A 56,905-nucleotide genomic window follows, 5' to 3' on the forward strand; every position below is an offset into this window, starting at 1 on the left:
AGTCCTGTTGAATACAGAACTCAGGCCGCTCAGGCATAGACATGTAAACGTCCAGCTTTTTGGGGTCAGATCATTCCGCGTGGGAATGCCGCCATGGACGCTCTGCGTCCACTGTGACGCGGAGCGTGGGGACAATCATCGGAGAAAGCCATATCGTTATTCGTTAACGGTATTTAAATACTCGCTCTTATATCTATAAAGTCAAACCCCTGCGTACCCACCGACCAATCGGCGTGCCGCACGAAATGAACCCACACGGGACCTCCGTGAGTTTCTGATCGACGCGCACGCCATTGAGCGTGCTCTGCGTGGGAGTGATGTATGCCTGTACTGTCCGCTTCGCCCAGCGCCGCGACCCTCGCGCCGCAAACGTTCGAGATCCGCCCGTTCAGCGGCGCCGTCGGTGCCGAAATCATTGGCCTGAACCTCGCCTTGCCGGTCAACGAGCAAGACTTCGCACGCATCCACCGCGCGCACCTGGAGCACCATGTCGTGGTGTTCCGAAACCAGCGCATCAGCCCCGAACAACAGATCGCCTTCAGCCGCCGTTTTGGCGTGCTGCAGATCCATGTGCTCAAGCAATTTCTGCTGACCCGTCACCCGGAAATCCTCATCGTTTCCAACATCATCGAAAACGGCCAGGCCATCGGCCTCGGTGACGCCGGCAAGTTCTGGCACTCCGACCTGTCCTATAAAGAACTGCCGAGCCTGGGCTCGATGCTCCACGCTCAGGAGCTGCCATCCGAAGGTGGCGACACACTGTTCGCCGACCAGCACAAAGCCTGGGACACCCTACCCGAAGCGTTGCGCAAAGCGGTCGAAGGACGCTCTGCTGCGCACTCCTATACCGCGCGTTACAGCGAGAGCAAATTCGAAGGCAACTGGCGCCCGACCCTGACCCCGGAGCAACTCGCTCAGGTTAACGAAGTGGTGCATCCGGTGGTTCGCACTCACCCGGAAAACGGTCGCAAGGCACTGTTCGTCAGCGAGGGTTTCACCACCCGCATCGTCGGTTTACCGGAAGACGAAAGCCGGCAACTGCTGGCCGAGCTCTACGCCCACAGCGTGTTGCCGGAAAACATCTACCGCCATCAGTGGCAGCCTCACGACCTGGTGTTCTGGGATAACCGTTCGCTGATTCACCTGGCCGCCGGTTGCCCGAGCCATCTGCGCCGCAAGCTCTACCGCACCACCATCCAGGGCGACGCGCCTTTCTGATCGGCCGCATTTCGGAGATACCTGCCATGTCCAAACGTATTCCATTCGCGCCGCTGGCCGCCGCCATCGGTCTGGGTTTCAGCCTGCTCGCCGGCAGTCTGGTCGCACCGACTGTGGCGCACGCCGAAGGCGAAATTCGCATCGCCGAGCAGTTCGGCATCGTTTACCTGCTGCTCAATGTGGTCCGCGACCAGCACCTGATCGAGAAGCACGGCAAGGAAGAGGGCATCGACATCAAGGTCGACTGGACCCAGCTCTCCGGCGGTGCGGCCGTCAACGATGCATTGCTCTCAGGGTCCATCGACATTGCCGGTGCTGGCGTTGGCCCGTTGCTGACCATCTGGGACCGCACTCACGGCAAGCAGAACGTCAAAGCGGTCGCCTCGCTGGGCAACTTCCCGTATTACCTGGTGAGCAACAATCCGAAGGTCAAAACCATCGCCGATTTCACCGAGCAGGACCGTATCGCGGTGCCGGCGGTCGGGGTTTCCGTACAGTCGCGATTCCTCCAGTATGCGGCGGCCAAGCAGTGGGGTGACAAGGAATTCAATCGCCTCGACAAGTACACCATCGCTGTCCCTCACCCGGACGCCACGGCTGCGTTGATCGCTGGCGGCACTGAACTGACCGGGCACTTCTCCAATCCGCCGTTCCAGGATCAGGCGCTGGAAAACCCTAACGTCCATGTCGTGCTTAACACCTATGACCTACTGGGCCCGAATTCGCCGACCGTGTTGTTCGCCACCGAGAAATTTCGCAACGAGAACCCGAAAACCTACAAAGCCTTCATCGAAGCCCTGACCGAAGCTGCTGAATTTGCCCAGAACGACAAGGGCGCAGCGGCGGACACTTACCTGCGGGTGACCAAAGCTAAAATCGACCGCGCCGCGCTGCTGAAAATCATCGACAACCCGCAGTTCGAATTCAGCGTTACGCCGAAAAATACCTATCCGTTGGCCGAATTCCTCTACCGCGTTGGCGCGATCAAGAACAAACCAGACTCGTGGAAGGACTACTTCTTCCAGGACGCCAAACCGCTGCAAGGGAGCTGACTGCCATGAACGCTCGCTTGCAAGGCCACGCGGCCAGCAGCTCGACCGCCAGCACACAGGCGTTGCTCGCGGTCGATCACGTCAGCCTCGAATACCGCACGCCGCAACGGGTGGTGCGGGCAACACATCAGGTCAGCTTCGAGGTCGATCCTGCCGATCGTTTTGTGTTGCTCGGCCCCTCCGGCTGCGGCAAGTCGACCTTGCTCAAGGCCGTTGCAGGGTTCATTGCACCCTGTGAAGGGCAGATCCGCCTGCAAGGGCGGGCGGTCAGTGGTCCGGGGCCTGACCGGATTGTGGTGTTTCAGGAGTTTGATCAACTGCCGCCGTGGAAAACCGTCAAACAGAACGTGATGTTTCCGCTGCTGGCCTCGCAAACCCTCAAGCGCCGCGAGGCTGAAGAGCGGGCGTTGCACTACCTCGACAAGGTGGGACTGGCGGCGTTTGCCGATGCCTATCCACACATCTTGTCCGGTGGCATGAAGGCACGGGTGGCGATTGCTCGGGCCTTGGCCATGCAGCCAAAAATCTTGCTGATGGATGAGCCATTCGCCGCGCTCGACGCGCTGACCCGACGCAAGATGCAGGAGGAATTATTGCTGCTGTGGGAGGAGGTGCGTTTCACCCTGTTGTTCGTCACCCATTCCATCGAAGAGGCGCTGGTGGTGGGTAACCGGATCCTGTTGCTGTCGCCTCATCCCGGTCGGGTGCGGGCGGAAATCCACAGCCATCAATACGATTTGCACAGCCTTGGCGGCGTGGCGTTTCAACAGTCGGCACGACGCATTCATCGGTTGTTATTCGATGAAGGCCAGTCTGCCGAGAGCGAACTCGAACTGGATTTCAACGATATCCGCATCGCTTATTGAGCGGCTGGAGGAGTGCCCGATGAGCCATTCATCACCTGCGCGACAAGAATATGAAGTTGAGTTGCAACCCCTGTTGAGCGTTGCGCTGGAGCGCGAATTGCCCCTTGGCCAGCGCCTCTGGCAGCAGGGCTGGTTGCGTAAAAGCCTGATCCTGATTCTGCTGGCGGTGCTCTGGGAAGCCGTCGCCCGCTATCAAGACAATGACCTGTTGCTGCCGAGCTTCCTGCAAACCGGCCATGCGCTGTACGACGGGTTGCTCAGCGGAGAGTTGCTGGGCAAGGTCGGGATTTCGCTGGTGGTGCTGCTCAAGGGGTATCTGGTCGGTATCGTCCTGGCGTTTGCCCTGACCACGCTGGCCGTGTCGACCCAATTCGGCCGCGACCTGCTGAGCACCCTGACCTCGATGTTCAACCCATTGCCGGCGATTGCCTTGTTGCCGTTGGCACTGCTGTGGTTCGGGTTGGGGCAGAACAGCCTGATTTTCGTGCTGGTGCATTCGGTGCTCTGGGCCTTGGCCCTGAACACTTATGCGGGGTTTCTCGGGGTCTCGGAAACCTTGCGCATGGCCGGCCGCAACTACGGCCTGAAGGGCATCCGGTTGGTGCTGTTCATCCTGATTCCCGCCGCGTTGCCGTCGATCCTCGCCGGACTGAAAATCGGCTGGGCCTTCGCCTGGCGCACGCTGATCGCCGCCGAGCTGGTGTTTGGCGCTACCAGCGGCAAGGGCGGCCTGGGCTGGTACATCTTCCAGAACCGCAACGAGTTGTACACCGACAAGGTTTTCGCCGGGTTGGCGGTGGTGATCCTCATCGGTTTGCTGGTGGAGAACCTGGTATTCGACACTCTGGAGCGAGTCACGGTGAAGCGCTGGGGAATGCAGCGCTAGGCTTCTGGTTCTGTGGTGATAGGGATGTTTGCTAGGATTGCGCCTGAATCAATTCTGATCAGCGATGAGTGCTCAGCATGCAACTCCCGGACATGAACCTGTTGGTCGCCCTCGACGCCTTGCTCGACGAGGGCAGTGTGGTAGGCGCGGCGCGGCGGATGAACCTCAGCCCGGCGGCGATGAGCAGGACCCTGGCCCGCGTTCGCGAAGCGCTCGGTGATCCGATTCTGGTACGTGCCGGTCGCGGGTTGGTGCCGACGCCCAAGGCGCTGGAGTTGCGCAGCCAGGTACGCGATGTAGTGGAACAGGCGGCGATGCTGTTTCGTTCGGCGGACAAGGTGGATTTGCGCAGCCTACGCCGACGTTTCAACGTGCGCGCCAATGACTTTTTCGTCGGGGTCTACGGCGGCCGGTTGATCGACACGCTGAACCGTCAGGCACCGCATTGCGAGTTGCGCTTTGTGCCGGAGGGCGATGGTGACGATGAGGCGCTGCGCGAAGGGCGGATAGATCTGATGGTCAGCAACACACGCCCGCGAACTCCGGAAGTTAAGGTCCAGAACCTGTTTGCCACGCATTTTGTCGGTCTGGTACGTGAAGGTCACCCACTGCTTGAAGGCGAAATCACTGCAGAGCGTTTCGCCGGGTTTTCGCACATTTCCATGTCTCGTCGCGGAATTGCCCGAGGGCCGATCGATACGGCGCTCAACGGTTTGGGGCTGGAGCGTCGCGTGGCCTTGATCGCTCCCAGCTTTCACGCGGCGATGTTCGTGCTGCCAGACTCCGATCTGATTCTGCCGGTTCCCAAAGAGGCGTTGCTCAGCGTGACCCGACTTGGGCTGCGGCTGAGCTCCTTTACTTTGCCGATCCCGCTGCCAACCTTGATGCTGACGCAGGCCTGGCACCCGCGTTACGACAAGGACCCGGCCCACCGCTGGCTGCGCGAAACTTTGAAAGCCAGTTGTGATGAGACATGGCTGGCGGCGCAGCCGTCCTGACAGCAGCAGACTACTTTTGTGGCGAGGGAGCTTGCTCCCGCTGGGCGGCGAAGCAGCCAAAAACTAGCCCATGAGGTGTGTCAGCTAATACACGGCAGTACATTTACGAGTGCCGCGCCCTGGTGCGCCAGCCCGGTCGGGCGGGAGCAAGCTCCCTCGCCACAAGAGCCTCGCTACTCATGTGTCTGGCACACTTATAACCTGTCGATAAGTCAGTTTTCGTCAGCTGTCTGCGTTCATAAACTGCCCCGGTATTTCTGTAATCCGGAGCTGTACTGAACATGACCTCCCTCGCTGTCCCCGCAACACTCGAAGCGGCCAGCAAATCTTCCGTCGGTATCCCACCGATCTTCGGTCCACGCATCATCATCGGTCTGGTCGGTGTGTTGTTGGCGGTGCTGGTGTCGGGCCTGAACGAGATGGTAACCAAGCTCGCCCTGGCTGACATTCGCGGTGCCTTGGCCATTGGTTACGACGAAGGCACCTGGCTCGTCGCCAGCTACACCGCAACCTCCGTGGCGGCGATGGCGTTTGCGCCCTGGTGTTCGGTGACCTTTTCACTGCGGCGTTTCACCCTGTGCACTATCAGCCTGTTCACCGTACTCGGTGTGTTGAGTCCCTTCGCGCCGAACTATGAAAGCCTGCTGCTGATGCGCACCTTGCAAGGTCTGGCGGGTGGGGCGTTGCCGCCGATGTTGATGACCGTCGCTCTGCGGTTTTTGCCGGCCAACCTAAAACTCTATGGGCTGGCCGGCTATGCCCTGACGGCGACGTTTGGCCCCGGACTGGGCACGCCGCTGGCGGGTTTGTGGACGGAGTACCTGAGTTGGCGCTGGACCTTCTGGCAAATCATTGCGCCGAGCCTGCTGGCGATGGTCGCAGTGGCGTACGGATTGCCACAGGATCCGCTGCGTCTGGAACGCCTGAAACAGTTCAACTGGCGTGGCCTGCTGCTAGGTTTTCCGGCCATCTGCATGCTGGTGATCGGGATCTTGCAGGGCAATCGCCTGGACTGGTTCGAGTCGAGCCTGATCGGTTGGCTGCTCGGTGGCGGGCTGTTGTTGCTGGTGCTGTTTCTGGTCAACGAATGGTCGCAACCGGTGCCGTTCTTCAAATTGCAGATGCTCGGCATCCGCAACCTGTCATTCGCCCTGTTGACGTTGGCCGGGGTGCTGGTGGTGTTGCTGGCGGTGATCATCATCCCGTCGAGTTACCTGGCGCAGGTTCAAGGCTATCGGCCGATTCAGACCGCCCCGGTAATGCTGCTGATGGCCGTCCCGCAACTGATTGCACTGCCGCTGGTGGCGGCGTTGTGCAACTTGCGCTGGGTCGATTGCCGTTGGGTACTGGGCATCGGCTTGAGCCTGTTGGCGCTGTCCTGCATCGGCGGTTCGCAGCTGACGTCGGCGTGGATTCGCGATGACTTCTACGGGCTGCAATTGCTGCAGATTTTCGGCCAGCCGATGGCGGTGCTGCCGTTGTTGATGCTCTCGACCGGCAGCATCAGCCCGCAGGAGGGGCCGTTTGCGTCGGCTTGGTTCAACACCGTTAAAGGCCTCGCGGCGGTGATCGCCACTGGTGTGCTGGATGCGCTGACCACGGCGCGCCTGCATTTCCACTCAACGATGCTGGTCGACAACCTCGGCAACTCACCGCTGGCCGACAGCGACAGCGCGGGTCTCGCTCATCGATTGCACCAGCAAGCGGTGGTGCTGACCTCGTCGGACTTGTACCTGTGCATGGCCGGGGTCGCGCTGGCGCTGATCCTGCTGATTTTCTGGCTGCCGACGCGGATCTATCCGCCGCGCGCGCCGACTTGAACGTTTATTGAAACAGAAGGTTTTTATGACGATCCCTACGAAATCCAAATTCACCGGTGCAGCTGTCGCGGTGTTGGCGGCTGGCGTGCTGGTTTACCTGTTGGCGCCGGGCGTGTTCGGCAAGAAACCTCAACAGACCACCAACGACGCGTTTATCGCCGCCGACTTCACGCTGGTCGCGCCGCGCGTGGCCGGGTTTATCAAGCAAGTGCTGGTCGAAGACAACCAGCAGGTCAAGGCCGGGCAGTTGCTGGCGCTGATCGATGACCGGGATCTGCGCGCCGCAGCGCAAGCCGCGGATGCCGAAACCCTGGTGGCCAAGGCACAGCTGCAAAACGCTCGGGCAACCCTCGAACGCCAGGCGTCGGTGATCGCTCAGGCGCAGGCCACGGTGGTGGCCGCGAAAGCAGAAATGGCTTTCGCCGAACATGAACTGAACCGCTACAACCACCTTGCCGGAGTCGGCGCCGGCACGGTGCAAAACGCCCAGCAAGCGCGTACCCGCATCGACCAGGCTGGCGCACGACTGGCCAATGCCAGCGCAGTGCTGGCGGCGGAACGCAAGCAGGTGGAGATCCTCACAGCCCAGCGTGACGCGGCCGAAGGAGGGTTGAAGCGCGCCCATGCAGCGCTGGAAATGGCCAGTTTCGAGCTGTCCTATACACGCATCGTGGCGCCGGTGGATGGCATGGTCGGCGAGCGTGCGGTACGGGTCGGTGCCTATGTCACGCCGGGCAGCAAGATTCTCGCCGTGGTGCCGCTGGCGCGAGCGTATGTGGTCGGTAACTTCCAGGAAACCCAACTCTCTGACGTACAGTCTGGGCAAAACGTGGAAGTGCGTGTCGATAGTCTCGGTGGTGAAACCTTGACCGGTCGGGTCGAGAGTGTCGCACCGGCTACCGGCGTGACCTTCGCTGCCGTGAAACCTGACAACGCCACCGGTAACTTCACCAAAGTCGTGCAGCGAATTCCGGTGAAGATCGTCCTCGATCCCGGCCAACCGCTGGCAGAGCGTTTGCGGGTGGGGATGTCGGTGGAGGCGAGTATCGACACCGTCAACCCGGCGACCAGTGCGCGTGAGGTGACGCAGCGATGAGCACTGGCAAACACCCATTTCTGTGGCGAGGAGGCTTGCTCCCGTTGGGTCGCGAAGCGTCCCCAAAACCTGCCGCCGCGTTTCCCTTGGTACACCGCGACATCTTTTTTGCGAGCGCTACGCGCTCGAGCGGGAGCAAGCTCCCTCGCCACAAAGGCCTTGGCCAGTCAGTGCTTGTTGCGCTGGGTTTGTTTTCGCTGGCAGCCTGCACCGTCGGCCCGGACTTTGTGCGACCGCAAGCACCGCAGATCGAAGAATGGTCAAAACCACAAAAAGCCGCTGCCAGCCAAGCGGTGACGGCCGAAATGAACGAACGCTGGTGGGAGGTCTTTCATGACCCGCAGCTGTCGGCGCTCAGCCGCCGTGCATTGACCGGTAATCTCGACCTGCAACTCGCCGGCAGCCGCTTGCAGCAAAGCCGCGCGGCTCGTCAGGTGATCACCGCCGAGCAGTATCCCACCACCGCCGCGACCGGCAGCTACGGACACAAACGCAACAGCGCGCAAGGCTTGATGGACCCGTCCGGCAACAACGGCCGCTCGGCGTTCAACCTCTGGGATGGCGGATTCTCAGCCTCCTGGGAAGTGGATTTCTGGGGGCGTGTGCGGCGCGAAGCCGAAGCCGCCGACGCGACTCTGGAAGTGGCAGAGAATGATCGCCGGGGTGTGCTGCTCTCAGTGTTGGCGGAAACCGCTCAGGACTACATTCAACTACGCGGCGTGCAAAGCACCCGGGTTGTCACCGAGCAAAACCTTGAGGTCGCGCGGCACAGCCTGAAGTTGTCGCAGTTGCGTCTGGCCGATGGTGTGGCCACCGATCTGGATGTCGCCGAAGCCGCCGCTCAGGTGGCAACCATCGAAGCGCGCCTGCCCGCGCTTCAGCAGCGTCAGGCGCAGTTGATCAACGCCTTGAGCCTGTTGATGGGAGAACGGCCGCAAGCGCTGCAAGCCGAGTTGTCGAAGGACGCCCCGGTGCCGCAAACCCCGCGTCAAGTCGCGATCGGCCTGCCGTCGCGACTGGCTGAGCGGCGCCCGGACATTCGCCAGGCCGAGGCTCGACTGCATGCCACCACCGCCAGCATCGGTGTGGCCAAGGGCGATTTTTATCCGCGCATCACACTGTCTGGAAACCTCGGTTCGCAGGCCATGCAATTGAGTGATTTTGGTTCCTGGGGTTCGCGTCAATTCGGCATCGGCCCGCAGTTCAGCCTGCCGCTGTTCGATGGTGGTCGCCTGCGCGGTATGCTCAATTTGCGCGAGGCGCAGCAACAGGACGCGGCGCTGGCCTACCAGAAAACCGTGCTGCGGGCCTGGCATGAAATCGACGATCAGTTGACGAGCTTCAACGCCAGCCAGCTACGCCGCGACAGCCTTGCCGAAGCCGTGCGCCAAAACCAGATCGCCCTGCACACCGCGCAACAGCAATACGTCGAAGGCGTGGTCGATTTCGTCAACGTCCTGACCGTACAGGGCGCGCTGCTGGCGACCCAGGAACAACTTGTGGAAAGCTCGACCGGCGTGTCGCTGGCGATGGTGGGGTTGTACAAGGCGCTGGGAGGTGGGTGGGAGTCGGTGTATCCGTTGGCTCAGAACGTGAGGGAGTGATGAGACTGAAGCGTGCGGTCACCAGTACTCGGGTTTGATTGCAGGTGCTTTGCGTGTAGAGACTCGAGAGGGAAACTGATGAGCCTCTAGCTCCTGCGTGGTGATGACCCGTCGCATCCAGTGTGAGAATTCTTTCAGAGAACCTGGAGCGGCACGCTTGAACTCAGGTCTGTGGGGTAGAACGATTCCTACGGTCATCTCAGGGAAGTCTTCTCGAATGGCTCTCAAGGCCGGTGTCATGTCGGTATCACCAGAGACCAATATCAGTTGTTCGATGCGATCTGTCTCGCTGATGAGGGCTTGTCTGGCTGCAATGCGGTACATGCTGATTGCGATATGTACGTCTGTTTCTTTCTCTTCGAGCTTCCAGATGTCGACTTTGTCCTGACGCGACGCTCCGGTTTTTTTATCAATGAAGCGTGGGGCCTTGGCGGGTTCGAGCTGATGTCGGCCATAGTGGACACGGACATCACTGGCTTTCAGCGCTCGGACATAGGAGTCTTGGGCTTCCTTTGATACTCGGCCGCGGGTCGCAAGCTCAGGTTTGACAGACGAGGTGAAATAATCGACGGATGCCAACGTGCTGGCCGGGTTTTCTACGTAAGCGATATGGGCCAGTAGTTTCGACAAGTCCAGCCACTTGTAAGGCGTACCCGCCAGCAGGCCATAGAAAAGGTTGTAACCGTCGACGAAGAACGCTGTGCGCACAATTCCAATCCCTGGAAACGAAAAAACCGGCCGAGGCCGGTTTTTTCACCCCAACTGCCAGCGAACTGAATCACTGCGTACGGGGTTGAGTAGTGGGGCCGATGCTAAGTCGAGTTGACACTGACGTCAACTGCAACCTAACAAAGAGATCATGCAGGGATGGCCGACGCTCCAGCACCCGCGGTGGTTGTTTTTGCCCTAGGAGGCCATTGGCGTCAAGTCACGGCGAGCTTGGTTTTATGAGCCAATATTACGGTTGCGTTTGCGTCATATAGCCTGCCTACCGATTCTGCAAAAACACCACATACCCGCGAAACCACTCGTTGTCCTTCAAATACCCCGGCTCCTCCCATTCGCCGCCCTGAATCAGCCCGACCTTGAACGGCAAGCCGAGCCTGTTCAGCCTTGGCAGGTAGGCGGCGTAGTTGGGGATGCTGTGGCGGCCCTGGTAGGTTTGCACCACCACTTCATCGACCACGCCTTTGAGCTGGCCGATCACCTGCGGATCGGCGTGGCTGCTCCAGTCCATCAGGCCGGTGATGCTCAGGCGATACTGGGCGGGCAGGCGTTGGCGCAGGTCTTTGAGGAAGCTGACGTATTCGTCGAGGTAGCGGGTGCGGGCATCGAAGTCGATCTGGATGCCGACCACCGGGTTACCCGCCTGTTGCCAGCGCTGCACCTGCCCCAGCAATTGCTGATAGACCGGCTCCGGCCAGCGTAGCGTGTGGGCGCGGTAGGTCACCCAGACTTCGCCCTGGGTCAGGCGCGGGATAGCGATGCCTTGGGCGATGAAGCGCACGCCGCGCTGTGGCGTGCGGCGTGATTCGCTGATCTGCCCTTGCAGGACATACAGGGTTTTCGCCTGGGCCAGTACTGGTTGCGTGTTGACCCCGCTCCACAGCCAAAAGGCGTCGTACTCGCCGGCGTCGACGGCCGCAAAGGATGGGGCGCTGACCAGCAGTGCGAGCAGCGCCAGGCCTTTGAGGAAATCTCTCATGGCTTACCAGTAATACTGCAGCGACTTGCCCCATTGAGTATCGGCAAAACCGCTTTTCAGCTGGCGGAACCAGGCCTTGCGCACAGCCGGTTCGACATCTTTGCCACCGCAGCTGTTATTGCCCGAGGGCGCATAGCAGTTGATGGCGCGGAACAGAGCGTAAGCGCGGTCTTCCTTCGGCGCTTTGGCGTTGTCGATGACCTGGCGATAACCTTCGTGCCGGGAGTAGATCTCGCCTTTGAATGCCGACCCTGTGGCACCGAGTTCGGACTTGTTGGGTTTGGCTTCCAGCGGTGAACTGTCGAGGCCATTGCGCAGGATGAACTCACCCAGGCAGTTCAGGCCTTTGGGGTTCTTGCCGTCCGCCTGAAGGGTCGCGGCAACCTCGGCGATGCTTGGGCAGTGGTAGCCCGATTCAGCCTTGTCGCCCTGCCAGCGGAACATCGTCAGCGGCTGGCCGGTGCTGTAGAAATAGCCAATGCTGACGCCGAGTTTGTCCGTCGACGGCTCGGCCGGCAGTCGTTTGAAGTCTTCGGCAAACTCGGCGTACTGACTGCGCAGCAACTCTTTGTAGAGCAGCACGAACAGCGCGCTGTTGCGCTCGGTGGCGTCCGCGCCCTGGCTGAATTGCTGACGCAGCAGTGGGGCGTCGGCCACTAGCCGTTGCAGGCGATAACGCACGGCAGGTGTCTTGATCGGTGAGTCGGCGGCGAACACTTTGCCGAGCCGCTGGCTGAGTTCGTAGTTGAAGGCCAGCGCCAGTTCGACCTGCTCGCGCTGCAACGGCTGTTTGACCTTGCCCAGCAACTCCAGCCACAGCGCTTCGGCTTCCGGCCATTTGTGCTGCTCATGCAGGGCGATGCCGCGCAGCATCTGTTGGCTGAAGGCAAGGTAGTCGAGCTTGTCCGGGACGCTGCCCGGGAGGACGTTCAGTGCCTGCTCGGGATTTTTCTCGAGGTACACCAGCACCGCAGCTTGCAGGTAGTCGTAGAGTGCTGGTTGCTGGGCAAACGAGGCTTTCTGCGCTTGCAGCGTCTTGAGGTTGAAAGGCGTCTGGTAGGTGCCGATGCTCAGCAAGTCTTTGACCGCCAGCAGCAGCGGCGCCTGAATACCGTTATCCGGCTGGGTCAGCAGTTTGCTGTCGACCTCTTCCACCAGTTCCGGCAGGGTTTTGTTGCGCTGGGCGTCAGTGGCCTGGGTGAGTTGCCAGGCGTAGTCATCGGCGAGTTTCTGATCTTCGCCGGCCAGCCAGTGCACGCGGCGGATCAGGCCTTTGGCCGACGCGCTGTACTCGCCCTGTGGATAAGTTTTCAGATAGTTGTCGAAGCCGGTTTCGGCCATTTGCAGGTTCGCGTTATCCACATGCTCGAGCGTCGGCAGGCCCATCTCGTCGAAAGCGTTTTGCTGAGCCGCGTTGAGCGCAATGCGCGCGGCCATGTACAGCGCGGTTTCCTTGAGCCAAGGCTGTTCGCTGTTGTTCAGGCTGGCGAAGGTTTGCGTGGCCTCGGCGAACTGGCCGCCATAGAACTGCGCCGCGCCGCGCAGGTACGTGAGGAAGGCTTTACCCGGTTCAGAGGTGATTGAGGCGGGCAGCAGGCTGTTCAGTTGATCGGCTTCCCAGCTGCATGCGGCGAGCATCTGGAGGCGGCTTTGCGCCAGGCTTTGGCGTTCTTCGGCGGGCAATTGAGTGGTTTTCAGCAGTTGCGCGAGGAACGCGGCGGCGCTCTCTTCACTGTTGCTGCGGCAGCGGCTGCCTTCGCCTTCGATGAACTGATTGCCGGCAATGGTCGAGGCTTCGTGGCTGATGCCGAGTTGGCGCAGGGGCTCATCGAGCACTGAAACCGGGGCCGTTTCAGGAGGTGGCGTCGGGGCCTGCGTTGGCGGTGAGTCGAGACGTCCGAGGTCGAACGGCACCGGGCCGTAGCCGGCCTCGCGGTCAAAATCACCCAATGGCGCCGGGTTCAGCGCTAGCGCGCCTTGATCGGAGAGCAGCAAGCGCAAATTGGCGCGGCTGTCGTTGCCAGGGTTGAGGAAAGCCACATTGTTGCAGCGTCCGTCGCCGCTGAGCGACAGTTCAGGCGTACAGGCGTCCTGATCGTAGCTGGCGTGGGCCGGGAGTGCGCAGGTTGTGGCAAGTGCCAGAGCGAGGGGCGACAGAAGACCGATACGCATGAATTGTCCTTAATCCGCAAACGCTGAAATCGAGGCCGCGATCATACCGCGCGCTGATCTCGAATTTGCAGTGCCGAGCCGCAATTTCGGGCAGTGATGGCTGATTGCTTGACGCTGGTCGAAGCTGTCTTAGACTCCGACCATCTGTCAGGGAGACATGGCTATGCGGCGTTTTTGTGGTTTGGCGTTAGGTTTGATCGGGCTGGCAGGCGTATCACAGGCGCAAACGCCCGTACCAGACGATCCGCTGCTGGAAAGCACCAGCACAGGCAGTCATGCCACAACCAGCAGCGAAGCCCGCGGTGTGTTGCGTGCTCGCGATCAAGCGGTGCTTGCCAGTGAACTGCCCGGCAGAATTGTCGAGTTGCCGTTCAGTGAAGGCGAGTCCTTCAAGAAGGGTGACACCCTGGCGCGTTTCGACTGCTCGGCCTTTCAGGCCCAGCTCAACGCCGCACAGGCCGCCAGCCGGGGTGCCGGCGAAGAGTTGGCCCACAACAAACAACTCGCTTCGTTGAACTCGGTCGGACGTTTTGAAGTGGCGCGAGCCGAAGCCAAACTCAGCGAAATTCAGGCGCAATCTCAGGTGTATCAGGTTCAGGTCAAACGCTGCAGCGTTGTCGCGCCGTTTGACGGCCAGGTCGTCGCACGCAAGGTTCAGCGTTATGAAAGCGTCGCCGCCGGTGCGCCGCTGTTGGACATCGTCGACAACCGTAGCCTGGAAATCCACCTGCTGGTGCCCTCGCGCTGGATGGGCAAACTCAAGCCCGGACAGACCTTCAGCTTCGTTCCCGATGAAACCGGCCAGCCCATCGACGCCACGGTCAAACGCCTCGGCGCGCGAATCGACGAAGGCAGCCAGACCTTGCTGCTGGTCGCAACGGTGCCCAACGCCAGTGGCTTACTGGCCGGGATGAGCGGCACGGCGCGCTTCGTGGAGTTCAAGTGAACGCGCCCGTCGTTGGTGGCGCCGAACAGGTGTTCGCGCGCTTTCTGGAGCTGGAGCGCCAGACCCGTGCCGCGCGCACTACCGAACAACTGGCCTACAGCCTGGCCAATGACGGTCAATCCTTGTTCGGTTTTCGTCATGCGGCGCTGTTGATTGCCGGCAAGGTGCGGGCGATTACCGGTGTCAGTGCCGTGGAGCCGAATGCGCCGTTTGTAGCGTTCGTCGAGCAAGCGGTGGCGCAGTTGTTCAAGCTCGAGCTGGTGAAACAGGCGCGGGTCATTCCGGCTACGTCGTTGAGCGGGCCGATTCAGGCCGACTGGCAAAGTCTTTCTGCCACACAAGTGTTTTGGCTGCCGCTGATTGATCGCCAGGGCCAGGTATTCGGCGGTGTGTGGCTGGCTCGCGATGTACCGTGGAATCCGTCCGAGCAAGTGCTGTTGTCGCAACTGGGTGACACCTACAGTCACGCCTGGCTGGCGCTGCAACCGCGTCAACCGTGGCGCTTGCGCTGGACCCGCAAACGTCAGGTCGCCTTGGCGGCGGTGCTGGTGCTGGGCTTGTTGATTCCGGTACGCCAGTCGGTGCTGGCGCCGGCCGAGGTCGTGCCACTCGGCGGTCGGGTGGTGGCGGCGCCGTTGGACGGGGTGATCGCCGAGTTCCTGGTCAAACCCAACCAGAACGTGAAGACCGGCGACCTGTTGCTGCGCTTCGAAGGCACCACGCTCAAAGCCCAGGCCGACGTCGCCGACCGGGCCTTGGGCGTGGCGGAAGCCGAGCTCAAGGCCAACGCCCAGCGCGCCTTTGCCGACGCCGAATCGAGTTCGAAAATTGATTTGCTGGCCGCGCGGGTCGAGCAGAAACGTGCCGAGCGCGATTACGCCCGCGAACTGCTCAAACGCAGCGAAGTGCGTGCCGAGCGCGACGGCATTGCGGTGTTCGCCGACGCCGAACGCTGGACTGGAAAACCGGTGCAGACCGGCGAGCGGCTGATGGAAATCGCTGACCCGAGCCAGGCGGAATTGCGCATCGAACTGGCGGTCGGCGATGCGATTGCACTGGAGCCGGGCGCGCAGGTGGCGCTGTTTCTCGACAGCGATCCGTTGCAACGGCATTCGGCCAGACTCGAACGCTCGGCCTATGAAGCGCAACCGACGGCCGGCGGCCAGTTGGCGTATCGGCTCGACGCCAGTTTCGAGGCCGCGCCGCCGCGTATCGGCTTGCGCGGTACGGCGAAAATCTTCGGCGATCGTGCGCCGTTGGCGCTGTACCTGTTGCGCAAGCCGCTGGCCGGCTTGCGCCAAAGTGTAGGTCTCTAGATGACATTGCCCAGCCTGCGTGCCGATTTACAGTTGCAGATGGCCGCCCCGGCGCTGGACGGATCGCCGCGCTGGACCTTGGCCGACCCGCTGCGCGGGCGCTACTTCAAACTCGGCGCCGCGGCCATGCGTTTGCTGCGTCATTGGTCGTTGGGTGATCCCGAGCAAGTGCTGCGCGCCGCCAATCGCGAACCGGGCTTGCCTCTGGATGTCGCTGAGCTTGAGCAGTTGCTGAGTTTTTTGCGCGCCCACGACCTGATTTCCGCCCTCGATCCGCAACAGCGCGCCAGTTATGGCCTCAAGGCCGCCGCGCAGCGTCAGAGTGTCTGGCAGATTTTGCTGCATCAATACCTGTTCTTCCGGATTCCACTGTGGCGCCCGGACACGTTCCTCAATCGTGCCTGGCCATGGCTCGCGCGTTTTGGTCCTGGAGCGTTGCGTTATGGTTTGCCGCTGACCCTGGGGCTGGGGGTGTTTCTGGTGTCGCGAGACTGGCAGCGCTTTATCGCGACCTTCCCGCACTTGTTCAGTCTTGGCGGTGCGTTGGCGTTCGGGGTGGCGCTGTTCTTTGCCAAGCTCTGTCATGAGTTCGGCCACGCCTTCATGGCCAAGCGCGCCGGCTGTCGGGTGCAGAGCATGGGGGTGGCGTTCATGGTGCTGCTGCCGATGTTTTACACCGACGTCAGCGACGCCTGGCGGGTCAATGATCGGCGCGCGAGGTTGCTGATCGGCGCGGGCGGGGTGCTCGCCGAGTTGCTGCTGGCATGTATCGCCTTGCTCGCCTGGTCGCTGTTGCCGGACGGGCCGGCGCGGACGGCGGCGTTCATGCTCGCCAGCGCGACCTGGCTCACTACGCTTGCGGTCAACCTGAACCCGTTCATGCGCTTCGATGGTTATTTTTTGCTCAGCGACTTCTGGGAAGTGGACAACCTTCAGGGTCGGGCATTTGCTTTGTGTCGCTGGCGATTGCGCGAGGCGCTGTTCGGTTACGGCGAGCCGGCCCCGGAGCCTTGGTCGCCGTCGATGCAGCGGCGTTTGCTGTGGTGGGGATACGGCTCGTGGCTGTGGCGCGCGGTGCTGTTTTTCGGGATTGCGCTGGCGGTGTATCACCTGTTCTTCAAATTGTTGGGGATCTTCCTGATGATGGTTGAGCTGGTGTGGTTCATCTTCTTGCCGATTGCGCGTGAGTGGCGTGAATGGTGGAGCCGCCGCGAACAGGCCCATGCACCGCGGGCGTTGCTCAGTGGCCTGGGATTGCTGGCGGTGATTGCCGTGCTGGTGCTGCCATGGCGCAGCGCGGTGGAACTGCCGAGCATGCTCGAGGCTGGCCGGGTCAGTGCCTTGCATGCGCCAGTGGCGGCACGGGTCAAGCAGCTGAATGTCCACGACGGGCAGATCGTCGCCCAGGGCGATGTGTTGATCGAGCTGGAGTCGCCGGACCTGGATTCGCGTCAGGCCATCGCGCGTCGGGAAATCGAGATCCAGCAATTACAGATGCGCCGTCAGGCCGGACGCAGCGAAACTGCCGCCGATGCCGGCATCGTCGAACAACGGCTGGCGGAAGCGGTGGCCGAGTATCGCGGTTTGGCGGCGCAGCGCGAGCGCCTGCTGCTGCGGGCGCCCCAGGCCGGCCAAGTGCGCGATCTGTTGCCGCAACTGGCCGTTGGCCGCTGGTTGTCGCCTAAAGATACCCTGGCTCGGGTCGTCGAAGAGGGTGCGCGACTGCGCGGTTATCTGGCCGAAGCCGAGCTGTGGCGGGTTGCACCCGGTGCGACGGGACGGTTTATCGCCGAGGACCCGATGCACCCGGCGGTGGCGGTCGAGTTGACTGAAATCGACACCAACGGCGCGGTGGTTGTCGATCAGGAAGCGCTGACCTCCGACCACCACGGGCCGATTGCCGTGCGCCGCGATCAGAGCCAGCGCGCCGAGCCTGTGCAAGCGCAATACGCGGTGCGGCTCAAGGTGCTCGACGGCATTGTCACCCCGGTGCAGCCATTGCGCGGCGTGGTGGTGTTGCAGGGCGGCAGTGAGTCGTTGCTGGGGACCGCCTGGCGCCGATTGGCGGCGCTGGGCGTGAGGGAGAGTGGTTTTTAGCGCAAGGAGCATCACGATGCTGAACAACAGTGCCAATGCCGCAGACGGTTTGGTGGTGCGCCCGTCGCGGGCGACCGATGGGCCGTTTCTGGAAAGCCTCTATCATGCGGCGCGCCCCGATCTGCAATGGATCGACGGCGAACGCGAGTTGGTCGAGGAGGTCATCGCCCAGCAGTTTCGGGTGCAGGAGCAGGGCACCGGGGAGCGCTTCCCCAACGCGCTGCACTATGTGGTAGAGAAACTCGACACCCCGATTGGCGCATTGACCGCCGAGTTTGGCAGCAACGAAATTCGCGTCCTGTATCTGGCGTTCATTCCGGCGGCCCGAGGCAAGGGCTATGGCCGTACGGTGTTGCAAGGCGTGCAAAAAGCCGCCGAACAGGTGCGCTGCCCGGTGAGCACGGTGGTCTGGGCGAGCAACCCTCATGCGCGCCAGCATTATCTGGCGCTGGGGTTTCAGGTCGAGGAGCAAAGTGTCGCGGCTGAACGCCTGGTCTGGTATCCCAACCAGCCGCAGATTCTGGTCAGTTGAAGGTGATGTAGAAATACGCCCGGCTTGCGTCGCGCCCCAAGGCCAGTGTGCGCGATACGAATATGCCTTCGATACGGCCCAGCTCAGGCAAGTCGATCGCACAGAGTCCATCGACGAACGAGGTGGGCAGCGGGCTGCTCAAGGTCACGCCAAAAGGCATTCGGCTGCTCTCTGACAAGCGTGCCCTGGGCGTGTCTTCTACCGATTCGATGATCACGGACAGTTGGCTGCCATCCTCCAGGTACAAGCGGGTGGGTGTTTCCAATAGCTGTCGAAAATGATCGCTGTTGACCTGTTGTTGCATGGCCTGGCTCCAGAAAAGTGAAGAACCGAGGCCTTGGGCCCCGGCGGCATGTTCAGTTGCGAGACGGGAAAAGACCGTTGAGGCACATGCTGAAGTTCAGGACCAGGAACGGGTTCATCGTGTCCATGGGCACGCCACCGCCGATGGGCGCTACGGAGACGGCGACGTTGACGGTGCCGCCAACGGAGGTGCTGACACCTTGCAGCGGCACGGGCGCAGTGCCCTGTGCGGTGGAGTAAATATTGGCCGTGCCCGGGCCGCCGCTGGAGGCACCGATAAAGGCATTGGTACTTGATGGCGTGCTCGAGGGGGTGGCAGCAACACTGGCCAGGTTGACGGTGGTGTTGGCCGTCAGGTTAGGGGTGCCGACAGCGGTCGCCGTGGGTGTGTGAATGGGCAGGTTGCTCACCGTGGCGGCGGTTTTTTCGGCGCCGGAGGAGGTGCCGATCACCCGTGGGGTGAGGTTCAGGCCCAACCCCTGACACAAAGGCAGGCGACCGCGCAGGTCCGGCAGCATGAAGTTTGTGGTGCCGTTGCCGCCGTAATTGGTGCCGAGCAAGGCGAACAGCGCCTGGAACTGGCCGACTTGCATGGTCTGCCCGTTGCACAACGCCCAGCCGCTGGGAGGATAGTTGAAAGCGAAGGTCTGGATGGTTCCGGTAAACACTTCCATGGTTGTTATCCCTGTGTTTTTTGGAGGAGGCCGGCGTGTCCGCCGACCACCGATCAGCGTAGCCGCAAAGACGAATGCCGCTACATTGCGTGCGTGCAGGGAATGGGGCAGCATCCACACCCAATTCAAGGTCCAAGCCTTATAGGGCCTTTTCAATCACCCAGGGGGATAGATGGAATACCGTAGAGAAACAGAGCTTGTCGGCAAGCCTGATGCGTGTGCTGCACGCACTCGGCTGACGGCCTCGGCGCGTCTGTTTCAATGGCTGACCGATTACGGGATCTGGCCAATTGTGCTGTTGGCGGCGTTCGTGCGGTTTTACGACCTGACAGCCGCGGCGATCTGGGGCGATGAAGGCTCCAGCCTGCTGATGAGCCAGTACGATCTGGCCGGGATCTGGTTTCACGCGGCCCGTGATGTGCATCCACCGCTCTATTTCATGGTGCTGCACGGCTGGATCGAACTGTTTGGCGACAGCATGCTCTCGATTCGCGGCCTCAGTGCGCTACCGGGGATCGCCACGGTCGCAATGGGCGTCTGGCTGGTACGGTTGATCGCCAACCCGCGGGCGGCGTTGCTGGCCGGGTTGTTGCTGGCGCTATTCCCCTCGGCGGTGCGTTACAGCCAGGAAGTGCGGATGTATTCGCTGCTGGGCGTGTTGCTGCTGGGTGCGACGATTGCACTGGTGTATTGGGTCAAACAGCCCCAGCGTGCACGGTATCTGGTGATCTATGCGCTGTTGATGGCGGCGGCGTTTTACACCCACTACTTCACGGCCCTGTGCGTGATTGCCCATTGGTTGTACCTGCTGGTGCTGCGGGTGCAACCAGGCGAGCGGTTGCGGCACATCAACCGCCCGGGCTGGTGGCTGACCAATGCAGCGATCGTGCTGCTGTTTCTGCCGTGGGTCCCGCAGTTGCTGAGCCTGGTTCAGCACATGCCGGAACTCAAGGCCAGCGGCGATGTGGGCTGGGAAGATCCGGTCACTCTTAGCTCTCTGCCGTCCATGGTCTGGACCTTCATGATCCAGAGCGATGATGACTTCCTGCACAGGTCGGTGTTTTTCGCACTGCCGGTGCTGTTGTTGGCCGTGATCGTGTTGACGGTGCTGCGTGATCGTAGCGTCTACCGCTGGAGTGCCTTGCTGGCGATTTACGCGGTGGTGCCGCTGGTGCTGGTTTTCCTGGTGTCGTTCATTTCGCCGGTGTTTATCGAGCGCTACGTGACGGCCTTTGCGCTGGGGTTGCCGCTGATCATTGCCCTGAGCGTCGATGGCCTGAAAAAAGGGGCTCGGGTGCTGGCCCTGGCATTTCTCATGCTGTTTATCGGCATTGAAGGGGTGGGCCTGAAAAACAACGCGACGGTCGATCCAAATGACCAGCTCAATGTGACAGTGGAGTTCATCAATCAGCATTACGAGCCGGGTGATCAGGTCGTCATCAGCGATCTGCTCTGGTACATGCCGTACGTCTACTACGATCGCACCGTCGTCCAGCCGCGGCTCTTTACTCCGCCCTTGGCCAATGGCACGTCCAGTCGCCCGAATGCCTACGGTTTCGGTACGCTGGTAGAGGAAGCCGCCGACAAGATTTACCTCGATCGGCTCACCGACCTGCCACCCGAAGCGCACCGTGTGTGGTTGTTCAGCACCGCTGACCAACCTGATGAGTTCGCACCGTTGCCCGCTGACTGGCAGAAGATCAGTGAAAAAGTCGCCGGCAATGCGCGGGCGCGGTTGTTTGTCATCAACAGCCCCAAAAAATAACGGGTAGTACGGCGAAGAACGTCAGTTACCTGCAAATCAAAAGATCGCAGCCTTCGGCAGCTCCGCCTAAACCGTGAGCTGCCGAAGGCTGCGATCTTTTGACATTCAAGGCTTCAACTGAAGGTATCCACAAGACGGTTATTGGCTTAAACGTTTCACTCTGTGCGCATTCATTACAACCACACCTTCTACAAGGTTTTAGTTCCGATTTGATATCAAAACACCACTGTTCGGATCCAATTTCGTAGGCTACGCTTCGTCCTACAAAAGGACTTACGACTACGGTGAAGGGATGCAGCAATTCCACTTTATCTCCGGCTTGCCGCGCTCAGGCTCGACCCTGCTTTCTGCGATTCTGTTGCAGAACCCGCGTTTTCATGCCGGTATGACCAGCCCCGTCGGCTCGCTGTTCTCCAGTGTCCTGGAGCAATGCAGTGCCGGCAGCGAATTTGGCGCGGTGATCGACACTCCGCTCCGCCGTCGTCTATTGCGCGGTCTGTTCGACTCCTTCTATGCCGACCAGGCAGATACACCCGTTATCTTCGATACCAATCGCCAATGGTGCTCGCGTCAGCCTGCGCTACGGGAACTGTTTCCCAAGGCCAAAACCATTGCCTGTGTGCGCAATGTCGCCTGGGTGATGGACAGCCTTGAGCGTCTGTACCGCGCCAATCCGTTCGAGAACACCAAGCTGTTCAATGACGAAATCGAGCGCCATACCGTTTACAGTCGTTGTGAAACCCTGGCCCAGCGCAATCGTCTGGTGGGCTTTGCCTGGACCGCGCTGAAAGAGGCTTATTACGGCGAAAACGCCGACTCGCTGCTGATCGTCGATTACGACCTGCTGAGCCAGGCCCCTGACCGGGTCATGCGGTTGATCTACGATTTCATTGGCGAACCCTGGTTCGAGCACGATTTCAACAACCTCGCCTATGACGCGCCGGAATTCGACCAGGCGCTCGGGGTATCGGGGCTGCACAAGGTCAAGCGCTCGGTCGCGCTGGAGCCTCGGCGCACGATCCTGCCGCCGGACCTGTTCGACAAATACGCAGAATTATCCTTTTGGCACGATGGCTCAGCCAGCGCCGCCAACGTTATTCGCATGAAAGCCGACGCCGCGATCAGTTGATTGCGGCGTTTTTTATTTGCGCGGTAATAAAAGTTCGAATCCGGGTGAGCAGCATGTGGTGGAGCAAAGGCAAGTCGCAAACATTCCAAGGCGCACGCGTTCTGGCATCGCCAATGATCATTTCCCTGGAACCGCGAATGCTGTTCGACGGCGCAGTGGCGGCCACCGTTGCCGATACTGCCGCCCAAGCCGACAGCCACGCCACGGCGGACGCTGCCAAGGCTCCGGTTGCCGACCACCCGGTGGCCAGCAAGGACACCCACGGCCAAGCGGACAACACGTCAGCGGCTACGCCCGCACCTGCTGCGACACCCACCGCCGTACCCGGCCAGAGCGTGGTGTTCGTCGATTCGCGCATCAAGGACGCCGATAGCCTGCTCAAAGGCGTGTCGCCCGGCACCCAGGTGGTCCAGCTCGACCCGACCAAGGACGGCTTGCAACAGATCGCCGATTATCTGGATACCCACCACGGCGTGAGTACCGTGGAAATCATCGCCCACGGCAATAGCGGCGACTTGTGGCTGGGCGACACTTACCTGTCGGCCGATAACGTGGCGGCTCGCAGCGCGGTGCTGGCGCGCATCGGCAATGACATGAACGTCGGCGGCGACATTCTGATCTACGCCTGCAACACCGCTGCAGGTGACAAGGGCATCAGCTTTGTCGACTCGCTGGCGCAACTTACCGGGCGCGATATCGCCGCGTCGAACAACCGTACCGGTGTGAGTGGTGACTGGGATCTGGAAATCGCCACCGGCACCATCGAGAGCCATAACGTGCTGTCGGCCCAGTCCATGGCCGCGTATCAGTACAGCCTGGCGACCCTGACGGTCACCAACAACGGTGACAGTGGGGTCGGCTCATTGCGCCAGGCGCTGAGCGATGCCGTGGTGGGTGACACGGTGACGTTCAGCACCACCATGACGGTCAATCTGAATTCGCAACTGACCGTTACCAAGAACGTCACGCTGGAAGGTGACCTGAACCACGACGGCATTGCCGATGTGACCCTCAACGGTCAGTACAAGACCCGGGTGGTTCAGGTCGCTTCCGGGGTCACTGCGACCTTCGACGGGCTGATCATCAAACAGGGCCTGGTGGCCGGTAATGGTGCTGCCGCCGGTACGGACGGCTCGGCGGCCATGGGTGGCGGTATTTACAACGCCGGCAACCTGACCCTCAAGAACGTCACCGTGACCAGCAACGCCGCTTCGGGCGGCGGTGGCGGTGGCGGGGTTACCTCACCTTACGTCGGTGGCGCGGTCGGCGGCGGCGGCGGTGGTGGCGGTGCATTGGGCGGGCAAGCCGGCGGTCATGGTGGCACCTCCGGTTTCGGCACGGGTGTCTACGGCGGTACGAGTGGTAGTGCCAACACGGGCGGTAACGGTGGCGGCTACAACCCCAACTACATGGGCGGTCGCGGCGGTAGCAGCAGCGGTGGCGCGGGCGGCGTGGGGGCTGCCAACTACAGCAGCGGTGGTGCGGGCGGTACGGCGAACAACGGCACGATTTCCATCGGCGGTGGCGGAGGCGGCTCCGGTTGGGACAAGCCCGGCAGGGCCGGCTCGTCGGCTGCCGGTGGTATTTACAACGCCAGTAGCGGCACCCTGACGGTCATTGGCACCTCGGTGATTTCCGGCAACATCGCCGCCGGTGGTGGCGGTGGTGGCGGTGGTGGCCTGGGCGGCTCCGCCGACCCCGGTGGCGCGGCCGGTAAAGGTGTCGGCGCGATCTGGAACAAAGGCACGGTCTTGATGACCGCCGCCAACTTCGCGGCGCTGTCCGGTAACGTCGGTGGCAGTGGCTCCGGCGGTCCGGCGCTGGGCGGCGGTAGTACCGGTGCCAGCGTGGCGGCCGTGAACAATATCTTCAACGACGGCGGCACCGTGAACACCGCCTATGCGCCGACACCTAGCGCTACCATCGTGGTGGCGAACAGCGCCCTGCACATCGGCCAGACCTCGCTGGTGACCATTACCTTCACTGAGGCGGTGACCGGTTTCACCAACGCCGACCTGACGATTGCCAACGGCACGCTGACCGCGGTGAGCAGCAGCGATGGCGGGGTGACCTGGACGGCGACTCTCACCCCGACCAACGCCATTACTGACACCACTAACCTGATCACCCTGGATAACACCGGGGTCCAGAGTGTGTCACTGGGCGCCGCCGGGGTCGGCACCAGCACGTCCAACAATTACACCATCGACACCGTGCGGCCAACGGCAACCGTCGTGGTCGCCGATACCGCACTGAAAATCGGCGACACCTCACTGGTCACCTTCACGTTCTCTGAAGCTGTGAGCGGTTTCACCAACGCCGACCTGACGATTGCCAACGGCACGTTGACGGCGGTCAGCAGCAGTGATGGCGGGATCACCTGGACCGGGACATTCACCCCGACCGCGAGCATCACCGACACCACCAACCTGATCACTCTGGACAACACCGGAATCGCCGATCTGGCGGGTAATGCGGGCACAGGTACGACAGATTCGAATAACTATGCCATCGACACCGTGCGCCCGACCGCGACCATCGTGGTCGCCGACAGCACCCTCACGGCCGGTGAAACGTCGTTGGTGACCATCACCTTCTCCGAAGCGGTGAGCGGTTTTACCAACGCCGACCTGAGCATCGCCAATGGCACATTGAGCGCGGTGAGCAGCAGCGACGGCGGTATCACCTGGACCGCCACGTTCACCCCGACCGACGGGGTGTCTGATGCCACCAACCTGATCACCCTGACCAACAACGGTGTCAGTGACCTGGCGGGCAACGCGGGCAGCGGCACCACCGATTCGGGCAATTACGTGATCAACACCGCGCACCCGACCGCGACCATTGTGGTCGCCGATAACGCCTTGAACATTGGTGAAACCTCGCTGGTGACCATCACCTTCAGTGAGGCGGTGACTGGCTTCAGCAACGCCGACCTGACGATTGCCAACGGCACGCTGACCTCGGTCAGCAGCAGCGATGGCGGTGTGACCTGGACGGCAACCTTCACCCCGACCAACGCCATCACCGATGCGACGAACCTGATCACCCTGGACAACACCGGTGTGCAAAACGCGGTGGGCAATATCGGCCTGGGTACGTCCAGCTCCAATAACTACGCCATCGACACTGTTCGGCCGACGGCCACCATCGTGGTCGCCGAAAATGCGTTGAAAATCGGTGACACCTCGCTGGTGACCATCACCTTCAGCGAGGCGGTGACCGGTTTCACCAACGCCGACCTGACGATTGCCAACGGCACGCTGACCGCCGTGAGCAGCAGCGATGGCGGTATCACCTGGACCGCGACCTTTACCCCAAGCGCCAGTATCACCGACGCGACCAACCTGATCACTCTGGACAACACCGGGATCGCCGATCTGACCGGTAACGCGGGCAGCGGCAGCACCGACTCCAACAACTTCGCCATCGACACCCAGCGTCCGACCGCCACCATCGTGCTGGCCGATTCGACACTGGCTGCCGGTGAAACCTCGCTGGTGACCATCACCTTCAGCGAGGCGGTGACCGGTTTCACCAACGCCGACCTGACAATTCCCAACGGTACGCTGAGCGCGGTCAGCAGCAGTGATGGCGGTATCACCTGGACCGCCACCTTCACTCCGAATGCGGGCATCCACGACACGACCAACCTGATCAGCCTGGCCAACGCCGGCGTGGCTGACCTGGCCGGCAACGCGGGCAGCGGCACCACCAGCTCCGCCAACTTCACCATTGATACCGTGCGGCCGACGGCGACCATCATCGTTGCCGACAACGCACTGAAGATCGGCGACACCTCACTGGTGACCATCACCTTCAGCGAGGCGGTGACCGGCTTCACCAACGCCGACCTGACGATTGCCAACGGCACGCTGACCGCCGTAAGCAGCAGCGATGGCGGCGTGACCTGGACAGCGACCTTTACCCCGAGCGCCAGCACCACCGACGCCACCAACCTGATCACCCTGGACAACACTGGCGTGCAGAACGGTTCCGGCAACGTCGGGACCGGCACCACCGACTCGAACAACTACGCCATCGATACCCAGCGTCCAACGGCGACCATCGTGGTGACGGACACCGCGCTGGGGATCGGCCAGACTTCGTTGGTGACCATCACCTTCAGTGAAGCGGTGACCGGTTTTACCAACGCCGACCTGACGATCGACAACGGTACGCTGAGTGCAGTGAGCAGCAGCGATGGCGGCGTGACCTGGACCGCCACACTGACGCCGGTGAACGGCGTCACCCACAGCGGCAACGTGATCACCCTGGACAACACCGGGATTGCCGACCTGGCCGGTAATGCCGGTGCCGCGACCACCGATTCCAATACTTATGCGATCGACAGCCAGCGCCCGACCGCGACCATTGTGATCGCCTCGCCAACGCTGGCAGCCGGGCAGACGTCGCTGGTGACCATCACCTTTTCCGAGGCCGTGACCGGTTTCGACAACAGTGACCTGAGCGTGCCCAACGGTACCCTGAGCAGCGTCAGCAGCAGCGATGGCGGCATCACCTGGACGGCCACCTTCACCCCGACTGCGGGCATAAAAGACACGACCAACCTGATCACCCTGGCCAACACCGGCGTCGCCGATCTGGCCGGTAACGCCGGTAGCGGTACCACCGACTCCGCCAACTTCACCATTGATACCGTGCGTCCGACGGCGACCATCATCGTTGCCGACAACGCGCTGAAGATTGGCGACACCTCACTGGTGACCATCACCTTCAGCGAGGCGGTGACCGGCTTCACCAACGCCGACCTGACGATTGCCAACGGCACGCTGACCGCCGTGAGCAGCAGCGATGGCGGGATCACCTGGACCGCGACCTTTACCCCGACCGCGAGCATCACTGACACCACCAACCTGATCACTCTGGACAATACCGGCGTGCAGAACGGCTCCGGTAACATCGGCAGCGGCACCACCGACTCGAACAACTACGCCATCGACACGGTGCGCCCGACCGCGACGGTCGTGGTGGCGGACAACGCCTTGAAAATCGGTGAAACCTCGCTGGTGACCATCACCTTCAGCGAGGCGGTGACCGGTTTCACCAACGCCGACCTGACGATCGCCAACGGCACCCTCAGCGCCGTGAGCAGCAGTGACGGCGGGATCACCTGGACCGCGACCTTTACCCCGAGCGCCAGTACCACCGACGCGACCAACCTGATCACCCTGGACAACACCGGAGTGGCCGATCTGGCTGGCAACGCCGGGAGCGGAAGCACCGACTCGAACAACTTCACCATCGACACCCAGCGGCCGACCGCGACCATCGTCGTCGCCGATCCGACCCTGGTCGTGGGCGAGACTTCGCTGGTGACCATTACCTTCTCCGAAGCGGTGACTGGATTCGACAACAGTGACCTGAGCGTGCCCAACGGCACCCTGACCAGCGTCAGCAGCAGCGATGGCGGCATCACCTGGACGGCCACCTTCACCCCGACTGCCGGCATAAAAGACACGACCAACCTGATCACCCTGGCCAACACCGGCGTGGCCGACCTGGCCGGTAACGCCGGTAGCGGCACCACCGATTCCGCCAACTTCACCATCGACACCGTGCGTCCAACGGCGACTATCGTGGTGGCCGACAACGCACTCAAGGTGGGCGAAACCTCATTGGTGACCATCACCTTCTCCGAGGCGGTCAGCGGGTTCACCAACGCCGACCTGACCATCGCCAACGGTACGTTGAGCGCGGTCAGTTCAAGCGATGGCGGTATTACCTGGACAGCGACCTTCACCCCGGCCGCGAATATCACCGACACCACCAACCTGATCACCCTGGACAACACGGGCGTGCAGAACGCCTCTGGCAACGTTGGTGTGGGCACCACAGATTCGAACAACTACGCCATCGACACGCAACGTCCAACGGCAAGCATTGTGGTGGCCAAACCGCTGCTGGGCATCGGTCAGACCTCGGGGGTGACCATCACCTTCAGCGAAGCGGTAAGCGGTTTTGACCTGTCCGATCTGAGCGTGACCAACGGCACGTTGTCCAACCTGGCCAGCAGTGACGGCGGCAAGACCTGGACCGCGACGTTCACGCCGACGGCGAACGTGACCGACCCCACCAACCTGATTGTGCTCGACAACAGCAATGTCAACGACGCTGCAGGCAATGCCGGGACGGGGCTGGCCATCTCCAACAACTACGCTCTGGACAGTGATCGCCCCACCGCGACCATCGTCGTCGCCAACCCGAACCTGGGCGTTGGCCAGACCTCGCAGGTGACCTTCAGCTTCAGCGAGGCGGTGAAGCATTTCGATTTGTCCGACATCAGCGTGGCCAATGGCACCCTCACCAACCTGAGCAGCAGCAACGGCGGCAAGACCTGGACCGCCACCCTGACCCCGGCGGCCAACATCAGCGATGCGACCAATTTCATCGGTCTGGACAGCAGCAATGTGACCGACCGCGCCGGGAACGCGGGCACTGGGGTCGCGATCTCCAACAATTTCACAGTCAACACGGTGCCGGCCGTCGTGGTCTTGGTCAGCGACCCGACACCGCCGCAAAGCACTCCGAACGCGCCGTTGCAGCCAATTGTCTTCGCGCCGCCGACCGGCAATCTCGGCTCACCGCTGACTTTTGCACCGCTATTCGAACAGCGGGTATTGGGCGATGGCATCCGCCCACTGGGGGATATTTTCATCAATCGCGGCGCACTGAGCCCCAGCTATATCTCTCAGGTGTTCAGTAGCAGCGACAGCGGCGGAGTTGGCTCCGCTCACGGCTTCCTGGGTTTTGGTGGCGGTGATGGCGGGGTGTTTGGTGCCAGCACACTGTCGAGCCTGTTCAGCCATGAGTCGAGCAGTGGCCACAGTTCGGTCAACGCGTTCGGCGACAGGTCGATCCAGCACGGCGGCGATGCGGCTCAGGGGCTGCACGGTGTATATGGCGCGCTGACCTTGGGCGAACAACTTCAACAACTTGAAAACACCGAGAAGCAGCAGATTCAGGCATTGGCTGCGGCTCTAAAGCAGGTCGGCATCAGCGAAATGCACGCCTGAATAAAAACCTGAACTTATGCAGTACCTAGGGGCGGTCCAAGGATGAAAAAGAGTCAGAAACTTTTCGGCGCCAGCCTGCTGGCGCTGGCAGTCAGCGGTTGCGCGGTAACCAGTGAACCGATTGAACGCAGTGTCAGCGAGCAGCGCGCCAAAAGCGATTTGGCGAGCATGTACAAGGATCAGGAGCCCCTTAGCGGCCCACTGACGCTGCATCAAGCCATGGCCCGCGCAGTGAAATACAACCTTGAGGGCCGGTTGAAAATCATGGAAGAGGCGTTGGCCAAGCGCCAACTCGACCTCGCCAGCTTCGACATGCTGCCGCGCATGGCCCTGGACGCCGGTTATGTAGGGCGCAACAACACCAGCGCCTCCAGCAGCCAGAGCGTACGCACCGGCACCCAGTCCCTCGAACCTTCGACCTCTCAGGACCGCGACCGCAGAGTCGCCGACCTGACCATGGTGTGGAACGTCCTCGACTTCGGCGTCAGCTACATCAACGCCAAGCAGCAAGGCGATCAACGGTTGATCGTTCAGGAACGCCGGCGCAAGGTCATCAACACCATCGTTCAGGACGTGCGCTCGGCTTATTGGCGGGCGGTGGCCGCTGAACGCCTGCTCAAGCAGATCGATAGCCTGATGGCGCGGGTCGATGCCGCGCGCAACAACAGCCAGAGCATGAGCGAGCAGCGCATCGGCGACCCGGTGCAGGCCTTGGGATACCAGCGTTCGTTGATCGAAGCCACCCGCCAGCTGGAAGAGCAGCGGCGGGCACTGTCGTTGGCGAAAACCGAACTGGCGACCCTGATCAACCTGCAGATGGGCACCGAGTTGACATTGGCGACGCCGGAGGATTACCCGATCCCGGAACTCAAGGTCGGCATGGCCAGCCTTGAGCAGGAAGCCCTGGCCAGCCGTCCGGAATTGCGCGAGCAGGATTATCAGACGCGCATCAGCACCGCCGAAACCCGTAAAGCCATGCTGCGGCTACTGCCGGGGCTGGAGCTCTCGGCTGGCGGGCATTACGACAGCAACTCGTTTCTGGTCAACGACAAGTGGGCCGACTACGGGGTGAAAATCACCTGGAACCTGTTCAACGTGATTTCCGCTCCGGCGGCCATCGATGTTGCCAAGGCCGGTGAAGAAGTGGCCAAGGCGCGCCGTCAGGCGATGTCGATCGCGGTGCTGGCGCAGCTCTACGTGGCCAACGCCAACTACCGCGAAGCGCTGCGCCAGTTCCAGACCAACCAGCAGCTGTCGGACATCGACGGGCAGATTCTTGGCCAGTTACGTAACCGCCATCAGGCGGCGGGTATCGGCGAACTGGAGCTGATCCAGGGCGAACTGAACACCCTGCAAGCCGACTTGCGCCGCGACCTGTCGTACGCCGACTTGCGCAACGCTTACGGGCAGATCTTCGCCAGTGCCGGGCTCGACCCACTGCCGGATCAGGTGCAGTCGACCCAAGTGCAGTCGATCGCCACCGCGCTCTCCAGCCGCGAGGACGCGTGGGCCGCCGGCAACATCACGGTGCCGACAGCCCATGTCCAAAGCAAGTAATCTGCTGGCGCCCACGGCCAGCGTCAGCCGGGCGCAACGCGAAGAGCGCCATGGCCATCGCGGAGCGGCGATCCTGCTGACCGGTTTACCGGCGGCAGGCAAGTCGACCCTGGCCCAGGCGCTGCACGCTGCATTGTTCGAGCGCGGTGTGCAAAGCCTGGTGCTCGATGGCGATGGACTGCGGGTCGGGCTCAATCGCGACCTCGGGTTTGCCGACAAGGATCGTCAGGAAAATATCCGCCGCGCCAGCGAGGTTGCAGCGTTGCTGGTGGAGAACGGGCAGATTGTGATCCTGGCGATGATTGCGCCGCTGGTTGAGCTGCGCGACATTTTCGTCCAGCGATTGGGCGACGATTACCGCGAAGTCTGGTGCAGTGCTTCGCTCAACGTTTGCGAGCAGCGTGATCCGAAAGGTCATTACGCCCGTGCACGCAGCGGTGAACTGCCGGGCTTCACCGGTATCTCCGCACCTTACGAGCCACCCGCGTCGGCGGCGTTGGTGCTCGACACCGGCGTGCTGTCGGTGGACGCCTGCCTCGATCGCTTACTGACCTGGCTCGGCGAATGCGCGGTGTTACCGCACCGATGACTCGACCGGCGTTTTCCCGCCTGCCGGTGACAGTGCCTCTGCCGTTACTGTTGCAGGCATTGGCGCAAATCAAGGACAGCGACTGGCACAGCCATTTCAATAGCCACTATTTCAGCGGCGACTGGAGCGGAGTCGCGCTGATCAGCGCGGTTGATGCGCTGACGGAGTTATCCCCTGGCCATGGAAAACCGGTGTTGCGAGCGCCGTGGCTGCTCGATAGTCGATGGCAGCGTGCATTGCAGGAATTGCCGTTGGATATCGTTTCGGCCAGATTGCTGAAGCTGGGGCCTGGCAGTCGGATTCACGAGCACCGCGACTACGATCTTGAGGGGCCAGAGGCCGATCTGCGGCTGCACATTCCGTTGCTCAGCCCACCGAACGTCGACTTTCTGCTCGACGGTTTACAGATGCCGATGGAGGCCGGCGAATGCTGGTTTCTCGACTTGTCGCGCCCCCACAGCGTCGACAATCGCGATAGCTGCGAGCGGGTGCATCTGGTGATCGATTGCAGGCCCGACCCTTGGTTGGAACAGGCGATTGTCGAGGGTGTTTCAACCACGCCGGCGCCTGGCGTCGGTCATGCAGCGCAAGCGCTGGCACAGTTTCGACGGCTGCTGGAAAACGATCCACAGCTCTGCAAAGTCTTGCAGGGCGTGACCGACAACGAAGCTTTTACCGCCGCCACCCTGAAGCTGGCTGCCGAACATGGCCTGGCGTTCTCCCGTGAAGAGTTGCGTGCGGCGATGCGCAATGGCCGCCGTCAGTGGAATGAACAATGGAACACCTGAACCTCGACGGCTGGTTGCCGATTCGTGTCTGGCAGCAGGCCGGGGAGTGGCGGGTCGATTGGTGCTGGTTTGGTGATCAGCCGTTGCGACAGCCGTTTTTCCGCGATGCGGTGGAGGAGGCGCTGCGCCTGCCGTTCAACCAGGCCTTCCGCCGTCAAACGCCGCTGAGCACGCTAAGTGCTTGGCAAGCGAACCGCCCAGGACTGGCACCAAGCGCATTCATTTTTCACGCTTCACGCTGTGGCTCGACGCTGATCTGCCAGATGCTGGCGCAACTCGACAACCACATCGTCATTTCCGAACCCCCACCACTGGATGCCTTGCTACGCAGTGAACTGCCGCCTGCAGAACGCAACGCGGCGATTCGCGGTTTGCTCTCGGCCTATGGCCAGTCGCGCCGAGGCGTGGAACAACGCCTGGTGATCAAGCTGGACGCCTGGAACATCGGTGAATTGAAGCGGTTGCGTGAGTGCTTTGCTGAAACGCCCTGGTTGTTTGTCTACCGCGATCCGCTGGAAATCGCCGTCTCCCACCTGCGCCGTCCGGGCATGCACATGGTGCCGGGGCTGATCGGCGCCAGCGCATTAGACGATGGGGCAGCATTCGAGGGACGAGAAGACTTCATCGCTCGGCGCTTGGGCAAACTGCTGCAATTGGGCGTTGAACATTGCCACGAATTTGCCGGACTGGCGGTCAACTATCGTGAATTGCCGGGCGCCATGGAGCGCCGTTTGGCGAGGTTTTTTGCGCTGAATGCCGAGCAGCGGACCCAAGTGTTCAGCGCCGTGAGTCAGCACGCCAAACAACCGGCCGAAACGTTTGTGGCAGACGGCGAAGACAAGCAACGAGAAGCCTCGCCGCTGCTCAGAGAGCGCATAGAGCGTTGGGCGCACGGGCCTTACAAAGCATTGGAGCAATGGCGAACCGCTTCTTGTGGCGAGGGAGCTTGCTCCCGCTGGGCCGCGGAGCGGCCCTGAACCTGGCAACAGTCTTTTGTCAGGCGCACCGCATTGGCTGAATGACGACGGCTTTGCCGCCGAGCGGGAGCAAGCTCCCTCGCCACAGGTGAATCAACAGCTCAGCTCTTCGACGACAAATCCGCCATGCCCTTGAGCAATTCGATCGGCAGCGGAAAGACAATAGTCGAACTCTTGTCACCGGCAATCAAACTCAGGGTCTGCATATAACGCAACTGCATGGCGCCAGGCTGGCGACCGAGCATTTCGGCGGCTTGCATGAGTTTTTCCGAGGCCTGCAACTCACCTTCGGCGTGGATCACTTTCGCCCGCCGTTCGCGTTCGGCTTCGGCCTGTTTGGCGATCGCGCGGATCATCGACTCGTTGAGGTCGACGTGTTTGATCTCGACGTTGGCGACCTTGATGCCCCAGGCATCCGTCTGGGCGTCCAGCACTTGCTGGATGTCAAAGTTCAAGCGTTCGCGTTCGGCCAGCAATTCGTCCAGTTCATGCTTACCGAGCACCGCCCGCAAGGTGGTTTGTGCCAGTTGGCTGGTGGCCATGAGGAAGTCTTCGACCTGGATAATCGCTTTCTGCGAGTCGAGCACACGGAAGTACAACACCGCGTTGACCTTCACCGAGACGTTGTCGCGGGTGATCACGTCTTGCGGCGGTACGTCGAGCACCACGGTCCGCAGATCGACCCGAACCATTTGCTGGACCACCGGAATCAACAGGATCAGCCCCGGGCCCTTGACCTGCCAGAAGCGTCCGAGCTGGAACACCACGCCGCGCTCGTATTCGCGCAGGATGCGGAAGGTCGATCCTGCCAGTGCAATCAGCAGCACCAGCAGCGCGGCAAAACCCAGTTGCAAACCCATGATCATTCTCCTTGCGACGCCGCGTCAGCCGCGGCCACTTCCAGCAGCGTTCCCTTGCGTGCCACCACTCGCACCCGTTGCCCGGAATGCAAGGGTGTCTTGCAGTGCACCTGCCAGCGTTCACCTTGCAAATGCACCCAGCCCTTGTGCGTGTTGTGGCCCTGCAACGCGGTCACCTGTGTGACGCTGCCGAGCAGCCCGGCATCGCCACTGACAATGTGGCGCGGTCGGGTTTTCAGCGCGTGGAACAGCAGGGCGATCAACAGCAGGGCGCTGATCAGTCCAAGACCGATGATCAGTGGCGTAGGGACATCGGCGTTGCTCACCATCACCGCGCCAATCACGAACATCGTGATGCCGCCCAGTCCGACCACACCGTAATTGGGCAGCACCACCTCCGCCACGAGCAGCGCGATACCCACCATCATCAGCCAGACGCCGAGCGGGTTGGGGACGACCACCACAACCGTGTCTGTCGCGAAAGCCGATCCGCTCAAACCCAACAACAGCACAACCACATACCACCAGCGAGTGTTCACTTGACCCTCCAGGAGAGTCATCCGTCCGCGAGCCACACGGTGGCCCTGCTTATAGTCTAGTTGAGCCTTTGGCTGGATGATTCTTGATCAATTTTTGCGAGTTTCCAGTGGGCAGATTTATCACCGGGTTCCGGCAGCAGGCCTAGACTTTAGAGGAGACGCCAACCTGTTTAATTATCGTCCGCCCGCCTTGCGACGGACACCGAGGTGCATCATGCGTATGGCAAGAACCGTGCAGCGCAGCCTGGAAGAGGCGCACTGCGAATTCGACGTAGTCTCTCACCCGCATTCGGCCAGCAGCCTGGAAACCGCCAGGGTGGCGGGCATTCCTGCTGAGCGCGTGGCGAAATCGGTGATACTCGACGACCACCACGGCCACTACCTGATGGCCGTGTTGCCAGCCAGCCGGCATCTGGACCTGACAAAAGTGCGTGGCAGCGGTGAATGGCAAGTCACCCGCGAAAGCACCCTGGCCCACCTGTTCGACGACTGCGAACGGGGTGCCGTCCCGGCTTTGGGTGAGTCCTATGGTATGGACATGGTCATCGACCCGATGCTGACCCGTCAGAAAGAGATCTACGTCGAAGCCGGCAACCACAACAACCTCGTGCACTTGAGGATGGACCAGTACCTGAAAATGGTGCCGCATGCCGAGGTGTGCGAGCTGAGTCAGTAGCCATTATTGGCGGTGAAGGCACCGCCGCCATCGCGGGCAAGCCACGCTCCCACAGGAACCACCGTATGTGGGAGCGTGGCTTGCCCGCGATGGACTGCGCAGCAGTCCCCGACCATCCCCTCTGAAACCCAGGAGCCAACCCATGGAATCACCTACCCACAGCCTCCCCAACCTGTTCAAACAACTCGGCCTGCCCGACGACGCCGAAAGCATCGACAAATTCATCGCCACCCACTCACCGCTCAAACCCGAACTGCACCTGGCCGACGCGTTTTTCTGGACCAAGAGCCAGGCGGACTTCCTGCGCGAGGACATCCTCGACGATTCCGATTGGGCGGAAGTGGTGGATCAACTGGATGTGCTGCTGAGGAAGGGGCGAGGGGTGTAAAAAAATCTGAGAGAAAAGGGCGGAATGTAAAAAAATCTGGGGAAAAGTAAAAAAATCTGGGCTTTAATCGCCAAAGTCAGTTTTTTCTGGGGTTGCTTGTCATGCAAGTTGTCGGATACGCCTACCTTCGCAGTACGCTGAAGCTGAAGAGCTTTGCGCCCAAACGCACTGCGATGATCAAACCTGTGACGCGCATCACGCTGATTGGTGACTGTCTGGCGGTCCCGCAATCCGTGGCGCCGGCTCAAGGTTCAATGCTTGAGCATCTTTTGTTTGCCCTCAAGCATGAAGGCATCAATCTGTGCATTCTGTCCCAGGCGTTGGAAGCGATCCCCGCAGAACACTTGCTCCATGAGCTGGAAAAAGCACCGAACGGCGTCTTCATTCGCAAAGCCTGTTTCCTCTGGGAAAGCTTCACGGGGCGCCAACTGGACTATTCATCACCCGTGCGCGGTAGCGTTGTCGCGTTATTCGACCCCGAGATTTACATAACGGGCCCCGCTGTACGCAACAGCCGCTGGCGCGTCGATTTTAACGGGCTTGGCTCGCTGCACTATTGCGCCACCGTGGAGTACACACCTGAACTCGAGTCTTTGCTCAGCCTCGACATCCTCGGCCGAGCGAAATCCTTCATGGCGACGTTGCCGACAGAGATGATGGACCGAGCCATCAACTGGGCGTATCTCCACGAAACCCGTGATTCCTTTGCCATCGAGAGGGAAGAACCCAGCGATGAAAAGTCCCGGCGCTTCGTTCAATTACTGCGCCAGGCCCATGATGGTCGCGAGCTGAGCGAAGAGTACTTGGTGGAACTGCAGAACAGCACAGTCTCCAACCCTTTCGATAAAGCCGCACTGTTCCGCCATGAACAAAACCACCTGCATAACGGCCTGCGCGGTGCTGCCGGGGTCAGCTATATCCCGCCTGAGCCGGACTTGTGCCGTGAGTTGATGGGCGAATTGATGACCTTCGCCAATCAGTCCTCGCGAAAAGTCGATCCGCTGGTGGCCGCTGCTGTGACGGCGTTTGGTTTCGTCTTCCTCCATCCGTTCATGGACGGCAACGGCCGACTTTCACGCTTTCTGATCCACCAGACCCTGTGTCATTCCGGTGCCTTGGAAAATGGCCTGCTGCTGCCGGTGTCCGTGGCCATGAAACACGAAGAGTCCAGCTATCTAGCCGCCCTCAAGGACTTCTCACAACCCGCCCGCGATTTCTGGAATGTCACCTGGCTGGACGCCGACCAAATGGCCTTCGAGTTCATTGGCCATCCCTCGATCTACCGCTTCTGGGACGCCACCCGCTGCATCGAATTCACCCTGCAAATGGCCCGCCGCGCCCTCGAAGTCGAACTGCGCGAAGAAACCGAGTTCCTCGAACGCTACGACCGTATCGTCAAAGCCGTGAACCAGCGTTACGACGTACGCGGCAGCGACCTGTCGAAGCTGGTGATGATGTGCCTGGACAACGAGGGCAAGGTTTCAAAACATCGACGCAAGCAGTTCCAGTACAGCGTGCCGGAAGAGGTGTTTGAGTTTATTGAGGGTGAGGCGGGGCGTCTGCTGGCCGATGTATGAAAGGGCTCGAAACTCCGAGGAAAACTCCGAAGCTCGCCCACTCGGTTGCGAACCCCGAAACGCCCACCTATAGTTCGACACGTCGCCGCACATCGGCGACAGGATTTGGCGATCCTACTCACTACCCACACTTTAAAATTATTTTTTGAGTGCGACGCCAATGACTCCTTATCGACCACTGAGTTCCAATCCAACCCCCGTCTGCGTTCTGGCCTACAACATCCTCGCACCAACCCATTTTCTCCACGAAACCGCCTGTAGCCGTGTGCGCATCGGCACCGATCTGCTGGAAACCCTCACATCGATCACCCTTCGCGATCTCAACGACAAAGACTTCTATCGGCTGATCAACGCGCGTACGTGTCATTGCGCGATGGGCTGGATCTTATGGAAGAGCTGCAACACCGCTTGGCTGCACAGGCGGCGCAAGCAAGCTAAGGTTGCTGCAATGCGTTCCCGCGCAGGGCGCGGGAATGTTCATTTCTCAAGAGGCCATTGGCGCGAGGTATGGACCAAGGCGAGTATCCACGCGGTTCCCTGATCCAGTTGATAGACCAGTCGGTAGCTTTGATGAGGGATCAGTTCGCGAGTACCCGGGATCGTCCCGTTAGGACCACATTCTGGGTGGCGTGAGAGGCGAGAAACCGAGTCGCTGAACCGGTTGTCCATCTCGATGGCTGCTCGTGGGTTTACTGAGTGGAGATAGTCCCAAATGTCTGCACGATCCTGTGCCGCGGCTGGCGTCCAAATTATCCTCATCCTTGTCTGGCTGCTTGAGTGCGCCTGGCAGTAAATTCAGCTTCTACTTCGTCGTTTGTCAGGCCTTCGCCTGCCCGCATGGAGACTCGCGCGATGTCGACTTTACGTTGCAAGAACGCCTCGTACTCACGCGACTCTCGTTGCGTTTGAACAAACTGACGCATCATTTCCCGGACAATTTGCGACGCCGGCCGATGGGACGCTTCTGCTTCAGCCATGAACTGTTCGCGCAGTTCGGGTTCAAGTTTCATCGTAAAAACGGCTTGTTTGGACATGGTCTGGTTTCCGGGATTGAGTGCTGAAAAAGTATATACGTCTTCAGTACATATTCATCACTGCCCAGATGTTGCCGCGACGAGTGGGCGAATTCGCGATCTCAACGACAAAGACTTCTATCGTTTGATCAATGCCGCGTATGTGTCATTGCGCGATGGGCTGGATTTGATGGAAGAGCTGCAACACCGCCTGGCTGCACAGGCGGCGCAAGCGAGCTGATGCGATAACGATGCTCCGCGTCAGCTTCAAACTGAACGTGGAGCATCCTGTTCCAGCGGCGAGCACCTAACCTGTGGCGAGGGAGCTTGCTCCCGCGGGTCGGTCCGCGCTCGGGCGAAGCGACCCTGAAATCAGCCACCGCGAGTATTCAGATGGAACGCGATTGCCGGATTACGACCGCTTCGCGGCCGAGCGGGAGCAAGCTCCCTCGCCACAATGAATCACCAGGCGATAGATTTCCGTTCATTTACCGGCATCAGGGTAAGCCCCCTCACCGCAGGTTTTGCGCACTACGCTAATTTGTTTCAAAACTTGACTGAATTTCCCCTCCAATGCGATATTGATAGTTAGCAAACTAACAGTGTGCGAATTGACCTGTGTCCCAGACCCTCGACGCCCTTCAGATGAACATCAGCAGTGCCATGGTGGTGGCCGCGCGGCATTGGCGGAAAATCTGCCAGACCACGCTGGTCAACTACGGCATTTCCGAAGCCTGCGCCGTCCCGTTGTTGATGATCGGGCGGCTGGGCGAGGGTGTGCGGCAGGTGACGGTGGCGCAGGCGGCGGGGATGGAGAGCCCGTCGCTGGTGCGTTTGCTCGATCAGTTGTGCCAGTCCGGGTATGTCTGCCGCACTGAAGATCCCCTTGATCGTCGCGCCAAGTGCCTGAGCTTGACCAATACCGGCCGCGAGTTGGTGCAAGCGGTGGAAGCCGAGTTGGTGCGCTTGCGCCGTGTGGTGCTCGAAGGCATCGATCCGGCGGATCTGGAGGCGGCGCTGCGGGTGATTCGGGCATTCGAGACGGCAGAGCAGCAGTTACCGGTGACCCCCTCGTGAACGGATTTTTTAGCGGCATACCGCCGGCCCGCGACTGGTTTTACGGCGTGCGTACCTTCGCCGCGTCGATGATCGCGCTGTACATCGCCATGCTCATGCAAATGCCGCGTCCGTATTGGGCGATGGCCACGGTGTACATCGTTTCCAGCCCGTTCGTCGGGCCGACCAGTTCCAAGGCCCTGTACCGCGCCATCGGCACCTTGACCGGGGCTGCGGCGGCGTTGCTGTTTGTGCCGATGTTCGTCCAGAGCCCGTATGTGCTGGTGCTGGTCATCGCGCTGTGGACCGGCACCCTGTTGTTTCTGTCGATGCATTTGCGCACCGCCAATAACTACGCGTTGATGCTGGCGGGCTACACCTTGCCGCTGATCTCCCTGCCGGTGGTGGATAACCCGTTGGCGATATGGGATGTGGCAGAGGCGCGGACTGAAGAGATCTTCCTCGGCATCGTCTGCGCAGCGGTGGTCGGCAGTATGTTCTGGCCCCGACGGCTGGCGCCGGTGTTCGATGGTGCGGTGAGCAAGTGGTTCAGCGACGCGGTGACCTACAGCCAGCGCTTCCTGACCCGCAACGTGCAGCCCGACGAAGTCAGCACCTTGCGCGCCTCAATGGTGGCCACGTTCAACTCCCTGGAATTGATGATCGGCCAGTTGCCCCACGAAGGTGCGCGACCGCAAACCGTGCGCAACATCAAAGAACTGCGCGGGCGGATGATTCACCTGCTGCCGGTGGTGGATGCGCTGGACGATGCGCTGTACGCCTTGCAGCGGCGCACGCCCGAGCTTGTGGACAAGTTCGCGCCGCTGCTGGCCGCGACCGTTGAATGGCTTGACCGCACTGACGCTTCGGTCGAGCACTGGCAAGCCCTGCGCGCTCAACTTGAAGCCCTGCAACCGAGTGCCGAAGCGCTGGATGATCGCAAGCAACTGCTGTTTTCCAACGCGCTGTATCGCCTCGGTGAATGGATCGATTTGTGGCAAGACCTGCGCAGCCTGCAAGAAGCCATTCGCTGCGAAAGCCAGGACAACTGGCGTGCGGTCTACCGTCATTGGCGGCTGGGTCGGCTGACGCCGTTTCTCGACCGTGGGCTGATGCTCTATTCGGCGGCATCGACGGTGCTGGCGATCATCGTCGCCTCGGTGTTGTGGATTCTGCTCGGCTGGACCGATGGCGGCAGTGCGGTGATTCTGGCGGCGGTGGCATGCAGTTTTTTCGCCGCGATGGACGACCCGGCACCGCAGATTTACCGATTCTTTTTCTGGACCGCGATGTCGGTGCTGTTCGCCAGCCTCTACCTGTTTTTGATCCTGCCGAACCTGCATGACTTCCCGATGCTGGTGCTGGCGTTCGCCGTGCCGTTTATCTGCGTCGGCACCCTGACCGTACAGCCGCGTTTCTACCTCGGCATGCTGTTGACCATCGTCAACACCTCGTCGTTTATCAGCATCCAGGGCGCCTACGACGCGGACTTTTTGAGCTTCGCCAACTCCAACCTGGCCGGGCCCATGGGCTTGTTGTTTGCCTTTATCTGGACCCTGGTGGCGCGGCCCTTCGGTTCGGAGCTGGCGGCCAAGCGCCTGACTCGTTTCAGCTGGCGCGACATCGTCGGCATGACCGAGCCGGCGAACCTCGCCGAACACCGGCACCTGGGGGTGCAGATGCTCGATCGGCTGATGCAGCATTTGCCGCGCCTGGCGATGACCGGTCAGGACACCGGTATAGCGCTGCGCGAAGTCCGTGTGGCGCTGAACCTGCTGGACTTGCTGGCGTATGCGCCACGGGTGCAGGGTGTGCCGAACGTCTTGCTGCAGCAGGTGGTGGCCGAGGTCGGCGAGTACTTCAAGGCCTGCCTCAAGGCCGGCGAACGCTTGCCGGCACCGGCACCGTTGCTGATGACCCTGGATCGCACCCGACGCGCACTCAATGGCCAAGGCCTGGAAGGTGACGGCGAAACCCGCGTGCACCTGCTGCACGCCCTCGCCGGTCTGCGTCTGGCGCTGTTGCCGGGCGTGGAGTTCATCGGTAACGAGACCGATGAACCGTTTCCCCAAGGTATCGATGGAGCGCCTTTATGATCGGTGATCTGGACATCAGCGGGGTGTTCCTGCCCACGTTGCTGGTGCTGATGGGCATTACGTACGTGCTGTACCTGGTGGTGCACGGGTTGCTGACGCGCCTGCACTTTTATCGTCTGGTCTGGCACCGGGCATTGTTCAACGTTGGTCTTTACGCCTTGCTGCTCGGCGCCGTGGACTCACTCAGTCGATACCTGATGACATGAAAAAACCTATTTTGACCCTTGGCCGTGTGGTGTTGACCCTGTTGGTGGTGACCTTTGCGGTCGTCGTGGTCTGGCGCATGGTGATGTATTACATGTTCGCTCCGTGGACCCGCGACGGGCACATTCGCGCAGATATCGTGCAGATCGCCCCGGACGTTTCCGGGCTGATCCAGCAAGTGGAAGTGCGTGACAACCAACCGGTGAAGCGCGGCCAGGTGCTGTTCAGCATCGACCAGGACCGTTTCAAACTGGCGTTGCGCCAGGCCAAGGCCACGGTCGCCGACCGTCAGGAAACCCTGGCCCAGGCGCAACGTGAAGCCAAGCGCAACCGTGGCCTGGGCAATCTGGTGCCGGGCGAGCAACTGGAAGAAAGCCAGTCCCGCGTGGCCCGCGCCGAAGTGGCGTTGTCCGAGGCCCAGGTGTCGGTGGACAGCGCCCAGCTCAATCTGGACCGCTCGGTAATCCGCAGCCCGGTGGACGGCTACGTCAACGACCGCGCACCGCGTACTCAGGAGTTCGTCACCGCCGGCCGTCCGGTGTTGTCGGTGGTGGACAGCAATTCCTTCCACATCGACGGCTATTTCGAAGAAACCAAACTCGACGGCATTCACGTCGGCCAAGGTGTCGATATTCGCGTGATTGGCGACCGTTCGCGGTTGCGCGGGCATGTTGAAAGCATCGTCGCCGGTATCGAAGACCGTGACCGCAGCAGCGGTTCGAACCTGCTGCCCAACGTTAACCCGGCGTTCAGCTGGGTGCGTCTGGCACAGCGAATTCCGGTGCGGATTGCCTTCGATGACGTGCCGGCAGATTTCCGCATGATCGCCGGGCGTACTGCGACCGTGTCGATCATCGGCGACAGACCCGAGCAGGAGCCGGAGCAATGAAAGCGGCCGCCTGTTTAGCGACGGCCGGTCTCGGCTTGCTGCTGTCGGCCTGTCAGGTGGTGGGCCCGGATTACCATTTGCCCAAAGAGGCTGCGGTGCACCGCGAGGACTTTCAGGGCGATCTGACTGCGCACGGAAAAAACGTGGTCTCGGCGCCGGTGCCGGGCGACTGGTGGCGGCTGTACCAGGACCCGCGTCTGGATGAGTTGGTGCGCCAGGCCATGGCCACCAACACCGATTTGCGGGTGGCGGCAGCCAACCTGTCGCGCGCCCGTGCCCGGGTCGAACAAGCCGAGTCGGCGGGCGGCTGGAGCGGTGGCGTGAAGGTCGGTGCCCAGCGTTTGCAGGAATCCGGCGAGGCGTTCTTGCTGCCGGAAAAGATCCCGGTGACCAATGTCGGTGATATCGGCATCACCACGTCCTATCAGTTCGATCTGTTTGGCACCTTGCAGCGCGGGATCGAAGCGGCGAAAGCCAGCGCTGACGCAACGCAAGCTGCAGCCGATACGGCGCGAATCACCCTGGTCGCCGATGTGGTGCGTGCGTATACCCAGGTCTGCGCGGCCAACGAAGAGCGTGAAATCGCTGAGCACTCACTGGACCTGCAAGGCCAGAGCACCGCGCTGATTCAACGCCTGCGCGATGCCGGACGCGGCGACGAAACCCAGGTCACCCGTTCGCAAACCCAGTTCAAATCCTTGCGCGCCGATATGCCGCGCTATGAGGCCGCCCGTCAGGCCGGGCTGTTCCGTTTGTCGATGCTGTTGGCTAAACCGGTGGATCAATTACCCGCCGGGACCAGCAGTTGTCACGAGCTGCCAAAAATTGCGCAATTGTTGCCGGTCGGTGACGGTGCGACCTTGCTCAAACGGCGACCGGATGTGCGTCAGGCCGAACGTCAACTGGCGGCCGCGACGGCGGACATCGGCGTTGCTACCGGTGCGCTTTACCCGGACATCAGCATTGGGGCGACCGTCGGTACCGTGGGCATTCTCGATCACCTTGGCCAACCGCAAACCAATCGCTGGGGTTTCGGCCCGTTGCTGACCTGGACAGTGCCGTCCAACGGCTCCCGGGCACGGGTGCGTGAGGCTGAAGCGGCGACCCAAGGCGCGTTGGCGCACTTTGACGGGGTGGTGTTGAACGCGATCCGCGAAACCCAGACCGGTCTGGCGCAGTATTCCGCGCTGTTGCAGCGCCGCGATGCCTTGGTCGATGCCGAGCAATCGGCGCAACAGGCGGCGGACCAGACGCACCGCTTCTTCCAGGCCGGCCGGGCGTCGTTCCTCGCCGATTTGCAGGCGACCCGCACCTACACCGATGTGCGTGCACAGGTGGCGGCCGCCAATACTCAGGTCGCCATGAGCCAGATCGACTTGTTCCTGGCGCTGGGCGGCGGTTGGGAAAGCGGACGAACGCAAGGTTCACAGCCAACGAAACCCTGAGGCCGTTGCTATGCTTTTACATGTCGGGTTCGCGCGGGCGGGTCCGGCCGTCAAAGCTCGCATTGGTCATGGGGATTCCAATAATGAAAAACCCTTATGCTCCCGGCTTCTGGTGCGCAATTGTCGCGCTGGTGCTGCTCTCGGCAACGTATTTTTATGGCGTGATGCTGGCGCACCAGATTGATAAGGCTTTGATCTTTCTCGACAGTGCCAGTGCGCTGATCGGGGTGATGTCGATCGCAGTCGTCGCCTGGGCTTCGCTGCAAACCCGGCGGATCAAGAAAAAACAACTCGAACAAGGCAAGACCCTGGTGCTGATCTGGGACACCAAGGTGGCGTTGCGCCGGGTTGAAACAGTATTCGACCGGTATTTCTGGGGCAGTTACTGGCAACCGGGGCGCACTTTCCAGGAAGTCATGGGCGAACTTACCGGCACCCCGCTGGAAAAAAGCCTCGAAGCGCTCAAGACCCAATGCCTGGCCCTCGACAAACAGGTCACCGATGAAGGCTGGCACTGGCTGAACAATGCCCGCGAACTGTCTGACGTGGCCAACGCCATGGCCCGCGAACGCTATCAACTGGATTTTTGCGACCCGCGCTCGGACTCACCGAATGGCGCGGTGATCAATCGGGATTTCGAAGTGCTGGTCTATACGTGGACGGCACGGCTGAAAAGCTTTGATCATCAGCTGGATGAGATCGAAGTGCAGTATTCCTGAACCACCACCGATCGTTCCCACGCGCCGCAAAGGAATGCCTCTACGGACGCTCTGCGTTCGGCTCTGGATGTGACGCAGAGCGTCACGGGATGCATTCCCACGCAGAGCATGGGAACGATCAGCGCAGGCACCGGCGTTCCATCGACACTCTTTCACCTTTAATCATTGGGCCGCTCCACGGCACAAATGCTAATCTCATCGCACTTTTAGCGGAGTCGAGCCGCAACCCGTCGAGGGTTCAGGGAAGACGACCACACTTTCAACAACGGACATTAATCGGGTCATTCATGAATAAATCAGCAGGCGTGCTTCTGGGAATCGTCGTTGCCATCGGTGCAATCAGCGCCGGCGGCGCCTGGTACACCGGTACGAAACTGGAAGGGGTGCTGCAAACCTCGATCGTCGATGCCAACAAAGAGCTGCAAACGGCGATGGTCGGCTCCAAAGGCACCGCGACCCTGGAACTGGTGTCGCTGGATCGCCAGTTGTTCAGCAGCACCGCGCACTACCGCCTCAAGGGCCAGGGCGAAATGTTCGGCGAGAACCCTGAAGGCGTAGAGCTGCTGTTCGTTGACCATATCGAACACGGCCCGTTGCCATTCTCGCGCCTGGTGTCGCTGAAATGGCTGCCGGTCATGGCCACCAGTCACTACTCGCTGGAAAAGACCCCGACCACCGAGAAGTGGTTCGCCGCCACCAAGGATGCGTCTCCACTCAAGGGTGTGGTCAACATCGGCTATGACCGTGCTACCAGCGGCAACCTTGAACTGCTGCCCGTCGAAACGGCACTGGACGACAAGTCCACGTTGAAGTTTTCCGGTCTGAACATCGACGTGTCGGCCAGCGCCCAGGCACAGAAGGTCAAGGCTGACGGTTACATGGACAGCCTCACGCTGACCAGCGTTGCCGAAGATCAGTCCCCGGTGAAAGTCGAGTTGAATGGCCTGACCCTGGCCAGCAACCTTAGCAAAAGCAGCTATGGCTACTACCTGGGGGAAAATGTCGTCGAGCTGACCAGCACCAAGACTACCTTTGGCGACAAACAGTCGGTGATGACCTTCAAGAACACTGAAATGAAGAGTTCCACCACCGAGTCCGGGACCAACGCAGCCGGTCGTGCCGATTACAAGATTGGCGAAATCGCCCTCAACGACAAGGCCCTCGGCTCGGCGCAAATGGCCTGGAGCATGAAAAACCTCGATATCCCGTCGACGCTGTCGCTGGTACAGATCTACCAGAACAAACTGCAGCCGTACGAAGCGGCCGCCGCGGCTGCTGCCGCTGCGGGTGAACCAGCGCCCGAACTGAAGCTGACCGACGCCGAACAGGCACAGGTCAAGGCGGGTCTGGAGACGTTGCTGGCCGCCCAGCCACAAGTTGCGCTGGAGAACTTTTCGTTCTCCACCCCGAACGGTGAAAGCCGTGCCAGCCTGGTGATTGACCTGACCAAGCCGACATCGCTGGACCTGCCACCCGACCAGTTGGGCAAGCAATTGATTGCCCTGCTGGACTTCAATCTGAAGATCTCCAAGCCGATGATCACCGATCTGGTAACGGTGCAGGCGCAGATGGAAGGCCAGACCGACGTCAAAGCCGTTGCCGAACAAGCCGCTGCGACCAGTGACATGGTCAGCAGCATGGCTGTCGGTACGCAACTGGCGACGCTGGACGGCAACAACATCGTTTCCAAACTGCACTACGCCAATAATCAGGTGGACTTCAACGGCCAGAAGATGACCGTCGAACAGTTCGTCGGTTTCGTGATGAGCAAGCTCGGTACCACTGGCACTGTCCAGTAAACACCACGCACCACACAACACCCTCGGCGGCCAGTCTGGCCGCCTCGGCAAAACGCCCAGCCTTCGCTTTCGCGGAGGACTGGGCGTTTTGTTTTGTAGGACGATTCTGAAGAAATATGCGGATTTGTCTTTTGCCAAGCGTCGCCATGGAAGACTGCATCGCAGGATAGCTTGGCTGTGTCATAAGGCACTGGCCGCCTGAGGAGTAGCGCTCAGGGGAACCCATCGCTCCAGCTCTCCTCGTACAGGAAGCTTGCGAATGTTGCGTACCCTACATCCCCACCTGCGCCCGATGATTTGCGCGGCGTTGTGCAGTCAATTGCTCTGGCCGACGCTGGCCTTCGCCGATAGCGCCTACGACGGCCTGATCCGTCAGGCGCGAGCCGGTCATTACAGCCCGGTACTGAGCGTGCTGCGCCAGGTTCCCGACAGCCAGTTGACGACCGGCCAGGTCAGCGATCATTTACAGATCGCCAGTTGGGCCGGTCTCGATAGCGAAGTGGTCGAGGTCTATGAAGCTCACGGACACAACCGGGTATTGCCAATCCAGGCACTGACCGCCACTGCCCGTGCCTACCGCAATCTCAAGCGTTGGGACTCGGCCTCTGCGCTGTACCGCAAGGCGTTGGCGCTTGAGCCCAACAACGCTGATCTGCAACTGGGGCTGGCGCTGACCCAGGCTGACGCCGGCAAACCTGAAGAGGCCGTCAGCCGCGCCAAAGCCCTGGTCGCGGCCAAACCCGAGGATCCGGCCCGCCGGCTGGCGCTGGCGTATGCCTTGACCCGCGCCGGGGCGGCCTATGACGCGCTGTTCCAATACGATCAGGCGTTCGTTCGGGCCGGCAACAACCCGGATGTTGCCCGCGAATACGTCTTTGCCTTGCAACGTGCACGCTTGCCGGAGCCGGCCTTGCGCCTGGCCCGTCAGCGTCCGGGGTTGATCGACCCGACGGTGCTGCGGCATATCGAAGGCGATGTGGCGGCCGAGCGGGTGCGTCTGGCGGAACTGGCCACGCGCAGCGAAAAAGAACGTTACGTCATCGCCGACCGTGCGTTGGCCGATTACGACCAATTACTCAAAACCTGGACCCCGGACGCGCAAGCCCACGACGACGTGGTGCGCTGGCGCATCGACCGCATGGGCGCACTCAAGGCCCGTGCACGCACCGCCGAGGTCATTTCTGGCTACCAACAGCTGATCGGCGAAGGCGCGAAGATTCCGACCTATGCGCTGCGCTGGGTGGCCGCCGCCTATCTGGATCAGCGTCAGCCCGAGGTCGCTGTCGATCTGTATCGTCAGGTGTTGTCGGCACCGGATGCCGATGTCGGCGACCGCCTCGAAGACAGCACCGCGCTGTATTACGCCCTGCTCGAAAGCAATCAGCCGGTAGAGGCGCGCAAGTTTGCCGAAACCCTGGCACAGAGCCAAAAGCCACGGATCGAGCTCAAGGGCCAGCCCGTGGGCGATCCGAATGACAAATGGATGGACGCACAACAACTGGCTGCTCAGGCCGGCAGACATGGCGCCGATTTGCCCTCGGCTGAGCAGCGGCTCGCGGCGTTGGTTGATCAGGCGCCGGGCAATGTCGGTTTGCGTCTGGCTCAGGCGGATCTGTACCGCGCTCGCGATTGGCCACGGCGCGCCGAAACCCAGCTCAAGGAAACCGAAAGCATGGCGCCGCGGGATGTCGGCCTGGAAGTCAGCCAGGGCTACACCGCGCTGGATCTTCAGGAATGGCGTCAGCTCGATGTGCTGACCGATGACGTCGGTGCGCGCTTCCCGGATAACCGTCAGGTGCAGCGTCTGGAGCGCGTGCGCAACGTGCACGACATGGCCGAGTTGCGGGTGTCGACTTATGGCGGCAAGAGCTATGGCGGGGGAAGCAGCGGTGCTGGCGCTGTGACCGGCAGCCGTGATTTTGGCATTGAAAGCGTGCTTTACAGTCCGCCGATCGATGAGGACTGGCGGTTGTTCGGCGGTGCCGGATTCGCTACCGGCGACTTTCAGGAAGGCACCGGCTATCACCGCTGGCAACGCGTGGGCGTCGAGCGGCGGACCCGCGACATGACCCTCGACGCGGAAGTCTCCAATCACTCGTTTGGCTACGGCGACAAAACCGGTGCGCGCGTGGCGCTGGCCCGCGACTTCGACGATCACTGGCAGTACGGCGCCAGCCTCGATTATCTGTCGGCCAACACGCCACTGCGCGCCTTGAACAGCGATGTTACGGCCAACGGCGGCAGTGGCTTTATCCGCTGGCGCGCCAACGAAAGTCGCGAGTGGAAACTGGCCGTCAGCCCGTCGCACTTCAGCGATGGCAACAACCGCCTCGAAGCATTGCTGACCGGGCGCGAGGGCGTGTACCGCGCGCCGGGCGTGCAGGTCGATCTCGGCCTGGAAGTCGGCAGCAGCCACAACTCGAAGAATGAAGACGTGCCGTATTTCAACCCGAAATCCGACTTCAGCGTGTTGCCGACAGTCAGCGTCAACCACGTGCTTTATCAGCGTTACGAAACCTCCTGGAGCCAGCAGTTCCAGGCCGGTGCGGGGACCTACAGCCAGCGCGACTACGGCACGGGCGCCATCGGTTTGCTCAGTTACGGCCAGCGCGTCAGCTGGAACGACGTGTTCGAGGCAGGTGCCGCGTTGAGCCTGCTCAACCGGCCCTATGACGGCAATCGCGAAAGCGATCTGCGCCTGGTCATCGACCTCACTTACCGCTTCTAGAAGAGTTTGATCATGTCTGGAATCACACGCTGCATCCTGCTGCTGGGCGTCATGCTGCTCACCGCTTGCGCCCAGCAGGCCCCAGCCTTCACGCCGCCATCACAGCGACCGGTATCGGCCAATGAAAAGCCTTGGCCGAAAAACCATGTGCTGGGCATTGCCTACCACGATGTCGAAGATCGCGACCCGGATCAGGCTGTCGTTGCCGTCCGTACCGAGCGGCTGATCGAGCAGCTCGCCTGGCTGCGCGAGAACGGCTACACAGCCGTCACCGTCGACCAGATCATGGCGGCGCGCAACGGCGGCCCGGTGCTGCCGCCCAAGGCCATTTTGCTGAGCTTCGACGATGGCTATTCGAGTTTCTACACCCGGGTCATGCCGGTGTTGCGGGCTTACAACTGGCACGCCTTACTGGCGCCAGTCGGGGTCTGGGTCGATACGCCACTGGATAAACCCGTGGACTTCGCGGGCACCCAGCGTAAGCGTTCGGACTTCCTGACGTGGGCGCAGATCACTGAAGTTTCGAAGTCTGGGCTGGTGGAAATCGCCGCTCACACCGACGCCAGCCACAAGGGCATCCTCGCCAATCCGCAAGGCAACCTCGAGCCTGCGGCGGCGACTCGTCGTTATGACGCGGCGACCGGGCGCTACGAATCAGAAGCCGATTTCCAGGCGCGTCTGCGCAAAGACGTGGTCACCATCACCGAAAAAATCCGCAAGGCCACCGGCTACAAGCCGCGTGTGTGGGTCTGGCCTTATGGCGCGGCGGATGGCACCGCGTTGCAGGTCACCAGTTCCGAGGGCTACCAGATGGCCCTGACCCTCGACGACGGCCTCGATTCACTGAACAACCTGATGAGCAGTCCGCGCTTTCTGGTGGCTTCCGATCCGGATGGCGAACACTTCGCCAACAGCATCGTTGCGGTGCAATCCGACGCGCCGATGCGCGTGGTGCACGTTGACCTGGATAACGTCTACGACCCGGACCCGATTCAGCAGGACGCCAACCTCGGCAAGCTGATCCAGCGCATGGCCGACATGGGCGCCAACACGGTGTTCCTGCAAGCCTTCGCCGACCCTAAAGGCGACGGGCTGGTGCATTCGTTGTATTTTCCCAACCGCCATTTGCCGGTACGCGCCGACATCTTCGACCGCGTCGCCTGGCAACTGCGCACTCGCGCCCACGTCAAAGTCTTCGCCTGGATGCCGGTGCTGAGTTTTGCACTGGATCCGGCCTTGCCGCGCGTGACCCGTTGGAATCCAGCTACCGGCCAGACCTCGGTTGACCCCGGTCAGTACCGGCGCCTGTCGCCGTTCGACCCGAACGTGCGGCGGATCATCGGTGAGATTTATGAAGACCTGGCGCGCCTGAGCTCGGTCGACGGCATCCTTTACCACGACGATGCGCTGCTCTCGGATTTCGAAGACGCCAGCCCGCAGGCGCTGAAGGTTTACGCGGCGAACGGCTTGCCTGACTCGATGGCTGCCTTGCGTGGCGATCCGGCGACACTGCAACGCTGGAGCCGTTTCAAGAGCCGCTACCTGATCGACTTCACCCACGAACTCACGGCCAAAGTCCGCGCCATTCGCGGGCCGCAGGTGCAGACCGCGCGCAACCTGTTCGCCGAACCGATGCTCAACCCGTCCAGCGAAACCTGGTTTGCGCAGAACCTCGACGACTTCCTTGGCGCCTACGACTGGACCGCGCCGATGGCCATGCCGCTGATGGAAGGCAAGAGCCGCGAGCAATCCGGCGCCTGGCTGGAAGCGCTGGTGGCGACCGTTCGATCCCGCCCCGGTGCACTGGACCGCACGGTGTTCGAGCTGCAGGCCCGCGACTGGACCCGCAAGGACGCCGCCGCAGAGCTGAAGGGCGAGCAACTGGCGGACTGGATGGGTCGCCTCAAACGTCAGGGCGCGACCAGTTTCGGCTACTACCCGGACAACTTCCTCGAGAACCAGCCGGACCTGAAAACCGTGCGTCCTGCGCTCTCCAACAAGTGGAATCCTTAACATGCTGGACAGACTGCTGGCCCTGCTGGTTCTGGCGATCGTGCTGGGGATTCCCCTGGGCGTGATCTTCCTGGTCACCGGGCAATTTTTGATGGACTTCGTGTTTTTCTATCCGCTGTTCATGTCCGGACTGTGGATCGCCGGTGGCCTGTATTTCTGGCTGCACTGGGAGCGCCACTGGCCGTGGAAGGACGACACGCTGCCACCGCCACTGGCCGGTGAACCGCTGATTTCGATCCTGATCCCTTGCTACAACGAGGGCGATAACGCGGCCGATACGATTCGCGCCGCGCTGGGTCAGCATTACCCGAACATCGAAGTAATCGCGATCAACGACGGCTCCAAGGACAACACGGCCGCCGTCCTCGATGCCCTCGCTGCCGAAGACCCACGCTTGCGGGTGCTGCACCTGGCGGAAAACCAGGGCAAAGCGGTGGCACTGCGCATGGGCGCGATTGCCGCGCGCAGCGAGTATCTGGTGTGCATTGACGGCGACGCTTTGCTCGCACCGAACACGGCGGCCTATCTGGTGGCGCCGATGCTCGACAACGCGCGACTCGGCGCGGTGACGGGCAACCCTCGGATTCGAACCCGTTCGACGCTGGTCGGGCGTGTTCAGGTTGGCGAGTTCTCGTCGATCATCGGTTTGATCAAGCGCACCCAGCGGGTCTTCGGGCGGATTTTTACTGTGTCCGGGGTGATCGTGGCGTTCCGTCGTTCGGCGCTGCATCGGGTCGGCTATTGGAGCCCGGACATGATCACCGAAGACATCGACATCAGCTGGAAGCTGCAACTGGATCACTGGAGCATCTTCTACGAGCCGCGCGCACTGTGCTGGATCCTGATGCCGGAAACCCTGTCCGGGCTGTGGAAGCAACGTCTGCGCTGGGCCCAGGGCGGCGCCGAAGTGCTGTTCAAAAACATCCGCGGCATCTGGCAGTACCGCCATCGCTACCTCTGGCCGCTGCTGTTCGAGTACTGCCTGTCCACCGGCTGGGCCTTCACCTTTTTGCTGTCGGTGATTTTCTGGGGCGTGGGCAAGTTCGTCGACATGCCGGCCGCCATTGCCGTGCACCACTTGCTGCCGCCGGCCTTCACCGGATTGTTGCTGGCGATGGTCTGCCTGCTGCAGTTCGCGGTCAGCATCCTGATCGACCGTCGCTACGAGCGCGGGCTATGGAAAACCATGTTCTGGGTGGTCTGGTACCCGCTGGTGTTCTGGTTCATCAGTCTGCTCACCACCCTGGTCAGCTTCCCCAAAGTGCTGTTTGGCCAACACCAGAAACGTGCCCGCTGGGTCAGCCCGGACCGTGGCATCAAACCCTTGAACGACGACGATGAAGAGGCTATCGGCCAATGAACATCATCAGAACCCGTCAACGGCCATTCCTGGTGGTCATCGACGCCTTTTTCACCGTGTTGGCCTGGGTCGGCTTGCTGTATTTACTGGTGCGCGGCCTCTGGCCGTTGCTCGATCCCCAAGAGGGACAGCGTGTCGAATCGTCGATGCTCGACGCCCTCGGCACGTTGCAAATCTACCTGTGGGTGGCGCTGCTCAACGCGGTCATCCTGATCGGCTGGGCGCGTTATCAGCAGCGTAAAAGCAAGAGCTTCGCCCAGCGTCGCTTGCCGGCGCCGGTGGTTGACGACAATGGCTTGAAACAGAGCTTCAAGCTGACCGGCGAACGGCTGGTAAAGCTGCGTCATCCGGGGATCATGGTTATCCACAACGATGAGGCCGGCGACGTCAGCCACGTGGTCACACGCTTCCTGCTCATCAACCCGCAGATGCAAAAGCAACTGGACCCGCCTGCATCACTGGCGGAACAACAGGCAATGCTTGCGACGGATCGGGCACAGCCGATGTGAGGTTTTGCGCGGGGATTGCGGTCCGGGTGTTCAGGGCATTGGCGTCGTTCGTTGAAAGCGAGCACTATCAAGCCAATTACTGGTGCGTTGGAGGCCAGCTGTGACACAACGAATTGACCGCATTGCCCAATTGCTCAACTGCCCGATCAAGGGCGAAGACATGCGCCGGGCGATCACTGAAGCGCGCAAGGACTTTCTTCTCGACGACGATGAAGAGGATGACGACGAGGAGGAGCCTGCCGAGGTGGACGTCGCGGATGAGTCATCCAAGGCATGACTACCACCAGCTGCGGTTGCTCTCCAGTTCGCCCCTGCATTGCCGGAGTTGCCAGCCATAATCTTTCGCCTGTTGCTCAACCTTGCGCGCTACCTGCATCAGCCAGGGTTTCTGTAGATAGGTCTGGCGACTGAACCCGCCACGTCCTTCGTGGTAGGCAAGGTACTGGCTGTAGGCATCCCACTTGGAAACACCCAACTGACGCTGAGTACCGGCAACGTACCAGCCGACGAACATGATCGCGTCGTCAAAGTTGTCACGCGAACCACCGTTGCCGGTCGCGCTCTTGTACTCGCCCCACACCGGATCCTGCGCCTGGGCATAGCCGTATGCCGAGCTGACCCGTCCCCAGGGAATAACCCACAAAAAGTAGTAGCGAGGGGGCAGGGCATCGTGCACAAAGCTGCTTTCCTGCTTGATGATCGCCATCGCCACATGCGGCGGCAGGCCCCAGGCCTTCTCCATCTTTAGCGAATCTTCGTACCAGGCCGGGTATTGGCGGTAGATGCTGCAAAGGTTGCTTTGCTCTCTTGGCGGTGTCGTCGAGCAACCCGCCAACAAGCCCAAGGCGATGAGTACGACTAAAAAACGTCCGTGCAAAAAACACTCACTTGGCGTTTGGCCAATCCTTATCGGTTAAATAGGGTGCCCGATACTGCGTCGCGTTTTTGCTCTGGCGCGATGTGCAAATCGGTCCCTTGGTGTGGCTGGCAGTTGGTCTGAAGTGCGTTGACCCTTGCGCTCTAAATCGAGCACTATCAGGTACCTTTTTAAGTACCTTGGAGCCTGCTCATGGAGCAACTACTCGCTAGCCGCTCAGTCAGCATCACGGAACTCAAGCGCAGCCCAAGCACCGTGATAGAGCAGGCGGGCTCCGAGCCCGTCGCAGTGCTCAATCATAACCGCCCAGCGGCCTATCTTTTACCCCAAGTGGCTTATCAGCGGCTTTTGGACCGGTTGCAGGCTGCTGAAATACGCGAAGCGATAGCCGCCAGCCGCAATGACCCACGTCCAGCGATAGACGCCGATACGGTATTTACGGAGCTGGATACACTGATTGATCAAGTCGCTGCCGAGCAAAATCGTTCGTGAGGCAGCTGTTGTTTTCCGCGATGGCGCGAGAGGATCTGCAGAATATTGCCCGTTACATTGCCCGGGACAATCCTGCCAGGGCCCGAACGTTTGTCGGAGAGCTGCGCCAGCGTTGCTTGTTGTTGGTCGAGCAGCCTGATCTTGGTGTTGCTCGGGATGACTGCGCTAAAGGCTTGCGTATGCTCAGTCACCGTCGGTATCTGATCTTTTATGGTTTGACCGAGAAAGACATCCTCATCGAGCGAGTGCTGCATGGCGCACGCGATCTAGGGCGTCTATTTGAGTCTGGAAACCAAGATCAATAACTTCCTGCGCTTTGCAGCATTTTCCCATCACGCATAAAAGAGCCCCAGTCCCTGAAGACTGAGGCGTTTTCGTTAAAATCTGACGTTGCAAGGTTTGTTCTCGGCGGCAGTTGTTCGGTAAAGCCGAACAACTGCATTTTCCGCGAGTTCGCCCTCGGCGAAGAGGTGGCTGACATGTTCGCTGATGGCCGACTATCTTTCTCAAGAGGTCGACAGGTGATCCTCATTCCTTGCATCTGAAACAAATTCGAACTCAAGACCCGGGCAAAATTGAGTGCGTTTTTTTCTCCTGTTTGAGATCGCCTTGCCGCACACGCTTTGGCGAACGAACCAGCGGCCAGAACAGCTCTTGCTGCCACGTCACCGGATGCAAATCCTCAATGCCATAGGTTGAGGGGCGACGCCGGGTGATCTTGGCCGTACCGAACAGCACGTCCCAGAAGAACAGCAGGTTGCCGAAGTTTCCCTTGTAGTGGGTTACGCCGTCATTGGCGTTCAAACCATGATGGGCCGCATGGGTGGCGGGGGTCGAAATGGTTCGCTCGAGGACCCACATCAGCGGACGCAAGGCCGGAATGCGGTAGAGTTTTTCATCCCAGGCGACGCTGCTGTGCGCGGCGAAGATCACCGTCATCTTGACGATCAAGTAACCGTAGTAAACCGGTGCCAGGCCCAGGTAGATGAGGGCTCCGGACAGCCAGATACCTGGCATCAGCAGGTAGTAAAAGCTGTTGTTTCGGTAAACGATGCGAATGCTCATGTAGGGCGCCGAATGGTGAGCGCGATGCAGGGCATAGAGAAACGGCAGCCGATGGGTCAGGCGATGCCACCAGTACTGGGTCAAGTCATCGAACAGCAGAAACAGCCCGAGGCCCGCCACCCAGTGAATATTGGCCAGGCTGTTCTTGAGTTGAGGGGCCAGAGCGCCGAGCAACAGGTTGCTGAGGAACATCACCAATGGAAAGGTGACACCCAGCAGGAGCGATGAACCAATGACCTCGATCAGCGTATCGCGGCGCTGTCCTTTGGGGTGGCGGAAACAGGCGCACGCAATTTCCAGCAGGATGAAACCCAGAAAAATCCCGGCGACGGCCAGAATTGGATTGTTGACGAGCATTATTGTATTCATGGCAATCTCGAGTCAGGCCCGACTTGGGCATTGCCTGAGCAATAAGAAACCATGAGCCTTCCGGACAACATGTGCGAAATGGACAAAATCACTCGAGAAGAGGCCAATCAGCCAGCCCGCCGGTTTCATCGGGGGCAGCTCGGGCAGGTTCTGGAACGTGTACTGCATAAGCAGACACGCAGTAACCGACGCGATTACAGCCTGCTTGAGCTTGAGCAATTGTGGACGGCGGCGGCACAACAAGATCCTGCCATTGGTCTGCACCTGTTCGCCGGGTTCACGCCGCAGGACTGCCACGAGCTGACGTACATCTGCATGTATTGCCCGGACGTCAGCGCAGCTATCCAGTGCTGGTGTGACTATGCGGGGCTGGCGTCGGACATGGACAGCGTCAAGCTGATCAACGATGCCCATGGCCTGGGCGTAGAGCTGCGTATCGACGCCCCCGCCAAACTGGCCCGCTACGTGGTGGAACATTACTGCGTGATGGCCGTGACCCAGCTGCGCAAAGCCACGGGCGAGCCTGTCCGGCCGGTGCTGGCTCACTTCGCCCATCCGCGACCAACCTACCACGCCGAATACGCCCGATGGTTCGGGGATAACATCGTGTTCGAGTGCGCGCATAACTGCCTGTATTACGACCCGAGCGTCTTGCGGTTACCTTTGCTGACGCGACACGACGGAATGGCAGAGTTGTTGCGCAGTGAGATGGACCGACGGATCGCACGGCATCTCCAGCTCAATGGCTGGACCGGGAAAGTCGCGGCCGGCATGCGACAAAGCCTGGCGCGCGGCGTGGTACCCAGCCTGGAAAATCAGGCAGAGGCTCTGCACCAGAGCCCGCGTACCCTGCGCCGGCGCATGGAAGAGCAAGGCATGACGTTCCGCCTGTTGCTGGATCTGGTGCGGGCCGAGCTGGAACAGCATCTTGAATTTCTGGGTGAGAACCGCGCGCAAATTGCCAGTCAGCTGGGTTATGGGGACCTGGCTGCGTATCTGCATGCGCGTAAACGATGGCGGCGTGAGCCATTTGACGATCGCATTCGCGATGTCGAGGCGGGTAGATAACGCAGAGAAAGTGAAACGACTTGTGCGCGGCGGGTG

At 61.0% G+C, this 56,905-nt stretch carries 49 protein-coding genes and 1 pseudogene; 39 read left to right on the forward strand and 11 right to left on the reverse strand.

Annotated elements, in window-relative coordinates; all coding sequences use genetic code 11:
• The first annotated feature begins 321 nt into the window (after window positions 1–321).
• The 8 genes from KRR23_RS12250 (at window position 322) to KRR23_RS12285 (ending at window position 9,540) form a co-directional block, all read left to right on the forward strand.
• Window positions 322–1,218: a TauD/TfdA family dioxygenase gene (locus KRR23_RS12250; protein WP_216742707.1), complete on the forward strand. Its 897-nt coding sequence runs from the start codon at window positions 322–324 to the stop codon at window positions 1,216–1,218.
• Window positions 1,219–1,244: 26 nt separating this feature from the next.
• On the forward strand, window positions 1,245–2,270 hold the full coding sequence (locus KRR23_RS12255) for an ABC transporter substrate-binding protein (protein ID WP_054594995.1): 1,026 nt from the start codon (window positions 1,245–1,247) through the stop codon (window positions 2,268–2,270).
• 5 nt (window positions 2,271–2,275) lie between these two features.
• Entirely contained in the window at window positions 2,276–3,136 is an 861-nt protein-coding gene (locus KRR23_RS12260) for an ABC transporter ATP-binding protein (RefSeq protein WP_216742708.1), read from the forward strand.
• A gap of 19 nt (window positions 3,137–3,155) precedes the next feature.
• Window positions 3,156–4,022: an ABC transporter permease gene (locus KRR23_RS12265; RefSeq protein WP_216742709.1), complete on the forward strand. Its 867-nt coding sequence runs from the start codon at window positions 3,156–3,158 to the stop codon at window positions 4,020–4,022.
• A gap of 77 nt (window positions 4,023–4,099) precedes the next feature.
• Window positions 4,100–5,020: a LysR family transcriptional regulator gene (locus KRR23_RS12270; RefSeq protein ID WP_216742710.1), complete on the forward strand. Its 921-nt coding sequence runs from the start codon at window positions 4,100–4,102 to the stop codon at window positions 5,018–5,020.
• A 281-nt stretch (window positions 5,021–5,301) separates the two neighbouring features.
• Window positions 5,302–6,840 carry an MFS transporter gene (locus tag KRR23_RS12275; protein WP_216742711.1) on the forward strand — a complete coding sequence of 513 codons (1,539 nt, stop codon included), beginning with the start codon at window positions 5,302–5,304 and terminating at the stop codon, window positions 6,838–6,840.
• A 25-nt stretch (window positions 6,841–6,865) separates the two neighbouring features.
• A complete protein-coding gene (locus KRR23_RS12280; protein WP_216742712.1) occupies window positions 6,866–7,936 on the forward strand; it encodes an HlyD family secretion protein in 1,071 nt (356 codons plus the stop codon).
• Window positions 7,933–9,540: an efflux transporter outer membrane subunit gene (locus KRR23_RS12285; RefSeq protein WP_253912061.1), complete on the forward strand. Its 1,608-nt coding sequence runs from the start codon at window positions 7,933–7,935 to the stop codon at window positions 9,538–9,540. The genes KRR23_RS12280 and KRR23_RS12285 overlap by 4 nt, the downstream gene beginning before the upstream one ends.
• A gap of 18 nt (window positions 9,541–9,558) precedes the next feature.
• Here the strand turns inward: KRR23_RS12285 and KRR23_RS12290 are convergent, their stop codons facing one another.
• The 3 genes and pseudogenes from KRR23_RS12290 to KRR23_RS12300 form a co-directional block, all read right to left on the reverse strand.
• Window positions 9,559–10,248, reverse strand: a complete 690-nt coding sequence (locus tag KRR23_RS12290) for an NYN domain-containing protein (RefSeq protein ID WP_216742714.1) — start codon at window positions 10,246–10,248, stop codon at window positions 9,559–9,561.
• Window positions 10,249–10,528: 280 nt separating this feature from the next.
• Window positions 10,529–11,233 (reverse strand): annotated as a pseudogene (locus KRR23_RS12295) (DUF3142 domain-containing protein); the annotation flags it as partial.
• Between the two features lie 15 nt (window positions 11,234–11,248).
• Window positions 11,249–13,417 (reverse strand): outer membrane assembly lipoprotein YfiO, encoded by a 2,169-nt coding sequence (locus KRR23_RS12300; protein ID WP_216742716.1) that lies wholly within the window; start codon window positions 13,415–13,417, stop codon window positions 11,249–11,251.
• 163 nt (window positions 13,418–13,580) lie between these two features.
• Here KRR23_RS12300 and KRR23_RS12305 point away from each other — a divergent pair, with 163 nt between their 5' ends.
• The 4 genes from KRR23_RS12305 to KRR23_RS12320 are packed head-to-tail and all read left to right on the forward strand — an operon-like array spanning window position 13,581 to window position 18,308.
• Window positions 13,581–14,363 (forward strand): efflux RND transporter periplasmic adaptor subunit, encoded by a 783-nt coding sequence (locus KRR23_RS12305; RefSeq protein WP_216742717.1) that lies wholly within the window; start codon window positions 13,581–13,583, stop codon window positions 14,361–14,363.
• Window positions 14,360–15,679, forward strand: coding sequence for an HlyD family efflux transporter periplasmic adaptor subunit (locus tag KRR23_RS12310; RefSeq protein ID WP_216742718.1), 1,320 nt, complete (start codon window positions 14,360–14,362; stop codon window positions 15,677–15,679). The genes KRR23_RS12305 and KRR23_RS12310 overlap by 4 nt, the downstream gene beginning before the upstream one ends.
• Window positions 15,680–17,776, forward strand: coding sequence for a biotin/lipoyl-binding protein (locus tag KRR23_RS12315; RefSeq protein WP_216742719.1), 2,097 nt, complete (start codon window positions 15,680–15,682; stop codon window positions 17,774–17,776).
• A gap of 16 nt (window positions 17,777–17,792) precedes the next feature.
• The gene (locus KRR23_RS12320; RefSeq protein WP_216742720.1) at window positions 17,793–18,308 is read left to right on the forward strand and encodes a GNAT family N-acetyltransferase; all 516 of its coding nucleotides are present in this window, start codon (window positions 17,793–17,795) and stop codon (window positions 18,306–18,308) included.
• Here KRR23_RS12320 and KRR23_RS12325 read toward each other — a convergent pair.
• Together KRR23_RS12325 and KRR23_RS12330 are read right to left on the reverse strand one after the other, a co-directional pair.
• The gene (locus KRR23_RS12325; RefSeq protein ID WP_216742721.1) at window positions 18,301–18,612 is read right to left on the reverse strand and encodes a hypothetical protein; all 312 of its coding nucleotides are present in this window, start codon (window positions 18,610–18,612) and stop codon (window positions 18,301–18,303) included. The genes KRR23_RS12320 and KRR23_RS12325 overlap by 8 nt on opposite strands.
• Window positions 18,613–18,664: 52 nt before the next feature.
• Window positions 18,665–19,285: a phage tail protein gene (locus KRR23_RS12330; protein WP_216742722.1), complete on the reverse strand. Its 621-nt coding sequence runs from the start codon at window positions 19,283–19,285 to the stop codon at window positions 18,665–18,667.
• 172 nt (window positions 19,286–19,457) lie between these two features.
• Here KRR23_RS12330 and KRR23_RS12335 point away from each other — a divergent pair, with 172 nt between their 5' ends.
• From KRR23_RS12335 to KRR23_RS12365, 7 genes are all read left to right on the forward strand, one after another.
• Window positions 19,458–21,050, forward strand: coding sequence for a glycosyltransferase family 39 protein (locus KRR23_RS12335; protein WP_216742723.1), 1,593 nt, complete (start codon window positions 19,458–19,460; stop codon window positions 21,048–21,050).
• Between the two features lie 292 nt (window positions 21,051–21,342).
• A complete protein-coding gene (locus tag KRR23_RS12340) occupies window positions 21,343–22,179 on the forward strand; it encodes a sulfotransferase (RefSeq protein WP_216742724.1) in 837 nt (278 codons plus the stop codon).
• A gap of 113 nt (window positions 22,180–22,292) precedes the next feature.
• Complete coding sequence (locus KRR23_RS12345) at window positions 22,293–29,216, forward strand: Ig-like domain-containing protein (RefSeq protein WP_253912062.1); 6,924 nt, start codon at window positions 22,293–22,295, stop codon at window positions 29,214–29,216.
• Window positions 29,217–29,258: 42 nt separating this feature from the next.
• The gene (locus tag KRR23_RS12350; RefSeq protein ID WP_216742726.1) at window positions 29,259–30,773 is read left to right on the forward strand and encodes a TolC family protein; all 1,515 of its coding nucleotides are present in this window, start codon (window positions 29,259–29,261) and stop codon (window positions 30,771–30,773) included.
• Entirely contained in the window at window positions 30,757–31,362 is a 606-nt protein-coding gene (gene cysC, locus KRR23_RS12355; RefSeq protein ID WP_216742727.1) for an adenylyl-sulfate kinase, read from the forward strand. Before KRR23_RS12350 ends, cysC begins: the two co-directional genes overlap by 17 nt.
• Window positions 31,359–32,150: an aspartyl/asparaginyl beta-hydroxylase domain-containing protein gene (locus KRR23_RS12360; protein WP_216742926.1), complete on the forward strand. Its 792-nt coding sequence runs from the start codon at window positions 31,359–31,361 to the stop codon at window positions 32,148–32,150. Before cysC ends, KRR23_RS12360 begins: the two co-directional genes overlap by 4 nt.
• Window positions 32,138–33,127: a sulfotransferase family protein gene (locus KRR23_RS12365; protein WP_216742728.1), complete on the forward strand. Its 990-nt coding sequence runs from the start codon at window positions 32,138–32,140 to the stop codon at window positions 33,125–33,127. Before KRR23_RS12360 ends, KRR23_RS12365 begins: the two co-directional genes overlap by 13 nt.
• Before the next feature lie 101 nt (window positions 33,128–33,228).
• On the opposite strand, the gene KRR23_RS12370 is transcribed toward KRR23_RS12365, so the two are convergent.
• The gene (locus KRR23_RS12370; RefSeq protein WP_162174777.1) at window positions 33,229–33,990 is read right to left on the reverse strand and encodes a slipin family protein; all 762 of its coding nucleotides are present in this window, start codon (window positions 33,988–33,990) and stop codon (window positions 33,229–33,231) included.
• Window positions 33,990–34,526, reverse strand: coding sequence for an NfeD family protein (locus tag KRR23_RS12375; RefSeq protein ID WP_367880648.1), 537 nt, complete (start codon window positions 34,524–34,526; stop codon window positions 33,990–33,992). The genes KRR23_RS12370 and KRR23_RS12375 overlap by 1 nt, the downstream gene beginning before the upstream one ends.
• A 214-nt stretch (window positions 34,527–34,740) precedes the next feature.
• Here KRR23_RS12375 and KRR23_RS12380 point away from each other — a divergent pair, with 214 nt between their 5' ends.
• From KRR23_RS12380 to KRR23_RS12395, 4 genes are all read left to right on the forward strand, one after another.
• On the forward strand, window positions 34,741–35,202 hold the full coding sequence (locus KRR23_RS12380) for an aminoacyl-tRNA deacylase (protein ID WP_216742730.1): 462 nt from the start codon (window positions 34,741–34,743) through the stop codon (window positions 35,200–35,202).
• A 142-nt stretch (window positions 35,203–35,344) separates the two neighbouring features.
• Window positions 35,345–35,590 (forward strand): DUF2789 domain-containing protein, encoded by a 246-nt coding sequence (locus KRR23_RS12385; protein WP_019691148.1) that lies wholly within the window; start codon window positions 35,345–35,347, stop codon window positions 35,588–35,590.
• A 101-nt stretch (window positions 35,591–35,691) separates the two neighbouring features.
• A complete protein-coding gene (locus tag KRR23_RS12390) occupies window positions 35,692–37,167 on the forward strand; it encodes a Fic family protein (protein ID WP_216742731.1) in 1,476 nt (491 codons plus the stop codon).
• Window positions 37,168–37,327: 160 nt separating this feature from the next.
• A complete protein-coding gene (locus tag KRR23_RS12395; protein WP_216742934.1) occupies window positions 37,328–37,708 on the forward strand; it encodes a hypothetical protein in 381 nt (126 codons plus the stop codon).
• On the opposite strand, the gene KRR23_RS12400 is transcribed toward KRR23_RS12395, so the two are convergent.
• Together KRR23_RS12400 and KRR23_RS12405 are read right to left on the reverse strand one after the other, a co-directional pair.
• Window positions 37,645–37,926: a type II toxin-antitoxin system RelE/ParE family toxin gene (locus KRR23_RS12400; RefSeq protein ID WP_216742732.1), complete on the reverse strand. Its 282-nt coding sequence runs from the start codon at window positions 37,924–37,926 to the stop codon at window positions 37,645–37,647. The two genes, KRR23_RS12395 and KRR23_RS12400, sit on opposite strands and share 64 nt — an antisense overlap.
• Window positions 37,923–38,201, reverse strand: a complete 279-nt coding sequence (locus KRR23_RS12405) for a CopG family ribbon-helix-helix protein (RefSeq protein WP_216742733.1) — start codon at window positions 38,199–38,201, stop codon at window positions 37,923–37,925. The genes KRR23_RS12400 and KRR23_RS12405 overlap by 4 nt, the downstream gene beginning before the upstream one ends.
• Before the next feature lie 16 nt (window positions 38,202–38,217).
• Between KRR23_RS12405 and KRR23_RS12410 the strand changes: the two genes are divergently transcribed.
• The 13 genes from KRR23_RS12410 (at window position 38,218) to KRR23_RS12470 (ending at window position 53,275) form a co-directional block, all read left to right on the forward strand.
• Window positions 38,218–38,421, forward strand: coding sequence for a hypothetical protein (locus KRR23_RS12410; RefSeq protein WP_216742734.1), 204 nt, complete (start codon window positions 38,218–38,220; stop codon window positions 38,419–38,421).
• Window positions 38,422–38,825: 404 nt separating this feature from the next.
• Window positions 38,826–39,257 carry a MarR family winged helix-turn-helix transcriptional regulator gene (locus KRR23_RS12415; protein WP_216742927.1) on the forward strand — a complete coding sequence of 144 codons (432 nt, stop codon included), beginning with the start codon at window positions 38,826–38,828 and terminating at the stop codon, window positions 39,255–39,257.
• The gene (locus KRR23_RS12420) at window positions 39,254–41,332 is read left to right on the forward strand and encodes an FUSC family protein (protein WP_216742735.1); all 2,079 of its coding nucleotides are present in this window, start codon (window positions 39,254–39,256) and stop codon (window positions 41,330–41,332) included. The genes KRR23_RS12415 and KRR23_RS12420 overlap by 4 nt, the downstream gene beginning before the upstream one ends.
• Window positions 41,329–41,538 (forward strand): DUF1656 domain-containing protein, encoded by a 210-nt coding sequence (locus KRR23_RS12425; RefSeq protein WP_017478036.1) that lies wholly within the window; start codon window positions 41,329–41,331, stop codon window positions 41,536–41,538. The genes KRR23_RS12420 and KRR23_RS12425 overlap by 4 nt, the downstream gene beginning before the upstream one ends.
• Complete coding sequence (locus KRR23_RS12430) at window positions 41,535–42,425, forward strand: HlyD family secretion protein (protein ID WP_216742736.1); 891 nt, start codon at window positions 41,535–41,537, stop codon at window positions 42,423–42,425. Before KRR23_RS12425 ends, KRR23_RS12430 begins: the two co-directional genes overlap by 4 nt.
• Entirely contained in the window at window positions 42,422–43,870 is a 1,449-nt protein-coding gene (locus tag KRR23_RS12435) for an efflux transporter outer membrane subunit (protein WP_216742737.1), read from the forward strand. Before KRR23_RS12430 ends, KRR23_RS12435 begins: the two co-directional genes overlap by 4 nt.
• An 83-nt stretch (window positions 43,871–43,953) precedes the next feature.
• Window positions 43,954–44,589 (forward strand): hypothetical protein, encoded by a 636-nt coding sequence (locus KRR23_RS12440; RefSeq protein WP_019691156.1) that lies wholly within the window; start codon window positions 43,954–43,956, stop codon window positions 44,587–44,589.
• Between the two features lie 287 nt (window positions 44,590–44,876).
• Complete coding sequence (locus KRR23_RS12445) at window positions 44,877–46,388, forward strand: YdgA family protein (protein WP_216742738.1); 1,512 nt, start codon at window positions 44,877–44,879, stop codon at window positions 46,386–46,388.
• 259 nt (window positions 46,389–46,647) lie between these two features.
• Entirely contained in the window at window positions 46,648–49,116 is a 2,469-nt protein-coding gene (gene pgaA, locus KRR23_RS12450) for a poly-beta-1,6 N-acetyl-D-glucosamine export porin PgaA (protein WP_216742739.1), read from the forward strand.
• Between the two features lie 12 nt (window positions 49,117–49,128).
• Window positions 49,129–51,129 (forward strand): poly-beta-1,6-N-acetyl-D-glucosamine N-deacetylase PgaB, encoded by a 2,001-nt coding sequence (gene pgaB / locus KRR23_RS12455; RefSeq protein WP_216742740.1) that lies wholly within the window; start codon window positions 49,129–49,131, stop codon window positions 51,127–51,129.
• A 1-nt stretch (window position 51,130) separates the two neighbouring features.
• A complete protein-coding gene (pgaC, locus tag KRR23_RS12460) occupies window positions 51,131–52,489 on the forward strand; it encodes a poly-beta-1,6-N-acetyl-D-glucosamine synthase (protein ID WP_216742741.1) in 1,359 nt (452 codons plus the stop codon).
• The gene (gene pgaD / locus KRR23_RS12465) at window positions 52,486–52,998 is read left to right on the forward strand and encodes a poly-beta-1,6-N-acetyl-D-glucosamine biosynthesis protein PgaD (protein ID WP_216742742.1); all 513 of its coding nucleotides are present in this window, start codon (window positions 52,486–52,488) and stop codon (window positions 52,996–52,998) included. Before pgaC ends, pgaD begins: the two co-directional genes overlap by 4 nt.
• Before the next feature lie 100 nt (window positions 52,999–53,098).
• On the forward strand, window positions 53,099–53,275 hold the full coding sequence (locus KRR23_RS12470; RefSeq protein ID WP_216742743.1) for a hypothetical protein: 177 nt from the start codon (window positions 53,099–53,101) through the stop codon (window positions 53,273–53,275).
• On the opposite strand, the gene KRR23_RS12475 is transcribed toward KRR23_RS12470, so the two are convergent.
• Entirely contained in the window at window positions 53,276–53,875 is a 600-nt protein-coding gene (locus tag KRR23_RS12475; protein WP_253912063.1) for a hypothetical protein, read from the reverse strand.
• Window positions 53,876–54,067: 192 nt separating this feature from the next.
• Here KRR23_RS12475 and KRR23_RS12480 point away from each other — a divergent pair, with 192 nt between their 5' ends.
• Window positions 54,068–54,367, forward strand: a complete 300-nt coding sequence (locus KRR23_RS12480; RefSeq protein ID WP_216742744.1) for a type II toxin-antitoxin system Phd/YefM family antitoxin — start codon at window positions 54,068–54,070, stop codon at window positions 54,365–54,367.
• A gap of 20 nt (window positions 54,368–54,387) precedes the next feature.
• Window positions 54,388–54,672: a type II toxin-antitoxin system RelE/ParE family toxin gene (locus KRR23_RS12485; protein ID WP_253912078.1), complete on the forward strand. Its 285-nt coding sequence runs from the start codon at window positions 54,388–54,390 to the stop codon at window positions 54,670–54,672.
• Window positions 54,673–54,925: 253 nt separating this feature from the next.
• Here the strand turns inward: KRR23_RS12485 and KRR23_RS12490 are convergent, their stop codons facing one another.
• Window positions 54,926–55,801: a sterol desaturase family protein gene (locus tag KRR23_RS12490; protein WP_216742746.1), complete on the reverse strand. Its 876-nt coding sequence runs from the start codon at window positions 55,799–55,801 to the stop codon at window positions 54,926–54,928.
• Window positions 55,802–55,870: 69 nt separating this feature from the next.
• Between KRR23_RS12490 and KRR23_RS12495 the strand changes: the two genes are divergently transcribed.
• Window positions 55,871–56,869 carry an AraC family transcriptional regulator ligand-binding domain-containing protein gene (locus tag KRR23_RS12495; protein ID WP_216742929.1) on the forward strand — a complete coding sequence of 333 codons (999 nt, stop codon included), beginning with the start codon at window positions 55,871–55,873 and terminating at the stop codon, window positions 56,867–56,869.
• Window positions 56,870–56,905 lie beyond the last annotated feature (36 nt).

The sequence above is a fragment of the Pseudomonas sp. CVAP#3 genome (assembly GCF_018986375.1).
GTDB classification, from domain to species: domain Bacteria; phylum Pseudomonadota; class Gammaproteobacteria; order Pseudomonadales; family Pseudomonadaceae; genus Aquipseudomonas; species Aquipseudomonas helvetica.

What these genes read in the sequence shown, in the direction of transcription:
- KRR23_RS12495 (WP_216742929.1), top strand. Translation starts at nt 55,871, where the DNA reads ATGTGCGAAATGGACAAAATCACTCGAGAAGAGGCCAATCAGCCAGCC.
- KRR23_RS12250 (WP_216742707.1), top strand. Translation starts at nt 322, where the DNA reads ATGCCTGTACTGTCCGCTTCGCCCAGCGCCGCGACCCTCGCGCCGCAA.
- KRR23_RS12380 (WP_216742730.1), top strand. Translation starts at nt 34,741, where the DNA reads ATGCGTATGGCAAGAACCGTGCAGCGCAGCCTGGAAGAGGCGCACTGC.
- KRR23_RS12390 (WP_216742731.1), top strand. Translation starts at nt 35,692, where the DNA reads ATGCAAGTTGTCGGATACGCCTACCTTCGCAGTACGCTGAAGCTGAAG.
- KRR23_RS12480 (WP_216742744.1), top strand. Translation starts at nt 54,068, where the DNA reads ATGGAGCAACTACTCGCTAGCCGCTCAGTCAGCATCACGGAACTCAAG.
- KRR23_RS12265 (WP_216742709.1), top strand. Translation starts at nt 3,156, where the DNA reads ATGAGCCATTCATCACCTGCGCGACAAGAATATGAAGTTGAGTTGCAA.
- KRR23_RS12425 (WP_017478036.1), top strand. Translation starts at nt 41,329, where the DNA reads ATGATCGGTGATCTGGACATCAGCGGGGTGTTCCTGCCCACGTTGCTG.
- cysC (WP_216742727.1), top strand. Translation starts at nt 30,757, where the DNA reads ATGTCCAAAGCAAGTAATCTGCTGGCGCCCACGGCCAGCGTCAGCCGG.
- KRR23_RS12490 (WP_216742746.1), bottom strand. Translation starts at nt 55,801, where the DNA reads ATGAATACAATAATGCTCGTCAACAATCCAATTCTGGCCGTCGCCGGG.
- KRR23_RS12440 (WP_019691156.1), top strand. Translation starts at nt 43,954, where the DNA reads ATGAAAAACCCTTATGCTCCCGGCTTCTGGTGCGCAATTGTCGCGCTG.
- KRR23_RS12430 (WP_216742736.1), top strand. Translation starts at nt 41,535, where the DNA reads ATGAAAAAACCTATTTTGACCCTTGGCCGTGTGGTGTTGACCCTGTTG.
- KRR23_RS12345 (WP_253912062.1), top strand. Translation starts at nt 22,293, where the DNA reads ATGATCATTTCCCTGGAACCGCGAATGCTGTTCGACGGCGCAGTGGCG.
- KRR23_RS12255 (WP_054594995.1), top strand. Translation starts at nt 1,245, where the DNA reads ATGTCCAAACGTATTCCATTCGCGCCGCTGGCCGCCGCCATCGGTCTG.
- KRR23_RS12405 (WP_216742733.1), bottom strand. Translation starts at nt 38,201, where the DNA reads ATGTCCAAACAAGCCGTTTTTACGATGAAACTTGAACCCGAACTGCGC.
- KRR23_RS12365 (WP_216742728.1), top strand. Translation starts at nt 32,138, where the DNA reads ATGGAACACCTGAACCTCGACGGCTGGTTGCCGATTCGTGTCTGGCAG.
- KRR23_RS12305 (WP_216742717.1), top strand. Translation starts at nt 13,581, where the DNA reads ATGCGGCGTTTTTGTGGTTTGGCGTTAGGTTTGATCGGGCTGGCAGGC.
- KRR23_RS12395 (WP_216742934.1), top strand. Translation starts at nt 37,328, where the DNA reads ATGACTCCTTATCGACCACTGAGTTCCAATCCAACCCCCGTCTGCGTT.
- KRR23_RS12340 (WP_216742724.1), top strand. Translation starts at nt 21,343, where the DNA reads ATGCAGCAATTCCACTTTATCTCCGGCTTGCCGCGCTCAGGCTCGACC.
- pgaC (WP_216742741.1), top strand. Translation starts at nt 51,131, where the DNA reads ATGCTGGACAGACTGCTGGCCCTGCTGGTTCTGGCGATCGTGCTGGGG.
- KRR23_RS12270 (WP_216742710.1), top strand. Translation starts at nt 4,100, where the DNA reads ATGCAACTCCCGGACATGAACCTGTTGGTCGCCCTCGACGCCTTGCTC.
- KRR23_RS12435 (WP_216742737.1), top strand. Translation starts at nt 42,422, where the DNA reads ATGAAAGCGGCCGCCTGTTTAGCGACGGCCGGTCTCGGCTTGCTGCTG.
- KRR23_RS12415 (WP_216742927.1), top strand. Translation starts at nt 38,826, where the DNA reads ATGAACATCAGCAGTGCCATGGTGGTGGCCGCGCGGCATTGGCGGAAA.
- KRR23_RS12320 (WP_216742720.1), top strand. Translation starts at nt 17,793, where the DNA reads ATGCTGAACAACAGTGCCAATGCCGCAGACGGTTTGGTGGTGCGCCCG.
- KRR23_RS12350 (WP_216742726.1), top strand. Translation starts at nt 29,259, where the DNA reads ATGAAAAAGAGTCAGAAACTTTTCGGCGCCAGCCTGCTGGCGCTGGCA.
- pgaA (WP_216742739.1), top strand. Translation starts at nt 46,648, where the DNA reads ATGTTGCGTACCCTACATCCCCACCTGCGCCCGATGATTTGCGCGGCG.
- KRR23_RS12360 (WP_216742926.1), top strand. Translation starts at nt 31,359, where the DNA reads ATGACTCGACCGGCGTTTTCCCGCCTGCCGGTGACAGTGCCTCTGCCG.
- KRR23_RS12485 (WP_253912078.1), top strand. Translation starts at nt 54,388, where the DNA reads ATGGCGCGAGAGGATCTGCAGAATATTGCCCGTTACATTGCCCGGGAC.
- KRR23_RS12280 (WP_216742712.1), top strand. Translation starts at nt 6,866, where the DNA reads ATGACGATCCCTACGAAATCCAAATTCACCGGTGCAGCTGTCGCGGTG.
- pgaD (WP_216742742.1), top strand. Translation starts at nt 52,486, where the DNA reads ATGAACATCATCAGAACCCGTCAACGGCCATTCCTGGTGGTCATCGAC.
- KRR23_RS12300 (WP_216742716.1), bottom strand. Translation starts at nt 13,417, where the DNA reads ATGCGTATCGGTCTTCTGTCGCCCCTCGCTCTGGCACTTGCCACAACC.
- KRR23_RS12285 (WP_253912061.1), top strand. Translation starts at nt 7,933, where the DNA reads ATGAGCACTGGCAAACACCCATTTCTGTGGCGAGGAGGCTTGCTCCCG.
- KRR23_RS12400 (WP_216742732.1), bottom strand. Translation starts at nt 37,926, where the DNA reads ATGAGGATAATTTGGACGCCAGCCGCGGCACAGGATCGTGCAGACATT.
- KRR23_RS12275 (WP_216742711.1), top strand. Translation starts at nt 5,302, where the DNA reads ATGACCTCCCTCGCTGTCCCCGCAACACTCGAAGCGGCCAGCAAATCT.
- KRR23_RS12335 (WP_216742723.1), top strand. Translation starts at nt 19,458, where the DNA reads ATGGAATACCGTAGAGAAACAGAGCTTGTCGGCAAGCCTGATGCGTGT.
- KRR23_RS12260 (WP_216742708.1), top strand. Translation starts at nt 2,276, where the DNA reads ATGAACGCTCGCTTGCAAGGCCACGCGGCCAGCAGCTCGACCGCCAGC.
- pgaB (WP_216742740.1), top strand. Translation starts at nt 49,129, where the DNA reads ATGTCTGGAATCACACGCTGCATCCTGCTGCTGGGCGTCATGCTGCTC.
- KRR23_RS12330 (WP_216742722.1), bottom strand. Translation starts at nt 19,285, where the DNA reads ATGGAAGTGTTTACCGGAACCATCCAGACCTTCGCTTTCAACTATCCT.
- KRR23_RS12325 (WP_216742721.1), bottom strand. Translation starts at nt 18,612, where the DNA reads ATGCAACAACAGGTCAACAGCGATCATTTTCGACAGCTATTGGAAACA.
- KRR23_RS12385 (WP_019691148.1), top strand. Translation starts at nt 35,345, where the DNA reads ATGGAATCACCTACCCACAGCCTCCCCAACCTGTTCAAACAACTCGGC.
- KRR23_RS12315 (WP_216742719.1), top strand. Translation starts at nt 15,680, where the DNA reads ATGACATTGCCCAGCCTGCGTGCCGATTTACAGTTGCAGATGGCCGCC.
- KRR23_RS12445 (WP_216742738.1), top strand. Translation starts at nt 44,877, where the DNA reads ATGAATAAATCAGCAGGCGTGCTTCTGGGAATCGTCGTTGCCATCGGT.